The sequence below is a fragment of the Yoonia sp. I 8.24 genome, assembly GCF_022096995.1.
Taxonomy (GTDB): domain Bacteria; phylum Pseudomonadota; class Alphaproteobacteria; order Rhodobacterales; family Rhodobacteraceae; genus Yoonia.
Map to the genome: position 1 here is coordinate 1 of NZ_JACXGQ010000012.1, position 56460 is coordinate 56460.

At 54.1% G+C, this 56460-nt stretch carries 60 protein-coding genes (1 of these 60 only partly in view); 24 read left to right on the plus strand and 36 right to left on the minus strand.

Annotation, left to right across the window (positions count from 1 at the left end; genetic code table 11):
* Positions 1-139: 139 nt before the first annotated feature.
* Entirely contained in the window at positions 140-682 is a 543-nt protein-coding gene (locus Yoon_RS17025) for a hypothetical protein (RefSeq protein WP_238113895.1), read from the minus strand.
* A 247-nt stretch (positions 683-929) separates the two neighbouring features.
* On the opposite strand from Yoon_RS17025, the gene rpsJ reads away from it, so the two are divergent.
* From rpsJ to Yoon_RS17045, 4 genes are read left to right on the plus strand one after another with little or no spacing between them, the layout of a single operon-like run.
* Positions 930-1241 carry a 30S ribosomal protein S10 gene (gene rpsJ, locus Yoon_RS17030; RefSeq protein WP_238113896.1) on the plus strand — a complete coding sequence of 104 codons (312 nt, stop codon included), beginning with the start codon at positions 930-932 and terminating at the stop codon, positions 1239-1241.
* 12 nt (positions 1242-1253) lie between these two features.
* The gene (gene rplC, locus Yoon_RS17035; protein WP_238113898.1) at positions 1254-1991 is read left to right on the plus strand and encodes a 50S ribosomal protein L3; all 738 of its coding nucleotides are present in this window, start codon (positions 1254-1256) and stop codon (positions 1989-1991) included.
* Complete coding sequence (gene rplD, locus Yoon_RS17040) at positions 1981-2601, plus strand: 50S ribosomal protein L4 (protein ID WP_238113900.1); 621 nt, start codon at positions 1981-1983, stop codon at positions 2599-2601. Before rplC ends, rplD begins: the two co-directional genes overlap by 11 nt.
* Positions 2598-2894, plus strand: coding sequence for a 50S ribosomal protein L23 (locus Yoon_RS17045; RefSeq protein ID WP_238113901.1), 297 nt, complete (start codon positions 2598-2600; stop codon positions 2892-2894). Before rplD ends, Yoon_RS17045 begins: the two co-directional genes overlap by 4 nt.
* Before the next feature lie 126 nt (positions 2895-3020).
* On the opposite strand, the gene Yoon_RS17050 is transcribed toward Yoon_RS17045, so the two are convergent.
* The 14 genes from Yoon_RS17050 to Yoon_RS17115 form a co-directional block, all read right to left on the minus strand.
* Positions 3021-3548, minus strand: coding sequence for a peroxiredoxin (locus Yoon_RS17050; protein WP_238113904.1), 528 nt, complete (start codon positions 3546-3548; stop codon positions 3021-3023).
* A gap of 174 nt (positions 3549-3722) precedes the next feature.
* Entirely contained in the window at positions 3723-4418 is a 696-nt protein-coding gene (urtE, locus tag Yoon_RS17055; protein WP_238113906.1) for an urea ABC transporter ATP-binding subunit UrtE, read from the minus strand.
* Positions 4418-5161, minus strand: coding sequence for an urea ABC transporter ATP-binding protein UrtD (gene urtD / locus Yoon_RS17060; protein WP_238113908.1), 744 nt, complete (start codon positions 5159-5161; stop codon positions 4418-4420). Before urtD ends, urtE begins: the two co-directional genes overlap by 1 nt.
* Positions 5158-6321, minus strand: a complete 1164-nt coding sequence (urtC, locus tag Yoon_RS17065; protein WP_238113910.1) for an urea ABC transporter permease subunit UrtC — start codon at positions 6319-6321, stop codon at positions 5158-5160. Before urtC ends, urtD begins: the two co-directional genes overlap by 4 nt.
* Positions 6322-6325: 4 nt before the next feature.
* Entirely contained in the window at positions 6326-8260 is a 1935-nt protein-coding gene (gene urtB / locus Yoon_RS17070) for an urea ABC transporter permease subunit UrtB (RefSeq protein ID WP_238113912.1), read from the minus strand.
* Between the two features lie 62 nt (positions 8261-8322).
* On the minus strand, positions 8323-9612 hold the full coding sequence (gene urtA / locus Yoon_RS17075; RefSeq protein WP_238113914.1) for an urea ABC transporter substrate-binding protein: 1290 nt from the start codon (positions 9610-9612) through the stop codon (positions 8323-8325).
* Positions 9613-9987: 375 nt separating this feature from the next.
* Complete coding sequence (locus tag Yoon_RS17080) at positions 9988-10767, minus strand: hypothetical protein (RefSeq protein WP_238113916.1); 780 nt, start codon at positions 10765-10767, stop codon at positions 9988-9990.
* A gap of 36 nt (positions 10768-10803) precedes the next feature.
* Positions 10804-11166 (minus strand): hypothetical protein, encoded by a 363-nt coding sequence (locus Yoon_RS17085; RefSeq protein ID WP_238113918.1) that lies wholly within the window; start codon positions 11164-11166, stop codon positions 10804-10806.
* Between the two features lie 89 nt (positions 11167-11255).
* Positions 11256-12122, minus strand: coding sequence for a dynamin family protein (locus Yoon_RS17090; protein ID WP_238113919.1), 867 nt, complete (start codon positions 12120-12122; stop codon positions 11256-11258).
* The gene (locus Yoon_RS17095) at positions 12122-14200 is read right to left on the minus strand and encodes a dynamin family protein (protein ID WP_238113921.1); all 2079 of its coding nucleotides are present in this window, start codon (positions 14198-14200) and stop codon (positions 12122-12124) included. The genes Yoon_RS17090 and Yoon_RS17095 overlap by 1 nt, the downstream gene beginning before the upstream one ends.
* A gap of 167 nt (positions 14201-14367) precedes the next feature.
* On the minus strand, positions 14368-15705 hold the full coding sequence (locus tag Yoon_RS17100) for a dynamin family protein (RefSeq protein WP_238113923.1): 1338 nt from the start codon (positions 15703-15705) through the stop codon (positions 14368-14370).
* Positions 15705-16793 carry a PP2C family serine/threonine-protein phosphatase gene (locus Yoon_RS17105; RefSeq protein ID WP_238113925.1) on the minus strand — a complete coding sequence of 363 codons (1089 nt, stop codon included), beginning with the start codon at positions 16791-16793 and terminating at the stop codon, positions 15705-15707. The genes Yoon_RS17100 and Yoon_RS17105 overlap by 1 nt, the downstream gene beginning before the upstream one ends.
* Entirely contained in the window at positions 16777-17586 is an 810-nt protein-coding gene (locus tag Yoon_RS17110; protein ID WP_238113926.1) for an FHA domain-containing protein, read from the minus strand. Before Yoon_RS17110 ends, Yoon_RS17105 begins: the two co-directional genes overlap by 17 nt.
* Before the next feature lie 18 nt (positions 17587-17604).
* Positions 17605-19770, minus strand: coding sequence for a serine/threonine-protein kinase (locus Yoon_RS17115; protein WP_238113927.1), 2166 nt, complete (start codon positions 19768-19770; stop codon positions 17605-17607).
* 462 nt (positions 19771-20232) lie between these two features.
* Here Yoon_RS17115 and Yoon_RS17120 point away from each other — a divergent pair, with 462 nt between their 5' ends.
* The 12 genes from Yoon_RS17120 to phbB all read left to right on the plus strand — a co-directional run bounded on the left by Yoon_RS17120 (position 20233) and on the right by phbB (position 31213).
* A complete protein-coding gene (locus tag Yoon_RS17120; RefSeq protein WP_238113928.1) occupies positions 20233-21207 on the plus strand; it encodes a type I glyceraldehyde-3-phosphate dehydrogenase in 975 nt (324 codons plus the stop codon).
* A 91-nt stretch (positions 21208-21298) separates the two neighbouring features.
* Positions 21299-22225, plus strand: coding sequence for an ABC transporter ATP-binding protein (locus tag Yoon_RS17125; RefSeq protein WP_238113929.1), 927 nt, complete (start codon positions 21299-21301; stop codon positions 22223-22225).
* The gene (locus Yoon_RS17130) at positions 22222-22983 is read left to right on the plus strand and encodes an ABC transporter permease (protein ID WP_238113930.1); all 762 of its coding nucleotides are present in this window, start codon (positions 22222-22224) and stop codon (positions 22981-22983) included. The genes Yoon_RS17125 and Yoon_RS17130 overlap by 4 nt, the downstream gene beginning before the upstream one ends.
* Before the next feature lie 37 nt (positions 22984-23020).
* Entirely contained in the window at positions 23021-23815 is a 795-nt protein-coding gene (locus Yoon_RS17135; RefSeq protein ID WP_238113931.1) for a S49 family peptidase, read from the plus strand.
* Positions 23816-23975: 160 nt separating this feature from the next.
* Positions 23976-24752 (plus strand): SDR family oxidoreductase, encoded by a 777-nt coding sequence (locus tag Yoon_RS17140; protein ID WP_238113994.1) that lies wholly within the window; start codon positions 23976-23978, stop codon positions 24750-24752.
* A gap of 285 nt (positions 24753-25037) precedes the next feature.
* Positions 25038-26906: an excinuclease ABC subunit UvrC gene (gene uvrC, locus Yoon_RS17145; RefSeq protein ID WP_238113933.1), complete on the plus strand. Its 1869-nt coding sequence runs from the start codon at positions 25038-25040 to the stop codon at positions 26904-26906.
* Positions 26907-26954: 48 nt separating this feature from the next.
* On the plus strand, positions 26955-27620 hold the full coding sequence (pgsA, locus tag Yoon_RS17150) for a CDP-diacylglycerol--glycerol-3-phosphate 3-phosphatidyltransferase (RefSeq protein WP_238113934.1): 666 nt from the start codon (positions 26955-26957) through the stop codon (positions 27618-27620).
* Positions 27620-27865, plus strand: a complete 246-nt coding sequence (gene moaD / locus Yoon_RS17155; RefSeq protein WP_238113935.1) for a molybdopterin converting factor subunit 1 — start codon at positions 27620-27622, stop codon at positions 27863-27865. The genes pgsA and moaD overlap by 1 nt, the downstream gene beginning before the upstream one ends.
* Positions 27866-28306 carry a molybdenum cofactor biosynthesis protein MoaE gene (locus tag Yoon_RS17160; RefSeq protein WP_238113936.1) on the plus strand — a complete coding sequence of 147 codons (441 nt, stop codon included), beginning with the start codon at positions 27866-27868 and terminating at the stop codon, positions 28304-28306. It abuts the gene before it with no gap.
* A gap of 68 nt (positions 28307-28374) precedes the next feature.
* Positions 28375-29172 (plus strand): EAL domain-containing protein, encoded by a 798-nt coding sequence (locus Yoon_RS17165; RefSeq protein ID WP_238113937.1) that lies wholly within the window; start codon positions 28375-28377, stop codon positions 29170-29172.
* 73 nt (positions 29173-29245) lie between these two features.
* Positions 29246-30421 (plus strand): acetyl-CoA C-acetyltransferase, encoded by a 1176-nt coding sequence (locus Yoon_RS17170; protein ID WP_238113938.1) that lies wholly within the window; start codon positions 29246-29248, stop codon positions 30419-30421.
* Between the two features lie 66 nt (positions 30422-30487).
* Positions 30488-31213, plus strand: a complete 726-nt coding sequence (gene phbB / locus Yoon_RS17175; RefSeq protein WP_238113939.1) for an acetoacetyl-CoA reductase — start codon at positions 30488-30490, stop codon at positions 31211-31213.
* Positions 31214-31396: 183 nt separating this feature from the next.
* Here the strand turns inward: phbB and Yoon_RS17180 are convergent, their stop codons facing one another.
* From Yoon_RS17180 to Yoon_RS17190, 3 genes are all read right to left on the minus strand, one after another.
* The gene (locus tag Yoon_RS17180; RefSeq protein ID WP_238113940.1) at positions 31397-31564 is read right to left on the minus strand and encodes a YdcH family protein; all 168 of its coding nucleotides are present in this window, start codon (positions 31562-31564) and stop codon (positions 31397-31399) included.
* Positions 31565-31682: 118 nt separating this feature from the next.
* Positions 31683-32459: a tRNA1(Val) (adenine(37)-N6)-methyltransferase gene (locus Yoon_RS17185; RefSeq protein ID WP_238113942.1), complete on the minus strand. Its 777-nt coding sequence runs from the start codon at positions 32457-32459 to the stop codon at positions 31683-31685.
* Positions 32431-32649 (minus strand): DUF2007 domain-containing protein, encoded by a 219-nt coding sequence (locus tag Yoon_RS17190; protein WP_113776984.1) that lies wholly within the window; start codon positions 32647-32649, stop codon positions 32431-32433. The genes Yoon_RS17185 and Yoon_RS17190 overlap by 29 nt, the downstream gene beginning before the upstream one ends.
* 54 nt (positions 32650-32703) lie before the next feature.
* Between Yoon_RS17190 and Yoon_RS17195 the strand changes: the two genes are divergently transcribed.
* Positions 32704-33702 carry a polyprenyl synthetase family protein gene (locus tag Yoon_RS17195; protein WP_238113945.1) on the plus strand — a complete coding sequence of 333 codons (999 nt, stop codon included), beginning with the start codon at positions 32704-32706 and terminating at the stop codon, positions 33700-33702.
* Here the strand turns inward: Yoon_RS17195 and Yoon_RS17200 are convergent.
* The 10 genes from Yoon_RS17200 to Yoon_RS17245 all read right to left on the minus strand — a co-directional run bounded on the left by Yoon_RS17200 (position 33699) and on the right by Yoon_RS17245 (position 42314).
* Positions 33699-34214 (minus strand): hypothetical protein, encoded by a 516-nt coding sequence (locus Yoon_RS17200; RefSeq protein ID WP_238113947.1) that lies wholly within the window; start codon positions 34212-34214, stop codon positions 33699-33701. The two genes, Yoon_RS17195 and Yoon_RS17200, sit on opposite strands and share 4 nt — an antisense overlap.
* Before the next feature lie 124 nt (positions 34215-34338).
* The gene (locus tag Yoon_RS17205; RefSeq protein ID WP_370642214.1) at positions 34339-35370 is read right to left on the minus strand and encodes a TRAP transporter substrate-binding protein; all 1032 of its coding nucleotides are present in this window, start codon (positions 35368-35370) and stop codon (positions 34339-34341) included.
* Positions 35371-35470: 100 nt separating this feature from the next.
* Complete coding sequence (gene map, locus Yoon_RS17210; protein WP_238113949.1) at positions 35471-36343, minus strand: type I methionyl aminopeptidase; 873 nt, start codon at positions 36341-36343, stop codon at positions 35471-35473.
* Positions 36344-36414: 71 nt separating this feature from the next.
* Positions 36415-37281: a dioxygenase gene (locus Yoon_RS17215; RefSeq protein ID WP_238113951.1), complete on the minus strand. Its 867-nt coding sequence runs from the start codon at positions 37279-37281 to the stop codon at positions 36415-36417.
* Between the two features lie 17 nt (positions 37282-37298).
* Entirely contained in the window at positions 37299-38603 is a 1305-nt protein-coding gene (locus tag Yoon_RS17220) for a TRAP transporter large permease (RefSeq protein WP_238113953.1), read from the minus strand.
* Complete coding sequence (locus Yoon_RS17225) at positions 38600-39151, minus strand: TRAP transporter small permease subunit (RefSeq protein ID WP_113776979.1); 552 nt, start codon at positions 39149-39151, stop codon at positions 38600-38602. Before Yoon_RS17225 ends, Yoon_RS17220 begins: the two co-directional genes overlap by 4 nt.
* Before the next feature lie 30 nt (positions 39152-39181).
* The gene (locus Yoon_RS17230) at positions 39182-40255 is read right to left on the minus strand and encodes a C4-dicarboxylate TRAP transporter substrate-binding protein (RefSeq protein WP_238113955.1); all 1074 of its coding nucleotides are present in this window, start codon (positions 40253-40255) and stop codon (positions 39182-39184) included.
* Positions 40256-40299: 44 nt separating this feature from the next.
* Positions 40300-40746, minus strand: coding sequence for an OsmC family protein (locus tag Yoon_RS17235; protein ID WP_238113956.1), 447 nt, complete (start codon positions 40744-40746; stop codon positions 40300-40302).
* Positions 40747-40770: 24 nt separating this feature from the next.
* Positions 40771-41436: a malonic semialdehyde reductase gene (locus Yoon_RS17240; RefSeq protein ID WP_238113958.1), complete on the minus strand. Its 666-nt coding sequence runs from the start codon at positions 41434-41436 to the stop codon at positions 40771-40773.
* A complete protein-coding gene (locus tag Yoon_RS17245; RefSeq protein ID WP_238113960.1) occupies positions 41436-42314 on the minus strand; it encodes a fumarylacetoacetate hydrolase family protein in 879 nt (292 codons plus the stop codon). Before Yoon_RS17245 ends, Yoon_RS17240 begins: the two co-directional genes overlap by 1 nt.
* A 49-nt stretch (positions 42315-42363) precedes the next feature.
* Between Yoon_RS17245 and Yoon_RS17250 the strand changes: the two genes are divergently transcribed.
* The 7 genes from Yoon_RS17250 (at position 42364) to Yoon_RS17280 (ending at position 48828) form a co-directional block, all read left to right on the plus strand.
* Entirely contained in the window at positions 42364-42786 is a 423-nt protein-coding gene (locus Yoon_RS17250) for a YciI family protein (protein ID WP_238113962.1), read from the plus strand.
* A gap of 19 nt (positions 42787-42805) precedes the next feature.
* Positions 42806-43471 carry a GntR family transcriptional regulator gene (locus tag Yoon_RS17255; RefSeq protein ID WP_238113964.1) on the plus strand — a complete coding sequence of 222 codons (666 nt, stop codon included), beginning with the start codon at positions 42806-42808 and terminating at the stop codon, positions 43469-43471.
* A gap of 79 nt (positions 43472-43550) precedes the next feature.
* On the plus strand, positions 43551-44849 hold the full coding sequence (locus Yoon_RS17260) for a malonyl-CoA decarboxylase (protein ID WP_238113966.1): 1299 nt from the start codon (positions 43551-43553) through the stop codon (positions 44847-44849).
* A complete protein-coding gene (locus Yoon_RS17265; RefSeq protein ID WP_238113968.1) occupies positions 44846-46339 on the plus strand; it encodes a malonyl-CoA synthase in 1494 nt (497 codons plus the stop codon). Before Yoon_RS17260 ends, Yoon_RS17265 begins: the two co-directional genes overlap by 4 nt.
* Positions 46340-46401: 62 nt before the next feature.
* Positions 46402-47124, plus strand: a complete 723-nt coding sequence (locus tag Yoon_RS17270; RefSeq protein WP_238113969.1) for a molybdopterin-binding protein — start codon at positions 46402-46404, stop codon at positions 47122-47124.
* Entirely contained in the window at positions 47121-47843 is a 723-nt protein-coding gene (locus Yoon_RS17275) for a GNAT family N-acetyltransferase (protein ID WP_238113970.1), read from the plus strand. Before Yoon_RS17270 ends, Yoon_RS17275 begins: the two co-directional genes overlap by 4 nt.
* A 67-nt stretch (positions 47844-47910) precedes the next feature.
* Positions 47911-48828: an OmpA family protein gene (locus tag Yoon_RS17280; RefSeq protein ID WP_238113971.1), complete on the plus strand. Its 918-nt coding sequence runs from the start codon at positions 47911-47913 to the stop codon at positions 48826-48828.
* A gap of 1 nt (position 48829) precedes the next feature.
* On the opposite strand, the gene Yoon_RS17285 is transcribed toward Yoon_RS17280, so the two are convergent.
* The 8 genes from Yoon_RS17285 to ilvD all read right to left on the minus strand — a co-directional run.
* Positions 48830-49558, minus strand: coding sequence for a GGDEF domain-containing protein (locus Yoon_RS17285; protein ID WP_238113972.1), 729 nt, complete (start codon positions 49556-49558; stop codon positions 48830-48832).
* Positions 49559-49651: 93 nt separating this feature from the next.
* A complete protein-coding gene (locus Yoon_RS17290; protein WP_238113973.1) occupies positions 49652-50557 on the minus strand; it encodes a LysR family transcriptional regulator in 906 nt (301 codons plus the stop codon).
* A gap of 141 nt (positions 50558-50698) precedes the next feature.
* Complete coding sequence (locus Yoon_RS17295) at positions 50699-52723, minus strand: NADPH-dependent 2,4-dienoyl-CoA reductase (RefSeq protein ID WP_238113974.1); 2025 nt, start codon at positions 52721-52723, stop codon at positions 50699-50701.
* 177 nt (positions 52724-52900) lie between these two features.
* Positions 52901-53131, minus strand: coding sequence for a hypothetical protein (locus Yoon_RS17300; protein ID WP_238113976.1), 231 nt, complete (start codon positions 53129-53131; stop codon positions 52901-52903).
* A 113-nt stretch (positions 53132-53244) separates the two neighbouring features.
* The gene (locus tag Yoon_RS17305) at positions 53245-53610 is read right to left on the minus strand and encodes a hypothetical protein (protein ID WP_238113978.1); all 366 of its coding nucleotides are present in this window, start codon (positions 53608-53610) and stop codon (positions 53245-53247) included.
* A 15-nt stretch (positions 53611-53625) separates the two neighbouring features.
* A complete protein-coding gene (locus Yoon_RS17310) occupies positions 53626-54399 on the minus strand; it encodes a DUF6478 family protein (RefSeq protein ID WP_238113980.1) in 774 nt (257 codons plus the stop codon).
* A gap of 41 nt (positions 54400-54440) precedes the next feature.
* On the minus strand, positions 54441-55049 hold the full coding sequence (locus Yoon_RS17315; RefSeq protein WP_238113982.1) for a dihydroxy-acid dehydratase: 609 nt from the start codon (positions 55047-55049) through the stop codon (positions 54441-54443).
* Between the two features lie 4 nt (positions 55050-55053).
* Positions 55054-56460, minus strand: the 3' portion of a protein-coding gene (ilvD, locus tag Yoon_RS17320; RefSeq protein WP_238113983.1) for a dihydroxy-acid dehydratase. It continues 327 nt past the right edge of the window; 1407 of the gene's 1734 nt are visible here — the last part of the coding sequence; its start codon lies off the right edge, out of view — the gene reads right to left on this strand; the stop codon is at positions 55054-55056.

A 56460-nucleotide genomic window follows, 5' to 3' on the forward strand; every position in this document is an offset into this window, starting at 1 on the left:
AAGCGGGGAAACACCGCGTGGGTGACAGGCGATTGCAAAGCAATCACCGAGAACCCACTCTGACGATACAAATATCAAAGGCCGCTCCAATCGGGGCGGCCTTTTGCTTTCGCGTTTTGCAAGTCAACGAAAGCTTCTATTAGCTCACGCAGCGGATACTCTCTGCGTGTGGTCCCATTCTATGTGAGGCTGGAAACGTGGTTGGCCCAGATGTCCGCGCCTTTGTGGTGTATTCGAAGCCATCTCTAAAGATAGCCTCAATACTTGAAGCACTTTTGACTTCTCGTATCAGTGATGGTGCCCATTTGCTGCGCGCCATTTCCCTTACAGCCTTCTTTTTGAACTCTTCCAAAGAAAGCTGTTCGGGGGCGTTAAACCTGAAACGCCTCCAAGAACCTATGGTCAGCCCAAACAGCAGTGATAAGGGTAAACCCAACGGGAATGGAGGCTTAGGAATTGCTTTGATTTCCGAAATAGGAAAGTGACGACCAGTCCAGTCAATGACCCCCGCAGGAAGGTCATTTTTCGTCGTGGTCCAGTCCGTACCCCACCCTAACGACTCTCCTCGCTGCCAAATATAGGTAATCTTGTGCGTGTCGCATACGGCAAAACTATTACCACTCGTATTCAGAGCATGATAAAAAAGCACGGGAAAATGAAGTTCAATACTGTTGTTTCGCATTGTGCTCTCCGCGCTCAATCTAGGTGTAGTGAAACACGTTTTTACCGATGTCGCTAGGCGCAATTGATTGAAGGGGGGGGGAGTGATTTTCTTCCTTGCCACATCCCCCGACTCCCCCTATAGAACCCCAATCCAATCAGGGTGCGCGCTGCGTGCCCTTTTTAAGTTGGATAAAAGACGCGATGAGGGCCTTCGATGAGCGGGGGTCTTCCTCTCCGCTCTAGGCCCTAATCTAGGGGTGATGAATATGGCGAATAGCCAAAACATCCGCATCCGCCTGAAGGCGTTTGATTTCCGGGTGCTTGATGCAAGCACGCAAGAAATCGTAAGCACAGCCAAGCGCACTGGCGCATCTGTGCGTGGTCCGATCCCACTTCCAAACAAGATCGAAAAGTTCACTGTTTTGCGTGGTCCGCACGTTGACAAGAAATCCCGCGATCAGTTCGAGATCCGTACGCACAAGCGTCTTCTCGACATCGTCGACCCAACACCACAGACAGTGGACGCGCTGATGAAGCTCGACCTTGCTGCGGGCGTTGACGTCCAGATTTCAGTATAAGGGGTAGATCATATGCTCCGTACTGGACTTATCGCAAAGAAAGTCGGCATGACCCGGCTTTTCATGGAAGACGGCAAGCAGATTCCTGTGACCGTTCTTTCTCTCGAAAATCTGCAGGTTGTTGCGCAGCGTACTGCTGACACCAACGGTTACACAGCTGTTCAGCTGGGTGCCGGTGCAGCCAAAGCAAAGCGCACATCACAAGCGATGCGCGGCCACTTTGCTGCTGCAAAAGTTGAACCCAAGCGCAAAGTCGCTGAGTTCCGCGTCACCGAAGATAACCTGATCGCTGTTGGTGAAGAAATCACTGCTGACCACTACCTTGAAGGCCAATACGTTGACGTATGCGGTACTTCTATCGGTAAAGGTTTTGCTGGCGCGATGAAGCGCCACAACTTTGGTGGTTTGCGCGCGACACACGGTGTTTCTATCTCACACCGTTCGCACGGTTCGACTGGTCAATGTCAGGATCCTGGTAAGGTTTTCAAAGGCAAGAAAATGGCTGGTCACATGGGTGCGGCGAAAGTCACTACTCAGAACCTCCAAGTCATCAAGACAGACGCTGATCGTGGTATCATCATGGTCAAAGGCGCTGTTCCTGGCTCCAAAGGTGGTTGGGTGACTGTTAAGGATGCGGTGAAAAAAGCGGCTCCTGAAGGTGTTGTTTACCCGGCTGCTCTGCGTTCTGCTGCGAAAGCTGCTGATCAAACCGATGCTCCAGTTGAGGGAGGCGAAAACAATGAAGGCTGATGCAATCAAATTGGACGGCAAGGCTGCTGGTTCCGTCGAACTGAACGACGAGATCTTTGGTCTTGAGCCACGCAAGGACATCTTGCATCGCGTTGTGCGCTGGCAGCGTAACAAAGCAATGGCTGGTACACACGATGTGCTTGGTCGTTCTGAAGTGTCTTACTCGACTAAAAAGATCTATCGCCAAAAAGGTACTGGTGGCGCACGTCACGGGTCCCGTGGTGCACCGATCTTCCGGTCTGGTGGTGTTTACAAGGGGCCAACCCCACGTAGCCACGCACATGAGCTGACAAAGAAGTTCCGCAAGCTGGGTCTTAAGCACGCACTGTCCGCGAAAGTGGCCGCAGGCGAGCTGGTCATCATCGACGATATCAACGTCACAGACACCAAAACATCTGCGCTGGCCAAACAGGTTGGTGCGTTGGGTTGGAAACGTGCTTTGATCATCGATGGCGCCGAAGTCAGCGCTGACTTCAAAAAAGCAGCTGCGAATATCACAACTTTGAACGTTCTTCCGTCGCAAGGCGCGAACGTTTACGACATCCTGAAGTCAGACACGCTTGTCCTGACCAAAGCAGGTGTCGAAGCACTGGAGGCTCGTTTGTCATGAACGCCAAAGCAGAACACTACGATGTGATCCGCAAGCCGATCATCACAGAAAAAGCGACAATGGCTTCTGAAGCCAATGCCGTTGTTTTCGAAGTGGCGATCGACAGCAACAAACCACAGATCAAACAAGCTGTTGAAGCGCTGTTTGGTGTGAAGGTCAAAGCGGTCAACACAACGATCACTAAGGGTAAAGTGAAACGCTTCCGCGGCGCACTTGGTACCCGTAAAGACGTTAAAAAAGCATATGTTACACTTGAAGAGGGTAACACAATTGACGTCTCGACTGGCCTGTAAGCCCGTCAGATAGAATAGAAAAAGGCCCCTCGCAGCGATGCGGGGGGCCTTTTTTTCTATGCTAGATTCGCCTGAACCAAAGTCGCAAGCGCAACCAAGGACCTGATTGCGCTTATCTTTCTTTAGCTACGCCGCGAGGTGCTTAAGCAGTGTTTCAGGGGAAGACACGCCATATGGGTCTTCTGCGTGGTTATCGCAGATGCCGGGCTCTTCGAACCAAGCTTCAATGACACCGTCTTTTACGATGGCTGCATAGCGCCATGAGCGCGCACCAAAACCTAGGTTATCTTTGTTCACGAGCATCCCCATACGACGGGTGAATTCACCGGAGCCGTCCGGGATGACTTGCACATTTTCAAGATTTTGCGACTGCGCCCATTTGTTCATGACAAAGCTATCGTTAACGGACATGCAATAGATTGCGTCGATGCCTTGGGCTTTGAATTCCGCCATGCCTTTTTCAAATCCAGGAAGCTGAAATGTGGAACATGTCGGTGTGAATGCGCCAGGGAGCGAGAAAAGCACAACGCGTTTCCCGGCAAAGTAGTCATCCGATGTCTTGTCTTGCCAACGGAACGGATTGTCACCGCCAATTGACTCGTCGCGCACGCGTGTTTTGAACGTGACGTTTGGAACTTTTTGTCCAGTTTTCATAGCTATCTCACTTAGGATTTGGGAGGAATCGGGTTTTCATTTCATCAGGTTTGTTGCCGTGTAAATACAACAGGTTGTCAGATAATTTGAAGCCGCTGAGTGACGAAAAACATCAATAAAGCGACTAATTTTTTGACCTGCAAAAAATGTCAGCCGATACTGCGTGATCGAAGCCTAAAGTGCCAATTCTTCGAGCATCTGTGCGGGCGTTACGTCTGCCTTATCGGCGCGCCGTTTGACCTCTCCACGTGTCATGACAACAAACCGATCCGCGAGCCCGTAGGCGAAGTCGAAGTTTTGCTCGACCAATACAATTGCCATGTTGCCTTGTGTGCGCAGCAGATCGATTGTACGGCCAATTTGTTGGATGATGTTGGGCTGGATGCCTTCGGTCGGCTCGTCCAGCAACAAAACCTTTGGCCGCGTGATCAGCGCGCGCGCGATGGCCAATTGTTGCTGCTGGCCGCCGGACAGATCGCCGCCGCGACGGGCCTTCATATCCAACAAAACTGGGAAAAGTTGAAAGATTTCATCAGGGATATGGCGATCTTCTTTGGGGAGGCAAGCAAAGGCAGTTTCAAGGTTTTCGAGCACCGACATTAGTGGAAAAATTTCGCGGCCTTGTGGAACATAGGCAATGCCCGCGCGGGCGGCGGCAAAGGCGGACGGGTGGTGCAACGTCTGATCACCCACTGCCAAGGTGCCGTTCGTATAGGGGTGGCGTCCAGAAATGGCTTTGAGAAGGCTGGTTTTGCCAACGCCATTGGTACCCATCACGGCGGTCACTTCCCCCACCGGCGCATTGAGCGTTATCCCGTTGAGGATTTGGCTTTGCCCATAGTGCAGCGTTAGGTCTTGAACATTAAGCATTATGAACGTCCCAAATATACGTCGATCACTGTTTGGTCGGCGGTGACGTGGTCCAATGATCCTTCGGCCAAAACGGACCCTTCGTGCAATACGGTGACCTTGCAATCAAGGCGGCGCACGAATTCCATGTCATGTTCGACAACGACAACGGCGCGGGTTTCTGCCGCACGTTTGAGCAGATCAGTCGTCAATTCGCGTTCTGCCGTGGTCATGCCCGCCGCAGGTTCATCGACGAGCAAAAGCCGCGGATCTTGCGCCAACAGCATCCCAATCTCGAGCCATTGTTTTTGACCATGACTAAGTTCGCCTGACTTGCGGGTAAGACTATCGGACAGGCCGATTTCATCGGCGATTTCTTCGATCCGTGCAGCACCTTCGCGGGTCTTTTTGTAGAATAGCACGGCAAAAGGCCCACGTGGATTTCGCAGCGCCATGGCAAGGTTTTCGCGCACGGTTTGGTCTTCGAATACAGTTGGCTTTTGGAACTTGCGCCCGATGCCTTCCATTGCGATTTCACTTTCGGACATCCCAAGCAGGGAAATGTTACGATCCCCCCATGTAATACGCCCTTCATCCGGCTTTGTTTTGCCCGTGATGATATCCATAAACGTGGTTTTGCCAGCCCCATTGGGCCCAATCACCGCGCGCAATTCGGGTTCACCGATTTGGATGGACAGGTTATTAATCGCGCGAAACCCATCAAAACTGACAGAGACGCCATCGACTTCAAGAAGGGTGGTCATGATGGTTTCCTTACAAGATAGTCAAACAGCCCGCCGATACCTTTGGGTGCGTAAAGCGTGACGGCGACGAACGAGAGACCAAGCAACACAAGCCACCAGTCGGTCCACTGGACCGTGTAGAACCCAAGCGGAATGGCCGGGGCACCGCCGCCTGTGAACCAGCTTGATAGCAGCGACACAAAGGCCGCCCCAATCACTGCGCCGTACAGGCGGCCGCGTCCGCCAATCGCCACCCAAACCGCCAGATAGATCGAGGCAATCGGCGCGATTTCTGCAGGGTTAATGATGCCCGCCTGGGGGTAGTACAGCGCGCCTGCGATGGCTGCGACGACAGCTGTGATGGTGAAGACAAACAGTTTGTAGCTTTCGACGTGGTAGCCCAAGAAACGCACGCGCGATTCATTATCGCGGATTGCCTTAATCACGCTGCCCATTTTGCCCGAGGTGATCCACGCAAACAGCACATAGCCGAGTGCCACAGCCAGCGCGGAAGCGTAGAAAAACGCGAGCGAGATTGTCGATTGCGGTGTGTCTTCAAAGCCCGGAATGTTTTGCAAGCCCGATAGCCCGTTATTGCCGCGCAGCCCGCTATCATTTTGAAACAGATAAAGTGCAAGCGCGAGGGTCATTGCTTGCGTCAGGATCGACAGGTAAACGCCTGTGACCCGGCTCCGGAACGCCAGCCAACCGAACAGTAGCGCAAGCAGGCCGGGGACCAGCACGACCAGCAGCAGTTGCAAGATCAAGCTGTCGGAAAATGCCCAGATCGCAGGAAATTCAGAACTGCCGACAACGCCAAAGATCTGATTTCCGATCGCATCGGTCACTTCTTGCGGTGTCGGCGGGATCGTCTGTGACGCGAAACTATCAAGCACAATGCCTTCGGTGCGCGCATACATCAGCCACATGCCAACGGCATAACCGCCGATCCCGAAAAATGCGAAATGCCCAAGGCTGAGGATGCCGCAATATCCCCAGACCACATCCATCGCGACGGCAATCAAGCACAGACACAGTGTCTTGCCCAACGTTTTGACAAAGGATGTCGACATCACCCCAACACCCGCATCAGACAGTGCGGTGACGACGATGGTGAACAAGCTGAGCCCGAGCAAGAACCATAGGGTCGATGGGTTGCGCATAAGAAAACTGTTTGTCATGGGATTAATCCGCTGCCGCTCGGCCTTTGAGGGCAACAATGCCTTTGGGCCGGAACTGAATAAAGAGAATGATAAAGAGGATCATATAGGTCTGCGCTGCGAGCGTGTTCGACGGGTTCAACCATTCGATCCCTTTTTGTAGGAAGCCAATCAGTGACGCACCCGCAAGCGTGCCCCAGACGTTGCCAACCCCGCCCACAACCACGGTCATGAAGGATTGCACGATATAATCGGCACCCATTTCCGACGTGACCTTGGCATAAAGCCCAATTGCAACACCTGCGATCCCCGCGATCCCAGAGCCAAGCCCAAAGGTCAGCATGTTGATCCGGTCCGGATTAATCCCCATCGATGCGGCCATGCCGGGGTTTTGGGTGACTGCACGCACCTCTAGTCCCAGCCGGGTGCGTTTGAGCACAAACAGGATCAGGAAAAGGAAAATCACGGCCAACACAAAAATCGCGATGCGGATATAGCTAATCTGTACAACATCGTTAAACACCAGTGCGCCATCCAGCCATGCAGGTGATGTGAGCGGGCGCGCTTGCGTGCCAAAAATGTTCTTGGCCAATTGTTGTAGCGCAATGGAAATCCCGAAGGTCGCCAACAATGTCTCAAGCGGGCGGTGATACAGGTGACGGATCACCAGCCGCTCCATTGCGACCCCGGCACCGAACGTTACGGCAAAGGCCAGCGGCAGTGCGATGATGATCGACGCGGTGTAGCTAGGCACAAACAATTGCACGACATAGCCCGTATAGGCCCCCATCATGATGAATTCGCCATGGGCCATGTTGATCACGCCCATGACCCCAAACGTGATCGCAAGCCCGATCGCGGCCAGAAAATAGATCGATGCCAGTGACAGCGCATCCAACGTCAAATCGGCGGTTTGGCCTACGGCGACGCGGGTTTCAACAGATGCTAACGCGGTTTTCGCGGCAGTTGTGATGGTGGCGTCATCTTCATCATAGATTTCGAAGAATACGTAGTCCGCCAAGGCTGCATCGCGATCTGCGGTGGTCACAAGCGCCGGAGCAGTGCCTGCTTCGGCAAGCTGGGCATAGGCATAGGCACGGTTGTCCGTGGTATTCAACTGGACCACTGGTACATCCCCCACACGCCCGTCCACGATATTGGCGGCAAGGGCTGATTTGATTTCTTCGGCAGTGGTTATTGGGGCCGCAAGATCGTCCTCGACCAGCAGCGCGTAGGCGGCATCAAGCGATATCTCTGCGCCGGGTGTTAGCACTTGGGCGATGTTCGCATCAGAGGGGAGCTGCGTGGCGATACCGGTGCTTGTGGTAAGGATTTGGTTAAGGACGGCGCGTGCTTCCACGCTGACGTCGGTAGACAGGCTTGTAATTGCGGCAATTCGGTCGGTGGGGTCGTCCGCGAAGCTTGCAGACAGGAAATTTGCCAGTTGGATTTTACGGGCCTTGAGTGCCGCGTCGCTTTCACCGTCGATGGATGCGAGCAATGGGGCAAGCTGGCTCGCCTCTGGTCGGCGCGCGATAGAGGCAACCGCCGTGGTGCGCCGCGTCAGATCGGGGTCCATCAATTGGAATTGAACCAACGCGGTGCCAATTACGCGGCGCACGCCACCATTCGGCTTCAGTTGTGTGAAACCTGCGGCGGGCGCGGTGGATTGTACCCCGCTGTCGATGTCCGTCAGATTAAGTGTGTCGCCTTCTTCGGCCGCGATAAAGAACAGGCCTTCGGGACCTTGCCAGACTGACTTTTCTTGCCATTGCTCAAGGAAGGTCGCGACTTGGGGAATGCCTGAGGCGGCAAGATCATCCAGTACAACGCCGACAGTACGGCGACCGGGGCTTGCGACCTCTTCGGCGTGTGTTTGCAGTAGGTTTTGAAGATCTTGGGCCTGCGCGGCGGGTGAAAACCCCAACAGCATGGCGAGCATAATTAAGACGCGTGTCATGGGGGGCTTTCGGATTTTAGATAAAGTCAGGCGCGGAAAGTTCCCGCGCCTGATTAATTGGTTTAGTAGTTCGACGTCAGCTGAACGCAGCTTTCAGTTTCGATGTTGTACATGCCGCAACCGAGTGTCTGCCAATCAGACTTAAGCACGGCTGATTCTGGCAGGAAGTCTGTCCATGCATCGCCCGGTACTTCGGCTGTTTGGCTGATGATGTCGAACTGACCGTCAGCTTGGATTTCGCCGATCAGAACTGGTTTTGCCAAGTGGTGGTTTGGCAACATCACGGCAGTACCGCCAGTCAAGTTCGGGAACTCTTGGCCGTACATTGCGTCACGTACCGCGTCGACGTCTGTTGTGCCTGCGGCCTCAACAGCGTTCACCCACATGTTGAAACCGATATAGTGGGCTTCCATTGGGTCGTTTGTTACGCGCTCTTCGCCAGCAAATGCTTTCCATGCTTCGATGAATTCAGCGTTTGCTTCGCCTTCAGCAGATTGGAAGTAGTTCCAAGCAGCCAAGTGGCCAACAAGGTTGGATGTGTCCAAACCGGACAGCTCTTCTTCACCAACAGAGAATGCAACGACAGGGATGTCGTCAGCAGAAACGCCAGCAGCGGCCAGTTCTTTGTAGAAGCCGATGTTTGCGTCGCCGTTGATGGTTGAGATCACGCCAACCTGTTTGCCGTCTTCGCCTAATGCGACAACGTCTGCAACGATTGTGGCCCAGTCAGAGTGACCAAACGGTGTGTAGTTCACAAAGATATCTTCTTCGGCGATGCCGTTGTCGATCAGATAGGCTTCGAGAATGTTGTTAGTCGTGCGTGGGTAAACATAGTCAGTACCCAACAGTGCGAATTTTTCAACGCCAAGCTCTTCGAGGAAGTAGTCTGTCGCTGGGATCGCTTGTTGGTTCGGTGCGGCGCCAGTGTAGAACACGTTCAGTGAAGATTCTTCACCTTCGTACTGAACTGGGTAGAACAGCAGGCCGTTCAGCTCTTCGATCACTGGAAGAACGGATTTACGTGAAACCGATGTCCAGTTGCCGAAAATTACGTCAACTTCTGACACTGTCAGCAGCTCGCGTGCTTTTTCGGCAAACAGTGGCCAATCAGATGCTGGGTCAACGACGACAGCTTCGATTTCACAGCCAAGCAGGCCGCCAGCGGCGTTTTGCTGTTCGATCAGCATCAACATCGCATCTTTAAGCGTGGTTTCAGAAATAGCCATAGACCCAGACAGAGAGTGTAGAACGCCAACTTTGATTGGTTCTGCACAATCTTGTGCGGCAACCATGGTGGTGCTTGCCAGCAATGCGGCTAAAGCAGATGCACCAAGTGTCTTTTTATATGTCATCGAAACAAATTCCCCGTTTCGTTATTGTGGTCTGCCGTTCACACAGCCAAAGCCAAATGCTACACGGCACCCACAACAGTGTTGTTGTAGTCGCGCGGTGGGAGATTTCTGCCAGGAAGACCCACTGTGCGACGATTAATGTCTTATTACCGACGTCATGTGAGTATGATGTGATGCCGGTAGAGTCCCCGGGACAGTGGATGCGCGTGCTGCTTTTTTAGGTGTCTGCTAGATTATTCGACTTAATTTTTACATCAGCCTGAAAATTGAGCGAATTTTGTATTGCCTGTGTATCAACACAGGTTACTCAAAATCGCCCAACCATATGGCGAACGCTGAATGAGAACTTTTATAGGTTGAATGTATAATTATTAATCAACCTAGGGATGCCGTCCATGCGGACACAAGCCGTGGCATTTGACTGCGTTTGTAGCTGAACAATCCAACATCGTTGCCATCGATGGCGATCGCTACTGTGCTGCCTTCACCCATCGGTTCATCGAGACAGGTCAGACGTGGTCCATCTTGCTTGGGAAGCAGTGCGCGGTGGCGTTTGCGAAATTCGGTGACCTGCGTGCTCCAGAGCGCGTCAAGCGTGGCGACATCGCCAACGGTCTTAACGACATCGCCGTTTGATACATAGATATATGCGCTTAAATCTGCCGCGTTTGCTGAAAGGTAACGCTCAATGAGTGCAGCAGGTTTATCGTCAAGATTTATGTGCCATAGGGTCGCAAGCCCGTTGGCGGACAATCCTGCGTCTGCACCGGTCCCAAATGGTGTTGCTGGCAGGCTGCGTACCGTCACGCGGTTTGCAGAGGCGCAAAGCAACAGCATTAGGTCGCCAGCTGCTTGCAGTGTTTCTGCATCATCGCGCGACAACACTTTGCCGATCACGTTTGCCGCTTCGGGGAGGTTCCCCGAAACATCTGTAAACCCACGCAAACGACGGCCCGCAACAATCATACTGACGTTTACATCATCGATGCTGAACACCAATGTGCGCTCCAAAACGGTCGCGTCAATTTCTGTCAGGACAGCGGCTAAAGGCGCGGGGGATCCACCCTGCGCGATTACACGGGCGCCTGCCACATAGACATCATCGTCGGATAAAAGTGCGGCCAACTTGTTGGTGATTGTCGATGTGTCACTCACGGTTGCGGCCTTTGTTCGTTAGTGGGTATTGCATAATCATCCGCCAGTGCTCAGCTTTTCAAGAAGCGGCTGGGCTTCTGCGAGAAATGCGTTGATATCCAGTTTGTCTGTGCTGACGCAGCACAAGATATCATTGGGTTCGGCCTTGGCGCGCAAGAACAGGCGCACTTGCCCGCGACTTGCGACAACAGCGCTAGAGCTGGGTTCAGTACCTAAAAACTGCCGCCGCTTAGTCCCCATCGTCAGAGCCGCTTCAGCGCAAAGGTTATCTAACCCTTCGCGCGGTAATGACGTCGCTGAATTTGTCACAAGAATCATCTGCGTTGACAAATCGGCAAAGGCGATTGTGTCACAGACCGCGAATTTTTCTTGCAGTGCGTCTAGATCGTCGACAACCATGAATGCTGGTCCGTTGAATTGATGTTGCTATCAAGCTGACTACGACAAATGCTCGCCGTGTGAAAGCCTATCCTAAACACGGTAACCTATTACGAAGTCGCAGCGCCCGGTACTGCCGGAGGCGCCCCTGCGGGCGCGGCTTTGGGGCGTTCACGTTTGGGTGCATCCTTATTCAACGGGCGATCGACGCGGCGGGGTATAACGGCCGCGACCTTTAGTTCTGGGACTGCCGTTCCATCAGGAATGTTATAAAGCGGCTGTTCGGACCGGGCAGCAAGCTTGCTGAGCGTATCGATGGATTGGATCAGATGCTCAACAAATGGACCGGCGCCGCTGGCATCCCAAAGATCAAAGTCTTCACCTGCCTCAAGCGCTTGCAAAAGCGAGATAGGGAAGGTTGCGGCAAATTGTCCGGCGGTTTCACGGCGCACACGTTTAAACACGCGCAAGCGATCTTTTTCAGTCGTCAATTTGTCAAAGCGGGTGATCAGAAGGATCGAATTTTTGCGCACGGCTTCGGGCATCGTATCCCAAACGGAGGCCTCAGACTGTCGCCATGCTTGGGTCGCGTGCGTGAGCCAGATCACCGCGTCTACTTCGGGCAACATACGTTCCCATACGTCGGACGACATGTTCGGATCGGAAATGCCAGGAAAGTCGATCAAATCGCAGGCATCTAGAATATCACATTCCAGCTCCAGCCGAATGCACATGGTTTCCTCGACCGGGATCCCTTCGAGATGATCAAGTGACACAGGTTCAGTGCTGCCATTCACATCAACGCGGTAGGGCGCGCCATCACCGTAGGTCATCCAAACTGGCGATAGCCGGGTCGCTGTGACCTTTTCAGGGAGCGGGCGCGCGCCCATCAAGAGGTTCGACAAGGTGCTTTTACCGGCCGAAAATTCGCCCATCAGGGCGATGCGCGGTTTGCGTTTTGGCGTTTGCTCGGTCATCAGGCGTCCCCCTCGGCTGGTTCAGCTGCGCTATCGCTCAATTCTTCGAAAATGTAATCGAAGATTTCTTCGCGTTCTTGCTGCGCCGTAATGCCAAAGATTTCTTTAAGGTCTTCTTGGTTCAGGTTCGATTTCTCGCTGATATCAGTGAGGAAGCCACGCTGTTCCGCAAGAAAATCACGCAGCTCGGCCTCGGCCAAATCGCGGATTTCTTCGGCTTGACGCACTTTTAGCTCATCTACAATCGGGGCTGTTTCGGCTTCGATCAGGTCATAGAACCCACTGGCAAAGGCACGATAGCCTTTGCGACGGCTCCACCAGCCTTTCCACCATGATGTTTGCAGGTCCAGTGCGATGGTCTGGCCCAGTTGCACGGGGGCCGGAATTTCAGGCGCGGCCGGCGGTGTGATTGAAAAGTTATCGACCGAAACACCAAAGGCATTGCGGTACGTTTCAGCCAAATCAGCTGAGGCGGCTGCAAAGACCTGATCGCAGGTGGACGACACGTTGCGGCGCATGACCTGATAGCTGGTGCGCAAAAGCATCCGCAGCCCGTCAGGGCTATATTGCCAAACCTCTTGCTCACCCTTACTTTCTAGGTGCTGCAACAGCGATTCAAGCGCGCGATCCAAGAACCGTTTGTGCGACTGATCAATCCGGGATGAAAATTGTTGGAACACAATATCCATCCGGTCGCTCAGGAATTTTTGGTTGTCTGCTTCAAGCTTGTCCAAATGCGCGACGAGCTGATCATGTGGCATGACATCAACGGAATCGCCATCAAGACGCATTGAAACCATCGCAGAGGAGGCACGCACGCCGCCAACAAGGTTCAGCGCGCGCTTGCGCGACGCCGCAAGAATTTCGGCACCGGGCCCTTCGGAAATACGGTCAGACAGGGCGCGATATAGCTGGGGCACACCCGACAGATGCCAGACCAGTTCGTTGATCTCCATGCCGGCGGTTTCCGCGCTCAGCGATGCTTCGGCCCAGTTGAACATGGCTTCGGCACTTTCGGCGACGATGTCATCAAGCGTTTCGCCCAAGGCAATATTCGCCCAATAAGCACTGCCAAAAATCAGTTCTGGGTTTTCGGGGCCATTATTGTCTTTGAGCGTTTGCAAAATGCTGTCGCGAATTTCGGGAACCTGCTCGGCGGGATTCGATAATTCGTCAATCCGGTTGACGAAAATGATCACTTCGCGGGATTTCACGTTTGCGATGAGACGGATAAGCCCCATGTCCATCGAGCTTAGCGCCTGATGCGCGGACAGAACGACAACACAAATCCGGCTTTCACGCAGCGCGTTGATGGTGATTTGTTCACGCATCATAAATGTATCGTTCACGCCGGGGGTGTCGCGGACACACAGAGGCATCGGGATTGATTTCGCTTCAAGATACAGATCGGCGGATTTCGTGATGTCTGCGAACCGACCTTGCTGGTCTTCCTCGTCCATATCTTCGAAATCGTCGCCCATGCAGACGTAACGCTGGACAAGATCATCGGTCAGATCGGCATAGCTGTGCTTTTGACCAAGGAGCAATTCAAACTTACGCCCGAGACGGGCTTTGGTCTTGTCGCGCATCTCAGTGATTTGTTCGCGGACTTTTTCAAGCTCTTCATCTGCGCCGGCGCGGCTTGATAGCTCACCGATTCGGCCGCCGTTTTCGACCAAATGATCCCATTCGCCTTGGCTAAAAAACTGGAATGATGCGGTCGGCGCATCATTGGCGAGCGGCGTATTCAGGTGCAAAGAGGTGACAACGGATGTCCACGGGTTCACATCCGCGGGCAACAAATTGGGGCGGCCAACCATGGCGTTCACCAGCGATGTTTTGCCTGATTTGATCTGCCCGATCATCGTGATGCTTGGCTCAAATGCGCGCAACTGTTTGATAAGTCGCGTTGATTTCTTCTCAGCGTCAGATCCACCCAGCTTGACAACGTCTGCCAGCGTCGCCTCTAGGTCAATAATTTCGTCATGAAACTCTTCGAGTTTTTCTAGCCCAAGTCGCATGAAAGGGTGGTGCGCTGCCGGGACTTTGTAACCATCCCCTTTTGTCAGCTCTTCCATCTTCATTCTCGTTTGTCCTCAATAGTCGTCTTGGCTACCACCCATATCAGTTGATACCCTCTTCGCCAAATCACGAGGCTATCACTGGTTTATTGCGATAATGGAAACAGAGCGGTGCAGGCTGAATAAGGCACTTATATTTACGCTTTTACAAGTGGTGCGCGACGTTATGCAGCTAAATCGGCCTGTAATTCGTGCTTGATTTGCAACAACAGGCTTAACGCTTCGACCGCAGCACCGTCATTTTTTTCCATTTGCATGAGTTGCACGAGGTCTGCAGCGTCGAACGACGTATCTCGCGCTCGCACGAGCGCTTGATCGGAATCGTCACCATTTTCATTCAGATAATCGCAAACCCACTGCACCTGCTCAGAGGCGAGCGCGATGATTTCACCGGGGGCTCCGTCGTCTGCATTTGCTATGATTTGAGACATGGATTTACTTTGTTCAGCGATATAGGCAAGCGCGGTCTCATAGGCATCACGCGTGTCCGAGTGAAGCCTTAGGAGAGCGGCCGGGGTATGTTCTTTTGTTTCTATTGGCGAAACAGTTGCGCTGTGTACGACCGAGAGTTCAACAGTATGACTTGTGCCCAAATCTGTTGGCGATCCGTCTTCATCTTTTTGATTTAGAACAACTTTTTCATTCCCTGCCAAGGCATCGGCATTTTGGTGCAACAAAATATCGCCCAGATCGACGAAAGCTTGCCGCCCTTGATCGACCTGCTTAAGAACCGCACCAATAAGCGCCGTTCCGCCGCTACTGCGCATTTTTTCCTTGTCGACGGTTCCATCGGCCCCGCGAGAGGCAAGCGCGTCAAGCGTTGCAATGGGCAATACATGGTTAAATTCATCGCCAGCGGCTTTGCGTACGGCCGCGATTGCGATGTCTAACTTGCCTGCTGCGGCGATTTGATCCGCATGGGTGAGCATCAAAAATGCGTGATCTTTGATCAGATCGGGCATTTGCGCCCAGATCGCCTGCTCAGCGGGGACATAGCCCTTTGTACACCACATGGCGACTTCACACCGCTTAGCAGCCCATTGACAGGCGGCGCTGAGCGCTTCTGGCTCATTGGTCGATGCGACATCCAGAACCGAAATCTTCTTGAGCGCGGGTAGCGGGATTCGGAGCTCAACGAAGGTTGGCTTCACGGCGATAATTTTCAGAATATCGACCGTTTCAAACGTCGTCTTTTCACCAAAGTGGTCCAGCGTCTTCTTGGTGCCGTCTTCCAGCGTGCAGATGGCTTGGGTCGTGTCGCCATGCGTCAACTGAACGGTTGGCAAATTGACGCTTTCGGGGATGACTTTGCTGCCCACAAGCAGATTGAGTATCCGCGATTTTCCGGCGCCTTCCATACCCAAAAGCGCAATGCGCACGGGTTGATCAAGGCGGCCAGCAAGCTGCATTGCCCGCTTGTGGGCGTCGTCCGGTAGCAGGCCGCTTGCAACGGCCTGCTTTAATTCTTCGTGTACGCGTATCGCGAGAGATTGATTCGACATTATTTGCCTCCGGCGGCTAGTTTAGCCTGAGGCGCAGCCTCTTCAACCTCCTGTGTGCTGGTATCATCAAGTTTAGCGATTGGCTTCACTTCTTTGATGACGGGTTTCGCGTCTTTAGGTTCTGTCGTCGCCTCTAAAGTGGCGGTGTCCGCTGTGTTTTCAGCCGCGACATCCTCTGCTGGGGGTTCCGCGATTTCCGGATCTGCCTTAGGCGCTTCGGTAACAACGCGGGTAATAGAGGACGCGTGGGTTTCAATGTGACCAACTGGTTTCGCACGGATTGCGCGGATCACCGGCTTGTTATGGTTCAGCTTGATAACCGCGAATGACACGTTGTCTTGATCTGGGTCAGCCAGAGTTTCGATGGCTTCCAAAAGATACCCGGCGATCTCGGCACTTTTACGGCGGCGATAGCGGTGCAAAATCTTCTGAATATGCGCCTCTTCAAGATATTGGAGCCCATCGCTAGAGACGACAACAATATCCCCGACCTGCAGTTCGAACGGCTTCTTAGGGCAATCAGACTTTGCGACACGGTCGCCAAGGATGACCGAGGTCAAGCAGTTGCGATCCGGGTGGTTTTTGCCAGCTTCCGCATCCAGAAGGCCCGATTGCACCATGAAATCGATCTGTGGTGCCATCGAATGGTCTTCGTTGAGCTGCTTAATCTTGCCCGCGCGCATGTGATAAAGCGGCGAATCCCCGATCGACATCCAGAACATCCGGTTTTCAATCAAAACCAAAGAGACGAGTGTAGCACCCATGCCACGTGTGTCAGGGTTCGCTTTCACGTGATTACGCACAACGTTGTTTGCGTTCACGGCAGCAGAGGTCAAATACTGCGGGATTTCACTTTCAAAATCGGTGAAATTAGCGCTTTGAAACTTAAGCTCACTAAAAACTTCGGTCACTACGATTTTGCTGGCGACATCGCCAGCAGCATGGCCGCCCATACCATCAGCCAGAACAACAACACCAGTGTCCGCCCCAAATGGGAAATCACTAACAATTGCGTCCTCTTGGTAATCACGGCCGCCTTGGACGATCGCAGATGCGACGTCAAAGCGTGGTTCAGGCGATCGCCACATCTTCATCCTCCCCAGATGCGCCGTCAGTCCAGTTGAATGTCTTGTCACACAGGCTAACAAAGCGAAGCACAGTTTCACCCAAGCGAATAACATCGCCGGAATTAAGCGTTTCGTTACTAATAAGTGGTTTATCGTTCAAGCGAACAATGTTTGATTTCCCGCCGTGCCCAAGAATGAACTCGCTGGTTTCTTCATCAAACACGATAGCGGCATGGTTGCTACGCGAAATGGAGTTATCGCCAAAATCAAGTTTCACGGCTTGGTCGTCGCCACGTCCAATTTGGGACATGCCGGGCGATAGCGAAAAACACTCGCCGCGACCAGGGCCGGAAGCGATCACAACCCAGCCAACTGGGAATTTCGCGCGCAACGCTGGGGCTGCCTTTGGCGCCTCAGGTGTTGGTGCGTCATCAAACAGGCCGACAACATCACCATCTGATTTTTCAAAGCCAATCAGGCGTGTTTTGGTCCGGCGGGCCCGCGCTGGTGAGCGTGATGCCGCGGCGGATGCTTCGACCGGTGCTGGCGTAGGCAAATCGGGTGCCGTTTCGGGCAGGGCACTTGACGCGCTGTCGTCGTCAACATCCCAAATATTTGTTGCTTCGGCCTTAGGCGCTGCAACCTTGGTATTTACCGAGGACAGGATGTCTGTCACCGCCGGTTCAACGGCTTCCTCTGCGCCGATGGATCCTACGGTGTCTTGGTACGATTGCTCAAGCGGATCGACGCCAGCGGGGCGGCGGGAGGTGTCATCGCGCCGCTTTTTGCCAATGAGATTACGAAGAAATTTCATTTCATCTACCTTCCAATATTAGTCTTCAGGGCCAGTATAGATAAGCGAGGCAACCCACATGCTGCCATCGCGTTGGACTGCAAACATGAATTGTTCGACGTCGCTTTCTAGCTCTCGATTAAAGATATTTGTGAGTGTTTCACGTTCTGTAAGGGTCTCAGCTGTGGGAATATAAGAGACCACAACATCGCCAGCTTGTAAGCCGCCAGCAAGGTCGGTTGGCATGTCTGCTACCGTAGTACGCCACGCATCATCAGCGAAGACGGACTTAAAGCTTACACCGTTGGACAAGACCAGTTCCTGCGATACGGGAAGGTTCCAATCATGTTCTGCGGCGACCCCATCGGCATTGATGGTCCCAAAGGTTGCACTGATTGTGCCGGGAACCTCTTGACCGTCCATCGAAGCGCGCAGCGCAGCTGGAATGCCCGCGATGGCGTCTACTTCAACACCATTAACGCTAGTGATTTCTAAGCCTGGTTCGACCCAAAGAGGCGAAATAAGGCCGACTTGGGAGATTACGTTTGATGTATTGTCCGTAGCGCCAAACGGCAGTCCGACGGTCCATTCGGAACTCACATAGCTCGGTTGCAATTCGTTGCCAGGAACAACAGCGTCAATTGCGCCATCCAAACCGGCACCAACAGTGTCGATTGCTTCGGGTGTATCTGGCAGCGCGACATCTGCGATCTCGCTTTCGCCAACAGGGCGTGTGCCCGTTTGCTCTGCGAATTCAGTGCTGGCTTCGGGATCTGTCACCGTTGGTTGCGGTGTTGCAACTGGCTCTGGAAGCGGCTCTGGTTGCGCGGCAATTTCAACGCTTTCTGGGCGCACTGCAGGACGCAGAACTGGTGTATCAACAATAACGGGACCGTCGACGATAACAGGCGCAACAACTGCGGGCGCATCTTCGACGACAACGGGTGCAGGTTCCGGCGCAGTCTCTGTAACTGGGGGTGTGACTTCAGGGGTCGCATCCACAACTTCAGGTGCAGCTTCCACTTCAGGCGCTACTTCGACCTCGGGGGTCGCTGTGGCGACTTCTTCTGCGGCAGGCTCTGGTGTCGTTACGGCGGTTTCTTGTTCAGTGACGGGGGCGTCATCGCCACCTGTCATTGTCATTACACCAACCCCTGCAAGGATCGCGACAACAGCCGCAGAACCAAGCAGGACAGGCAGCTTGGATTTTGCTGCAGGTGCTGCCTCAACGACAGGTGCCGCGGCTGCGGCCGCGTTAAGCGGTGTTATATTGCCCTGTTTGCCGTCGATGATCTGCAGCCATTCTTCAGCAGACTGAATGCGGTCTTTTGGCAAAACGGCTAACGCTTTGTCCAGCGCTTCAAGGAATTTATCATCATAGTCAGGGAAACGACCGGCTAATTTTACGTAGGGGTCGGCATCACCGGATGCAATCGCAGCAAGACGGGCTTGGCTATTTGGTGGGACATCGTTGTTGATCAGGTGATAGAATGACGCTGACAGCGCATAAAGGTCACTGCTTGGGCTTTGCTCTGATCCAGCAATGTAGAATTCTTGCGGCGAGTAGCCGTCTTTGACCACGCGCAATGCAGACAGTACGCGGCTTTGCTTAGTCGCTTCTTCGCGCGCCGCACCAAAGTCGATCAAGACAGGGTGGAACGTCTGGTTGATCAGGATGTTATCCGGCGAAATATCACGGTGTAGGATGCCTTGCTCGTGGATAAAGCCAACCGCGCTCAGCACTTCTTTTAGGATGGTTTTGATCTGCGCGGGGGTCAGATTGCTGTTAGGATCTTCGATTGTGTCCAGCAGATCACGACCTTCAACGAAATCAAGCGCCATATAGGCGGTGTCGTTGTCTTCAAAGACTTGGTGCACGCCGACGATATTCGGGTGGTCCAGTTTCGCAAGGCTACGGGCCTCTTGCACGAAAAGGCGAACGATGGATTTCAATTCGTTTTGGTGGGCGCGCGAACGGGCCTGCACAACATAACGGCTCCGGCGGCAGAACGCGCCAGGGAAGCATTCTTTAATCACGATCTTACGATCAAGACTATCCTTCGCGAGATACGTGATCCCAAAGCCACCCGCATTGAGGAAGCTTTCGATCGTATATTGGCCGTGCATAAGCTTTGTGCCCGGCTTAAGCTCGTCCACAAAGCTGTCTTTTTCGTCCACGGTTTCTGTCTCTTGCGCCTTCGCCATCTTACTTCCAGCTCTTAAACTTCACTGCCCAAACGGAAATCCCGTTGGCTCATCTCGTCTTTCTCATCCAAATTAGGCCAAAAAGTGACGCTAACCTGTCGTTTATCGATTCTTAATCCTTGGAAATTCCTCAGATTGTCGCCAAATACAGTTCTAGTATCAGCGGTTTTCCGCCCAATACTATCTGCATTTACTGATAATTAGTGCTTTTCGTCTAGAAATATGCCGAAGGCTAGGGTGTGGCCAAATAATTAATCTATTTCTTTTGCGGTGTGATGAATTTCTATCAATGTGATGCCGTGAAACGTCACTTTGCCGCATGTCGCCACTGTATTTACAAGAATCACCCACTGATTCTTGGTTAACAAGCACTTGGGTGCCACGCGGCCTCCATTCAGAATCTCTCTTGCCGCCGAATTCGCGACAGTGCACGATCACACCACCATTGTCGGGGGCAGTTAGATGGCACGTATTTTCATCAATGGATTTGGACGAATCGGGCGTACCTTGTTGCGTGCATGGGCCACTGAAAAATGGTCTGATCTTGAGATTGTTGGCATCAATGATATCGCGGACGGCGATCTTTGCGCGCATTTGTTTGCATATGATAGTGTCTTTGGCCCTTATCCGGGCCAGGCAGATTTTGTGAATGGCGCCTTGGTGCTGGATGGCAAGACAATTCCGCTGCACCGCACGGATGATGTCGGCAACTTGGACCTGACTGATGTGGATATTCTGTTGGAGTGCACGGGCAAAGCGGACAGTTCCGAGATTGCGAACCGCGGTCTGCAAGCGGGCGCGGACCGTGTTTTGATCTCGGGGCCGTCAGGTGCGGCGGAATTAACAATGGTGCTGGGTGCCAATGATCACCGTTTGGCCGATCAGAAAATCGTTTCAAATGCGTCCTGCACCACAAATGCGCTGGCGCCGCTGGTGCGGCTGCTGGATGATACATGGGGCCTGCAAACGGGTTGGATGACGACGATCCATTGCTACACCGGCAGTCAGCCGACGATTGATGCGCCGCGTGGCGATATGATGCGCAGCCGGGCAGCCGGGCTATCGATGGTGCCCACAACGACATCGGCGCAGCGGCTACTAAACGAAGTGCTACCTGACATCGCAGGGCGGATTGAAGCGGCGGCCGTCCGCGTGCCTGTGGCATCGGTGTCTGCTGTGGATTTGACCGTGACGTTGGATAAACATGTATCGCTTGAAGATGTGCATGCATGCCTGCGCGCGCAGATCGGCGTGATCGGGCACACCGACAAACCGCTGGTGTCATCTGATTTACGCGCGCGCCCTGAAAGCCTGATCGTGTCACTGCCCGAAACCCGCGTGACAGCAGGTGGGTTGGTTCGCGTCTTTGGCTGGTATGATAATGAATGGGGTTTTTCGTGCCGGATGCTTGATGTCGCGAAGATCATGACTACCTAGCGACAACAACTTGCTAAGCGCCAAACCCTGCTCGGCCTTTCTATTTGCACGTGTTCACGTTAAGTTCCATGAATCCAATAAAGGGCGCTTCATGTCTTCCATCATTTCCATCCAAAATTTGCGCAAAGCCTATCCCGGTGGGTTTGAGGCGCTGAAGGGCGTGAACCTCGAAATTGCGCAGGGTGAAATCCTTGCATTGCTGGGGCCCAATGGGGCGGGGAAGACAACGCTGATCTCGACCGTATGTGGTATTACTGTCCCGACGGCGGGCACAATCACCGTCGGTGGGTTCGATACGATGACCGATTACCGTGCGACCCGCGATTTGATCGGACTTGTCCCACAAGAGATCAACCTTGAACCCTTTGAAACAGTTTTCAATTCGGTCAGCTTTTCGCGGGGACTTTTCGGGAAGCCGCGCAATGACGCCTATATTAACCGTATTCTGGATCAGCTGTCGTTAGGCGACAAAAAGGACAGCAAGATTATGGCGCTTTCGGGTGGCATGAAACGCCGGGTTCTGATCGCCAAGGCGCTGTCCCATGAACCACGTGTGCTATTTTTGGATGAACCCACCGCTGGTGTTGATGTCGAACTGCGCAAGGACATGTGGGATATCGTAGCAGGCCTAAAGGCTGACGGCGTCACGATCATTCTGACCACACATTATATAGAAGAGGCCGAAGCCATCGCCGACCGTGTTGGTGTGATCAATGGCGGTGAAATTCTGTTGGTGCAGGATAAATCTGAACTCATGGCGCAGATGGGGCAAAAGCAGCTGCAAATTGCGATCAAAGATCCGGTGACTGAAATTCCTGACACGCTATCAGCCTATGCACTGGCACGATCCGAAGACGGGATGCATCTGACGTACACATATGACACCACGGGCGAACGTACCGGGATCACCACATTGCTCAATGATTTGGCTGCCGCTGGGCTGGTTATGACCGACCTCCAAACCAGACAGAGTAGTCTCGAAGACATCTTTGTCGGGCTGGTAAAGGAAACAACATGAATATTTACGCGGTCCAGACCATCTACCGATCCGAGATGAAGCGGTTCTTTCGCACGATCATGCAAAGCCTGATTTCTCCGGTGATTTCGACCTCGCTCTACTTCATCGTATTCGGCGCGGCGATTGGCAGCCGCATTCAAGAAGTTGAAGGTGTCAGTTATGGCGCGTTCATCGTGCCGGGGCTTATTATGCTATCAGTGATGACCCAAGCCACGGCCAATGCAAGTTTTGGGATTTATTTTCCAAAATTCACCGGCACGATTTATGAATTGCTGTCAGCACCAGTGAATTTCTTGGAAATCGTTCTGGGCTATGTTGGGGCTGCCGCGACCAAGGCACTGTTCATCGGCGTGATCATCTTGATCACGGCCTTCTTCTTTGTTGATTTACAGATTGCCCACCCGATGGCGATGATCGCGTTTTTGCTCATGACTTGTCTAAGTTTTGCGCTTTTGGGGTTTATTATCGGGATTTGGGCTGGGAACTTTGAACAGCTACAATTGATCCCGCTGCTGGTGATCACGCCGCTCGTGTTTTTGGGGGGATCGTTCTATTCGATCTCAATGTTACCGGGCATTTGGCAGACCATCGCGATGTTCAATCCGGTCGTCTATCTGGTCTCTGGGTTCCGTTGGGCGTTTTTTGGCAGCGCCGATGTCAGTATTGGGATTTCACTTGCGGCGATTGCCCTGTTTACAGCAGCCTGTCTGGCCGCGATTTGGTGGATTTTCCGCACCGGTTGGCGCATTCGCCAATAATCGTTGTGAAAACCTGCAATCAGCCTAAGGTTAAGCCATGAAACGCTATATCCCATTTATGAAATCTCCGCCTTTTGTTGCTGTGATCCGCCTGCAGGGGGCGATCACCAATAGTGGGCGCGGTTTAGATAGCCCCAGTCTTGCGCCTGTGATCGAAAAAGCATTCCGCAAAGGGAAACCTGCGGCTGTCGCCTTGGAAATTAACTGCCCTGGTGGATCACCTGTACAATCATCGCTGATTGCGGCGCGTATCCGACGGTTGGCAGATGAAAAGAAGGTTCCGGTCTTTGCTTTCGTCGAAGATGTCGCCGCCTCGGGGGGCTATTGGTTGGCTTGTGCCGCCGATGAAATCTTTGTTGATACCTGTTCGATGACAGGCTCAATCGGTGTGATCAGCGCGGGGTTCGGCGCGCATGAGGCGATTGCAAAACACGGGGTTGAGCGCCGTGTGCATACGGCCGGGACATCCAAATCAATGATGGACCCGTTTAAGCCAGAAAAACCCGCTGATGTGAAAAAGTTGAAGGGCTGGCTGGATGATCTACACGCAACATTCATCACCTATGTGAAATCGCGCCGGGGGCCAAAACTGTCGGAAAACCCCGATTTGTTCACGGGAGAAGTCTTTATCGGTCAAAAAGGGATCGATGAAGGTCTTGTCGATGGCATCGGGCACCTTGCGCCTGTCATGAAACAGCGTTTTGGCGATAAGGTGCGGTTCCGGCGCTATGGTCAACGCAAGTCGATGTTGTCGCGCTTTGGTGCGCAGATCGTCGGCGATGCGGTTGGCAGCATCGAAGAACGCGCCGCATTTGCGAGGTTCGGCCTATGATTATCAAAGGCATCTTTCTCTTTTTGGCCTTTATGGGGGTGTTAGGGATTTTTGGGAAATGGCGGTTTCCGGGGCAGCAAAAACTGTCCGATGCGAAATGCCCCAACTGCCAGCGTTACCGGATCGGTAAAGGCCCGTGCCAATGTCAAAAGGGCCGCCCATGAAGGCGCTGGTGACAGGCGCAGGGGCGCGGCTCGGTCAGGCGATGGCGCTTTACTTGGGGAAGCGCGGTTATGACGTTGCGGTGCATTATGCCGAATCCGAAGCGGGGGCCGCAGATACGGTCGCGCAATTGCAAGCAATGGGGCGCAACGCTGTCGCCTTACAGGCTGATTTGCTAGATGAGGATGCGGCGCAAGCCTTGGTCGGCCGGGCCGTGGATGCGCTAGGCGGGACATTGACCTGTTTGGTGAACAATGCGTCCGTGTTCGAATATGATAATGTGGTCTCTGCCACCTGCGAAAGCTGGGATCGGCACTTGGGATCAAACCTGCGCGCGCCATTTGTCTTGACGCAAAGTTTCGCCGCCCAAGCGCCGCAGGCGATGCCGGATGAAAATGGCGAACCGATCGCACAGGCTTTGATCGTGAATATGCTTGATCAGCGGGTGCACAAGCTGACGCCGGAATTCATGACTTATACAATTGCCAAAATGGGTCTTTGGGCGATGACCCAAACCACGGCACAGGCGCTTGCACCTGATATCCGGGTGAATGGGATCGGTCCGGGCCCAACCTTGCGCGGGCACCGCCAGAGCGAAGACCATTTTAGCGCGCAACGTGCGGCCACAATATTGGGCCGTGGGGCGCATCCAGCGGACATCACGGCGGCGCTTGGATATTTCTTGGATGCACCTGCTGTGACGGGGCAAATGATCGCTGTTGACGGTGGGCAGCACCTTGGCTGGCAGACACCAGATGTGCTTGGGGTTGAGTAGGCGTCGGACAAGTTGTGCACCGTGCTGGGCCATTCGTCACGGAAATGTCATAAAGGGCCTGTTTTTCAGGGGGTTAATAACCTGTAAATATAAATATACAATAAATTCAAAGGCTTGGATATCTGCCTAAAATTTGGGCAAATAGACGAAGCCTGCTAAAACCAAGGGAAAATTTCAACTCTCACGGAACTACCCACCGAGTTATCCACAGAAACGGTGGATGCCTTTCCTCTTGTCCCTCCTGCGTTCTCATTGCAGGCGGGACAGAATCACAGAAACAGGCCGATGACCGACCAAACCTCGCCACAACAGACCACTGGATACGACCTGATCTACGGGTATTTACGCACGCTCGATTCCTCGCCGGGGGTGTATCGGATGCTCGATGCGGAAAGCCGGGTGTTGTACGTTGGCAAAGCGCGTAACCTGCGCAACCGTGTGAGCAACTATGCGCGTCCGGGCAATCATTCCCCGCGGATCGCGCGGATGATCAGCGAAACATCATCAATGATGTTTTTGACAACCCGCACTGAAACCGAAGCTTTGCTGCTTGAACAAAATCTCATCAAACAGCTTAAGCCGCGCTATAACGTGTTGCTGCGTGATGATAAGTCGTTCCCAAATATCTTGGTCACGAATAAACATGCCTATCCGCAGATCAAAAAACACCGCGGCGCGAAGAAGGAAAAGGGGAGCTATTTCGGCCCTTTCGCCAGCGCGGGTGCCGTGAACCGGACGCTGAACCAATTACAGCGCGTGTTTTTGCTGCGCAATTGCTCTGACACGGAATTTGAAAACCGCACCCGGCCTTGCCTGCAATATCAGATCAAACGCTGTAGCGGCCCATGCTGTGGTAAGGTCACGGATGAAGATTACGCCCAGACCGTGCGCGACGCCCAAGAATTTCTACAAGGTCGCACCAAACGGATTCAGGAAACGCTGGCGAGCCAGATGCAAGAGGCGTCCGATGCGCTCGAATTTGAGCGGGCCGCCGCCTTGCGCGACCGCATTCAAGCGTTAACCCAAGTCCAATCCGCCCAAGGGATCAATCCGCAATCCACGCCAGAGGCTGACGTCATCGCGCTTCATACCGATGGCGGGCAAGCTTGCGTGCAGGTGTTTTTCTATCGGGCCAATCAGAACTGGGGGAATCACGATTACTATCCCCGTATCAGCGGTGACGAAGACCTTTCAGAGGTGATGGAAGCATTCGTTGGGCAGTTCTACGCTAACCGCGAACCGGCGAAATTGGTGATCCTGTCGCATGGGCTTGATAATGATGAATTGATGGCTGATGCGCTTGCCGAAAAGGCTGGGCGCAAGGTTGAGGTGATCATCCCACAGCGTGGTGAAAAGGCCGAATTGGTGCATAACGCCCTGCGCAATGCCCGCGAAAGCCTTGCGCGTAAAATGTCAGAAACCGCAACGCAGGCCCGCCTGCTGAAAGGGCTGGCAGAGGCGTTTGAACTGAACAAAATACCCCAACGCATCGAGGTTTATGACAACTCGCATATCCAAGGTGCCCATGCCGTGGGCGCAATGGTGGTCGCGGGGCCTGATGGGTTCGAAAAAAACCAATACCGTAAATTTAATATTCGCGGGGATGATCTGACACCGGGCGATGATTTCGGCATGATGAAAGAGGTGATGACGCGCCGCTTTCAACGCCTGCTGAAAGAAGATCCTGATCGCACATCAGGCACTTGGCCTGATCTGTTGCTGATCGATGGCGGTGCAGGGCAGGTCAGTGCTGTGCGTGAAATTATGACTACGCTGGGGGTTGGTGATATCGCGATGGTCGGTGTGGCCAAAGGTGAAGACCGCGACGCCGGCAAAGAAGAGTTCTACCGCACGGGCCGGCCGGTGATGGCGCTGCGGCACAATGACCCGGTTCTCTATTTCATTCAGCGCATGCGTGATGAGGTCCACCGTTTTGCGATTGGCACGCACCGTGCAAAACGCAGCAAAGCAATCGGGGCCACGCCACTCGATGAGGTCCCCGGCGTCGGCGCGACACGTAAACGCGCTCTTTTGGCGCATTTCGGATCGGCAAAGGCCGTTTCTCGCGCCAATCTCGCGGATCTCAAGGCCGTGGTTGGTGTCTCCGACGCGCTGGCACAGACGATCTATGATTACTTTCACGAAAAAGGGTGATCGCATCTGGGATATGGCCAGCGGCGGTTTTGCGGGTTAGACAGAGTCATGACATTGAATATTCCCAATATCCTTACGATCCTGCGACTAGCCGCTGCGCCGGGCGTCGCAATCATGTTTTTGTATTTCAACCGCCCTTGGGCGGATTGGTTCGCGCTTGTGCTTTTTGTTGGCGCGGCATTGACCGATTTTCTGGACGGATATCTTGCGCGCCTTTGGAAACAAGAAAGCAAATTGGGCGCGATGCTTGACCCAATTGCCGATAAGGTGATGGTAATTATCGCGCTGGTCGTGATCACCGGATTTTCGGGGATGAACCCCTACATTTTGCTACCCGCAACCCTGATCATTTTCCGCGAAGTCTTTGTATCGGGCCTGCGCGAATTCTTGGGTGATACTGCGGGCACCTTGAAAGTGACGAAGCTCGCAAAATGGAAAACGACGGCCCAGATGGTCGGGATTGCGCTTTTGTTCGCGGCGGGCGCGTTTGAACATTATTTTGGGATGCAATCGCTTGCCATGACCTCTGAAATGGTGACCGATGCGATTTCCGGCAATGGCCCTGATGAGTTGGGGCTTTGGTGGAAATACAAAGGCATGGTTTTCAGCAGCTGGGCGGGGATTATCGTGCTGTGGATTGCGGCTGCGTTGACCGTGATTACTGGCTGGGACTATTTCAACAAATCAATGCCCTACCTACGGGATGACGCGTGATGAATGTGATGTATTTTGCATGGGTGCGCGAACGCATTGGTGTCCCTCAAGAACAGATTGATACCCAAGCTGCGACGGTCGCTGAACTGGTACAAGATCTGACCGCCCGCGAAGAAAGATACGCCGCAGCCTTTGCTGATGTATCGGCGTTGCGGGTGGCTTTGGATCAGGAATTGTCGGAATTTGATGCGCCGCTCGCCGGGGTGCGCGAGGTCGCCTTTTTTCCACCGATGACTGGGGGCTAAATGATCATCCGCGTGCAGTCTGACCTGTTCGATGCCGGGGCCGAATTGAATGCATTCGCCCAAGGTCGGCAGGATGTCGGTGCTGTGGTCAGCTTTACGGGCGTCGTGCGCGACACGCAGAGCGGTTTGAAAGAGATGCAGATCGAACACTATCCCGGCATGACCGAAGCGGCGATTGCCGCAATTGCCCAAGATGCTGTGACACGCTGGGATTTGGCGGACGCCTTGGTGATCCATCGTTATGGCGCATTGAAACCGGGCGCGCCGATTATGATGGTTGCGACCGCTGCCGCGCACCGTGTTGCCGCGTTTGAAGCGGCGGATTTCTTGATGGACTATTTGAAATCGCGGGCACCGTTCTGGAAGAAAGAGATTACAGCAGGTAACGCCACTTGGGTTGCCGCAAAAGATGCAGACGAAGACGCATTAAAACGGTGGTAAGCCGCGCATCTTAATCGGATGTTAGGGCCGTTGGGGGCATTCTGCAGCCGTCCCTACGGAAACGCACCATGCAAACTGCCAACATTGATATGGATGATCACGCGCTACGTGATCCGCTGAATTACGCCATCGCTAGCCGTGATGGGGATGTTATGGATTTGGTGCGTGACGCACTTGCAACTGGGCGGGCGCGGCTCGCATTTCAACCGATTGTGACATGCGACGACACCCCAAAAATCGCGTTTTATGAAGGGTTGGTGCGATTGCTGGATGATGCGGAACGCATCATTCCCGCAGCACATTTCATGCCACTGATTGAAGAAACGGTGATGGGGCGGCAGATCGACTGTGTGACGCTTGATCTTGCAATAAAGATGTTGATCGCGAATCCCAATTTACGTCTGTCGGTTAATTTGTCCGCGCGGTCGATCGGCGATGGGGAATGGCGGCGTATATTGGATCGGGGGTTATCGCATCAGGCGGCCCCGGGGGATCGGTTGATTTTTGAAATCAGCGAAACCTCGGCGATGTTGCTGCCCGAAAACGTGATCCGCTTTATGACTGAAATGCAGCCTAAGGGGGTTGCGTTTGCGCTGGATGGGTTTGGCGCGGGGTTCACCGCGTTTCGGCATCTAAAGGACTTCTTTTTTGATCTCGTGAAAATCGACAAAAGCTTCATCCGCGGCATTGATAAAAACGTCGACAATCAAGTGTTGGCTGAGGCGTTGATCACAGTCGCCCGCCAATTTGAGATGTTTACAATCGCTGACGGCGTCGAAACCGCGCAAGAGGCCGCTTTCTTGGAAGGGCTCGGTGTCGATTGCTTGCAGGGCTACTATTACGGCGTTCCAAAATTTGATCTGTGACCCTTCGTCATCTTGCGCCTCTTGCGTGTAAATGGCACCGTCCATTTAAAGAGGAAATCTAAGGGAGAAATTCATGACCAATGTTGTAATCGCATCTGCAGCACGTACTGCCGTGGGGAGTTTTAGCGGCGCATTCGCCAATACGCCAGCGCATGATCTGGGGTCTGCAGTCTTATCAGAGGTTGTCGCACGCGCAGGCATCGACAAGGCTGAAGTGAGCGAAACAATTCTTGGTCAGGTTTTGACCGCAGCACAGGGGCAAAACCCGGCGCGTCAGGCTCATATCAATGCCGGGCTCCCAATTGAATCTGCTGCTTGGGGAATTAACCAAGTTTGTGGTTCCGGTCTACGTTCGGTCGCACTTGGTGCGCAACACATTCAACTTGGCGATGCGGCGATTGTTGCGGCGGGTGGTCAGGAAAACATGACGCTCAGTACCCATGCCGCAAACCTGCGCCCAGGTCAAAAGATGGGCGACATGAAATTCATCGACACGATGATCCGTGACGGGCTGTGGGATGCGTTCAACAATTACCACATGGGTCAAACGGCTGAAAACGTGGCCGATCAGTGGGGAATCACCCGCGACATGCAGGATGAATTTGCGGTCGCGTCACAAAACAAGGCGGAAGCAGCGCAGAATGCCGGCAAGTTCGCAGATGAAATCGCCGCATTCATCGTGAAAACCCGTAAGGGCGACATCACCGTGGACCAAGACGAATACATTCGCCACGGCGCGACGATGGCAGCGATGCAGAAATTGCGCCCTGCCTTCACAAAAGAAGGGTCTGTAACTGCAGCGAATGCCTCAGGTCTAAACGACGGTGCCGCGGCGACATTGCTGATGTCAGCTGACGACGCTGAAAAACGCGGGATTGAGCCGCTCGCGCGAATCGCATCCTACGCAACTGCCGGGCTCGACCCGTCGATCATGGGTGTGGGCCCTGTCATGGCCAGCCGCAAAGCGCTCGAAAAAGCGGGCTGGTCTGTGGGTGATCTCGATCTTGTTGAGGCGAACGAAGCCTTTGCCGCACAGGCCTGTGCAGTAAACAAAGACATGGGCTGGGATCCTTCAATCGTGAACGTCAACGGCGGGGCCATCGCGATTGGGCACCCAATTGGCGCTTCTGGTTGTCGTGTGCTGAACACCCTTTTGTTCGAAATGAAGCGACGCGGCGCGAAAAAAGGTCTTGCGACTTTGTGTATCGGTGGCGGTATGGGTGTTGCAATGTGTGTAGAGCGTCCGTAATAATGTGTCTGTAATTGTCAAATTTGAGCAACAACATTGCTTTGCAAATCTTCGGGAGGAGAACACATGACACGAGTAGCACTTGTTACCGGCGGGTCGCGCGGCATCGGCGCAGCAATTTCATCGGCTTTGAAAGACGCGGGGTGCACCGTTGCGGCGACCTATGCCGGAAACGACGAAAAAGCTGCGGCCTTTACTTCTGAAACCGGGATCAAGACCTACAAATGGGACGTCGGTAACTACGAAGCCTGCGCCGAAGGTATCGCGCAGGTCGAAGCCGACCTCGGCCCCATTGATATCTTGGTAAACAACGCCGGGATCACCCGTGACGCGCCATTCCACAAAATGACACCTGAACTGTGGAACCAAGTGATCGACACCAACTTGTCGGGTGTGTTTAACATGACCCATCCGATTTGGCCGGGCATGCGCGCGCGCAAATTTGGCCGGATCATTACGATCAGTTCAATCAACGGACAAAAAGGGCAGTTCGCGCAAGTGAACTATGCTGCCGCAAAGGCTGGCGATATTGGTTTCACCAAAGCGCTGGCTCAAGAAGGTGCGCGTGCCGGGATCACCGTGAACGTTGTGGCACCGGGCTACATCAACACCGAAATGATGAGCACAATCCCTGAAAAAGTGATGAACGAAGTGATCTTGCCACAGATCCCTGTGGGTCGCTTGGGCGAAGCTTCCGAAATCGCGCGCGCGGTTGTGTTCCTGGCCTCTGATGACGCGGGTTTTGTGACCGGGTCAACGATTTCCGCAAATGGCGGCCAATACATGATCTAAGGCTAACAAAAGTCTATAAAAAAGGGCCACGTCATTTCGGCGTGGCCTTTTGCTTTGTCGGGTACCTAGTTTTGTCTACGCATTCGCGGGTATGACATCTTGTGTCTTTTGTCCCGGACCTGAGGCGCGTCAATACGCGAGGCAATCGCCGACTTTGACGAAATTATTTCGCCTACAAAAATGTTAGTGCGTGCTAAGTTTTGTGATTTCTTCTTTCAGAAGAAGTTTTTGTTTCTTGAGGTTAGCGATCTCAAGATCGTCTGTCGCCGGACTTCGCTGCATGACTACGACGTGGTCAGAGAGGGTTTGGTGTTTTTTCTTCAGTTCCTGCAGGTGTGAACTCAAGCTCATGGTCGTCCTCCTTTGGGTTAGAAAGTAAGTATATTGCAACACATTTATGACGGTTTGTCACGCGTCATGCGCGCAATATACTGTGACAAGAGGCTGGTTGAAAAACCTTGCCAGAAGGTTAAGGGAGGATATTCAGCTCTGCGCCATCACGTAAGATTGCGCGCACATGTGGTGTATAGGTTTCTTTATCGCCAGTATGTGCTTGCCCCATATGCATAATAAGTGTCGGTGCCATTCGAAATGCGGCACGCCCTTCTTGTCGGGATTGCAGCAAGAACAGTTCGGGTGCCCGATCTTCGCGTCCGGCAATGGGCCGCACAACAATTGCGCCAAGCCGCCCCTGCAACGCTGCGATCACCTCGGGGAGACGCTCCATGCGTTGAATAATCGTCAGATAGCCCCTTGGCCCCACGCGCCGCGCGCCAATATCGAGCCAGTCACCTAACGGCGTATCCCCGGCAAGCGCGACATCGCGTCCGGCATCATGGGCTGCGACACCATGCGCGCGTTCAAAATAGGGTGGGTTCATGATCACGTGATTAAACCGTTTTTGGCGCAAGTGAGCAGGCAATTTCCGCAGGTCCGCGTTGATCACCGTGAAATCCGCTTCGTTCTCGACCGCATTTTGTCGCGCAAGCGCCGCGTAATCATCCTGCAGTTCAACCCCGGTGACGCTGATCCCCGGAACCCGCGCGCATAAGCACAAGGACGCAACCCCAACGCCGCATCCCAGTTCAAGAACCGATTGGTCCGGTTTCGCTGCGATGCTTGCCGCCAAGAGAACCGGATCAACCCCCGCGCGGTACCCTATGCGTGGTTGGAAAATTCGTAGTTTGCCGCCGAGAAAATCGTCTCGTGTTAGGTCCTTAGCCACGGCCCAAATCCACCTCGGCATCGCGCATGATGGCCTCTGCCATGAACAAATCGCGGTCCAAAACCATTAACCTGCGCGGCATTATGCCCAAGCTCCCTTCGAGGACGCTCATATTTACGTCGAAGGTGAAGCAGTCTATACCCTCGCTGTCCAATAGGGCGGTTGCAAAGGCGATGACAGTGATGTCGTTGGTGCGCAAAAGCTCTTTCATATCTATGACCTAAGACGAGGTACTGCCTTTGTCTACCACATCACGGAAATGCGCATGAGCCTTGATCAAGCAGCCACGAAACCTCACGAACAACTGGCCGCCGCATTGGCGGATGATATGGCAGCGGTTAACGATATGATCCGCGCGCGGATGGCGTCTGAACACGCGCCGCGTATCCCCGAAGTTACCGCCCATTTGGTCGAAGCAGGCGGCAAGCGTTTGCGTCCGATGTTGACCTTGGCTGCGGCCCGCATGTGTTGCTATGACGGCCCCTATCATATCCATTTGGCCGCGACGGTTGAATTCATTCATACAGCGACTTTGCTGCATGATGATGTTGTCGATGAAAGCAGCCAGCGGCGCGGGCGCCCGACTGCCAACTTGCTTTGGGATAATACGTCAAGTGTGCTGGTCGGCGATTACCTGTTCGCCCGTTCGTTCCAGCTGATGGTCGAAACCGGGTCGTTGCGGGTACTGGATATTTTAGCAAACGCATCGGCAACAATTGCCGAAGGCGAAGTTTTGCAGCTGACCGCCGCCAGTGATTTGGCCACGACTGAAGATATTTATATCCAAGTAGTGCGCGGCAAAACGGCGGCGTTGTTTTCAGCAGCGATGGAAGTCGGCGGTGAAATTGCAGGGCAGGATGCCGCGACGAAAAGGGCGCTTTATGACTATGGCGATGCTTTGGGTGTGTCCTTTCAGATTGTGGATGACCTGCTGGACTACGGTGGCACGACAGCGACCGGCAAAAACATTGGCGATGATTTTCGCGAACGCAAACTTACGCTGCCTGTGATCCGTGCCATCGCGGCGGCGGATGCTGAAGAACGCGCATTTTGGGAGCGGACCATTCAAAAAGGCCGTCAAGAAGACGGCGATCTGGATCATGCGATTGGCCTTTTGGCGAAATACGGCACAATGGAGACCACACGGATTGATGCGATTTCTTGGGCAGAAAAGGCGAAATCTGCGCTGTCCGTGATCCCTGATCATCCGTTGAAGGTGATGTTAACCGATCTGGCGGATTACGTCGTCGCGCGGATTACTTAACGGTGAAATGCGCGTTTGATATCCTCGATCGCGGAAACTTGGCTTGTGGACAAATCGTTTTCGACCAAACCGCCTAAGATGTCGTGCAATAAATCCCAAGATGCTTCGCCGTCGATTTTGCGCAAACGGCGTGCGAGCCGGGTGATCGCGGATTGTGCGTCTTGGCATTGGCCCTGCAACCAGCGCCCGAGGACTTCCATTTCTTCGGCTTCTTCTTCCGAACAGCGCAGCTTTGTACGCAGCTGAACGTGCAGTTTGTCGCGCTGGTCTTTGGTGGGAAGATCATCCAATTCGATAAACGCTTGCGCAATTGCACAGATAGCGATGCGTGCGTCGTCGATTCCTTCGACAGGGTGCGCGTTCATTTGCTTACGAAAGGCGAGTTTGCGCGGAGCGTTGCGGACCGTCGCTGCGACATCAGCCGCCGTGTCGATTGCATCGCCGGGGTTGTGTCTGACCCAGAACCAAAGGGCTGCGCCAAGTGACGAGAGAATAAGAATAATAAGGGGCATATTTGAATATCTACCGTTTGAAATAAACCTGTCGTTGTACGCGCAGTTAATACGAGGTGGCTTAAAAGGTAAACGTAGAAGTGATGCGCGCAGGGCAATGATCACATCGCCCTGCAGGGGAGCGTTAGTCGATTAGGTTGTCCGCAACGGCGGCCTGTGCTGCGGCGACCAGTGCTGCGCCGTCAAAGCCTTTGTCGTCCATCTCGGCGATCCACTGGGCGGTGACGTCGGTGCCCAAATCCATGATCCGTGCGGTTTCTGCCTCTGACAGGGTTGCGATCTCATTGCCGGAAGCGGCCATCAGGTCGCGCCCAACGGCATCTCCGGTATCATGCGCGCGCCCCGCCCACATGCTCGCCATGAGGCCAGAATTGGCGTCGATAATCGCGCGCAGGTCGTCGGGCATACCGTCATAGACATCTTTGTTCATCGCCCAGATGAAGTAGAGATTATAAAGCGCCTGATCACCTGCGACATCTGTGTGGCTATCCGTCAGTTCATCCAGCTTAAGCGATGGGGACATTTCCCAAGTGATGACGCCGCCGTCGACCACGCCTTTGGATAGGGCTTCGGGGAATTGCGGAACGGGCATGCCGATGGGGGTTGCCCCTAACGCGTCAAGTAGCATTGTCGCTGGGCGAGATGGGCCACGTAGTTTCAGCCCGCCAAAATCTTCGACGGTTTCAATCGCATCGCCGCGTTTATGGACGATACCTGGCCCGTGCATGTGCGCTGCAATCACGTGAACATCGGCAAAGTCGTCCATCAGATAGGTTTCAGTATATTCCCAGGCCGCAGCACTGGCTTCTTCGCCTGATTTTGAGGTCATGAAAGGCAGTTCAAGCGCTTCAGCCTCGGGGAAACGGTTCGGTTGATAGGCCGGGATCACCCAGCCGCCATCAATCGCGCCATCGCGGATCAGGTCGAATTGATTTGGCGCAGACCCGCCCAATTGCATGAATGGGTAAAGCTCTACTTTGATCCGACCGTTTGATTGTTCTTCGATCGCATCGGCCCATGGCTGCATGAAATAGGTAGGGTTCGCGCTTGCCGGGGACACAAAGTGCTGGAACCGCAGTGTGACCTCTTGGGCCAGACCAGAAGTTGCGGACATCGAAATTGCGGCCGCACAAGCGGCATGTTTCATCAGGTGCATGGTGCATCCTTTCGTTGATATTTATTGGGGATGCCACCGCTAGCGACATCACTCATATAAGGGTGATATGCGCTAGTTGCAAGTCATTCGCAGTTTTCTGCTAGTAGTCCGAGGTTGGATGATACCGCCCGCCGGGCGAACCTGTGAATATCTCGCAGCCAGTCTCAGTCACACCAATTGAATGTTCGAACTGTGCGGACAGGGATTTATCCGCTGTAACCGCGGTCCAATCATCGCGCAGAACTTCAACGTACGGGCGGCCAAGGTTAATCATCGGCTCGATCGTGAAGAACATCCCCGCTTCCAACGTGGGGCCACTGCCCGGACGGCCAAAATGCACGACGTTAGGCGGCGCGTGAAACACGCGGCCCAGCCCATGACCACAAAAATCGCGGACAACAGACATGCCCTGGGCTTCGGCGTAGGTTTGAATTGCGTGGCCGATATCGCCAAATGTGTTGCCCGGTTTCACTGCCGCAATCCCCAGCATCAGCGCGTCATGGGTCACGTCAATCAGCTTGCGGGCGATGGGTTTGGGTTTGCCAGCCACATACATCCGGCTGCAATCACCGAACCAGCCATCAACAATTACCGTGACGTCGATGTTCAAGATGTCGCCTGATTTCAACGCATCATCGCTACGCCGCTTTTCAAGATTCTTTGACACGCTTTCAGACGCGCCTTTTGGAATAGGCGCACCGGGTATACCATGACAGACCACATGGTTCACCGAAATACAGCTGGCGTGTTTGTAGCCCTTATAGCCAATCGTCGCGGAAATCGCGCCCGCGTCATCGACCCACCGGGTGATCAGGCGGTCAAGTTCACCCGTTGTTTGGCCGACACGCACATGATCGGCGATGTCATCCAAGATCTGCGCGGCCAAGGCGCCAGCCTTGGCCATTCCTGCAAAATCGCTCGGGTCGTAAATCCGGATGCCATCTTTGGTGATGCGGCCTTTGTTCGTGTCCACGCCTGTATTCCTTTATCGCTTACCCGCGATATAGGCGAAACAGGATCAAAGTTCTAGGCAAACCATCCCAGTTATACCCGCGCTAAAATGACGTCAAAGTCGACAGACAAGAATGTCTCGGTGACACTGCCCGATATCTCTAACCCCTCGGGGAAATCGCTGGCTGGTTTTTCGACGTAGGTCATGACCAGATCATCACGCACGCCAAACACGGTGTCTTGGTCCAGATAGGGATCGTCATCCGGAAAAATTTCGGTGACCAAAGTTTTGAACCCGGGTGCTTTGATGATGTAGTGCAGGTGTGAAGGCCGCCAAGGGTGACGCCCACAGGCCCGCAGGATATCCCCAACCGGGCCGTCAGACGGGACAGTATATTCAACGGGTTTTACAGTGGTGAACGCATATTTTCCGTCCTCCCCAACTGTCATCAAACCGTGGAACGAAAACGTATCTTGTTCGTCGTCTTGGCTTGCGTACATGCCGTTTGGCGCGGTTTGCCAAATATCAAGTTCGGCATTGGGAATAGGGTTTCCATCCGTGTCACGAATGGTCCCCTGGGCCAGCAAGATGGGGCCGCCGTAATGGCGTTTCATGTCGCCGCCAACGGCGAGCGGTGGGGCGCCAGAAACGTGGAATGGTCCAAGTACCGATGATGACGTGGCATCCGGGCGTGAATGCAGCATGTCGACCAATGACGACAGGCCAAGCACATCTGACGCCAGCACAAATTCGTGGCGGTCTTCAGTTTCGATCGCAGCGCAGCCTTCTAAGAACGCGATCCCTGTGCGCCATTCATCATGTGTCAGGTTCACTTCGCGGGCGAAGTCATGCAGGTGTTGGACCAGTGATCCCATGACCTCACGCGTCCGTGCGTCAGTGCTGGCCGCCATATAGGCCTTAAATACATCGGTGATATTGTCTTTGGTGACGTTACGCATGGGAACGACCTCCTAGTTTAGAGTAGAGCAAGGCTCAGGATTGGGAATTGGATCAGGATCATCAGTGCAATCAACATGACAAAGGCGAACGGTAGCGCCCCCATGAAGACATCCATCAAGGAAATGCGATCATCATTGATCGTCGATTTGATCACGAAACACGATATGCCAAGTGGCGGGGTCAGTAGCCCGATTTCAGCGCCAACAACTGTGATGATTCCGAACCAAATCAGCGATAGATCCATCGCTTCGATCATTGGCAGGAACAGCGGGACAACGATCAAGATGATCGATGCCGTGTCCAACAACGTGCCAAGAAACAACATCAACAGCACATAGAGCAGCATAACGACCCAGAACGAGGCTGCATTCCCGGCAAGCAGATCTTGTAGCTGGTTTGGCAACCCTGCCATGCCAAGCATCCGGCTGTAGATCGATGCAGCTGTGATCAAGAATAGGATCGCGGCTGTGATGTGACCCGTTTCTAAAAGCGCGTCCCAAAATGTCTTGAGTGACATGGAGCGGCGTGCCGCCGCGATGCATAGCGCGACCAACCCACCAGCTGCCCCTGCTTCTACCGCTGTTAGCCAACCGGTATAGATACCGCCCAGAACCAAAGTGATCAGGCCTAGCGTTGGTAGGGTCTTTGACGCGATTTCACCGCGCGACATCCATTCGGTGTCTTCAACAACGCGACCGCCGACGAAATTCGGGGTAAATCGGCCCATAAGCCAGATCGCGCCAACATAGGCGACAGCCAGCATGACGCCAGGAATAACGCCTGCAAGAAACATGTCGCCGACTGATTGTTCCGCAACAAATGAATAGATGATCAGCATTGCCGATGGCGGGATGATCATGCCCAGCACGGATGACCCTGCGACAACACCAACTGCAAAGCGGGGGTTGTAATCTTGTGCCATCATTTGCGGGACGGATACTTTGGTGAATACGGATGCAGAGGCGATAGACGATCCTGTCACAGCAGCAAACACAGCGTTTGCGCCAACTGTCGCCATGCCGATCCCTCCTTTAACCTTGCGAAAACGCATGGTCATGACTTCGTAGATATCGCGGCCTAACCCGGCCTTGGAGACGATAAGCCCCATAAAGGTAAACAGCGGTATGGTGGCAAAACTGTATTCCATCGCACTATCGCCGACAGCAACCTTCAGCAGGTTAAGCGAAAGCGTAAAATTGTCCCGCATCAGCCAGATCGACACAAGCGATACGGTGCCAAGCGCGATAGGGATGTAGACACCTGAATAGATCAGAAAGATGATTGCGACGACCGAAATCAGGCCAATTTCAATGGGGCTCATGTGGTGGGCTCATTATGTTCAGGGGCGCGGACCAATTGCGGGCGGTCTTGGGCGGTGATGACTTTTAGAACGAAGATGATGCATGACAACGCACAGCCGCAGGCAATCACGAGCTTAATGGGCCACCAAGGGGCGGTGAACACGCCGGGCACGCCAAAGAAGTCCTGGGTTTCCCACATGTGCATGAATTCAGGGAACATGATGTACGCAACAAGCCCCATAAAGATTGCAGATACGGCATTGATGATCCGGCGCAGATTTGCGGTCAGATTAGGGCGACGTTTGTGGAGCACATTGAGGAACCCGTCAGAGCGGGTCAGGCGGTCAACGCGCACAACATCAGCAAGCTGTAGAAAGACAATGAAAACGACCGATAGCTGGACGATTTCATAGGTGCCTTTGAGCGGGGCATTAAACACGCCCCGCGCAATGACATCGACATTGAGGATCACCACCAAGCCCAGAACGCAAACCGTTCCAGCTGCATTGGCGATGATCGCCACCTTATTTGCGACCCCTGAGAGGCCTGTAAGTACAGATTTCAACATAATCTAGGCCCCTTCAGGGATCGATCGGGATTAAGGCTGTGTCCAGTCGCGGACGCCGACAAAGCCAGCAGCTTCAAGTTTCGCAAGGTAAGCGGCGAGCATTTCTGTTCCCGGTTCACCGTTGGCATTCAGCGTCTCAGCCAGCTCAACCGCGATGTTTGGCATCGCATTTGCCCATGCTGTGCGGTCTTCTTCGGACACTTCGATGATCGTGCCGCCTGCTTCTACATATGCAGCTTCGGCATCAGCCGCGCGGTCCATCGCAAGGCCAGCCAAGTGATCGCGATAGTCAACGGCCACAGCTTGCAGCACTTCTTTGACTTCGTCAGGCAGCGCGTTCCAATAGTCTTGGTTTACAGTCACGGTTTTAGAGTTCACCGCACCAAAATCTGTCCGCAGCATATAAGGGGCAACTTCTGAGATTTTGAATGTTGCGGCGGCTTCTGGCCACAGCTGTGCCGCGTCAACAAGACCGGTTTGCAGCATGTTGTAGAAATCGGTCAAACCGCCACGCACACCGGCAGCGCCTTCGATACCTTCAAGGTACCGCAAATTCATGCCTGCGCCCGCAACCTTCAGGCCTTCAAGACCCGAAATGTCAGTCAATTCATTTGTCGCGAACACCTGATAACTGTCCAGCACAACACCGGTTGCAAGATAGACTTGGTTTTGATCGGCAAATTCGTTTTGCATGGCTGGGAATTCGCGGGCAATTTCGTCAATCGCCTGTGCAACCGCGCGGGCGTCAGATGAAACAAACGGCGTAACCGCAGCGAGCCCTTGGCTAGGCAGTTTGGAAGAGTGGAAGATCGTCGTGACGATCCCAATATCGCCAAGACCAAGCTGGACGCCTTCCAGTACGCCACGTGGTTTCACGATAGACCCGCCATAGTTTTCTTGCCAGTCCATGACATAGTTGCCGGTTTCGGCAAGGCGGCGGTCAACCTCGGGGATAAAGAAGTCAGTGAATTCCTGCACCCAAAGAGCGCGCGCTGGATAACCGTCAATGACGACAGCCGAAATTCTTTCCTGCGCCGCGACAGGCATCGCTGTCATCGTCGCAAGGGCCGCACCCATAAGGCTGCGTCGTGTCCAATTGATCATGTGTTTTCCTCCCAGAAAATTTGGGCGTTTAGCCCGTTTAGTAACTAGTTCGCTTTCTCCCAGTTGACCGTAAGTTCTGTGCCTGCCGCTTCGAAAAGTTTGGCGATGGCGCAATATTTGGCGGTCTCAAGGCCAACCGCTGTCAGCTCCTCCTGACTAGCGGTCGTGTTGCAATTAACCGTAAGTGTGACGGCCGGAAACGGGATATCGATCTCATCCTCCATGAGAACGCCGCGCCGGTCGAATTGGCAATTTGCGTCGATTGTCACGTCGCCAAGGTCCACACCCAGGCGACGTGCATTTTTATGGCCGATCACATTTGTACACGCGATGAGCGCAGACATAGCCATTTCGGTTGGGGTGGCGCCTAAATTGGTGCCGCCCCGTTCTATCGGCTCATCAATGATGACATTGAGATCCCGCACCGGAATTTCAGTCCGCGCATGGGTCGGGCATTGCGCGGTCGTCCGGTAGGTCACAACTGTCTTCATTTTGATCGCCAAATGAATATCCCCTTAGGCGAAGCTACAAGCCTGCTCGAAAGCAAGGCGCGGCAGTTTTTGGAATAGCGCCGTTTCATCAGCGTAACCAATATTGCACAAAAAGTTAGACTTAAGAGTCGTGCCGGCAAAGAATTCTTCGTCGACAATCGCGTTTGAAAACCCAGACATCGCCCCGACGTCTAATCCAAGTGCGCGCGCTGCGATCATGAAGTAGGCGCCTTGCATCGTGCCGTTGCGAAACGCGGTTTCTTCGCAATATTCGGGTTTCCCGTCAAAAAGGTGGCGGCGATCTTCGTGTGGGAACAGATTGGGAAGTTCTTTCCAAAAATCCATGTCATGCGAAATAATCGCAGTGACTGGTGCGCCCATCATCTTGGCCACGTTTTGCGGCTTAAGCGACTTTGCGAGCCGTTCTTTGCCTTCGGGTGTATACACAAACGTAAACCGCGCAGGCAGCGTGTTCATGCTGGTCGGGCCGTTGATCGTAATGTCGTAAAGCTCTTCAAGCAGACCCTCGGGGATCGGTTTGTCAGTCCACGCGTAATGCGACCGCGCATCACGCAAGATCAGATCAATGGCATCATCTGACAGACGGTTGATGCGTCCACGGAGCGCGCGGTGATCTTCTTGCGCCTTTGCGCGCGCTACAGCCAACGCCTGACCCGTGGGCGCATTCATTATGCAGCCCCCTTAACATGATCGGCTTCGTCGACGATTGGGTTCGAACAAATGCCGATCCCTTCGATTTCAACGTCGACGATTTCGCCGGGAACAAGCCAGCGTGGGTTTGGCTTTTTGGCATGACCAACACCGGGTGGTGTGCCCATAGCGATCAGATCGCCGGGTTCAAGTGTGGTGTATTGCGAGATCGTGGCGATGGTTTGCGCAACCGACCAGATCATGTTGCCAGTGTTGGAGGATTGCAAAATCTCATCGCCGACACGGCTTTCGATTTTCAGACCGGCGGCACCTTCTGGAACTTCGTCGGGTGTCACAACGAATGGGCCAATCGCGCCAGTATCGTCAAAGTTTTTGCCCGGTGTCCACTGATGCGTCTTGCGCTGGTAATCGCGGACAGAGCCGTCGTTAAAGACGGTATAGCCAAACACATGGTCCAGTGCATCGGCCTCTGAAATATGACGGCCACCTTTGCCGACGATGAACATCAGCTCGGCTTCGTAATCAAGTTTTTCAGAACATGTCGGGCGCACGAGTGGCGCGCCAGCGGCCATGATCGAATTTTTGCCGCGCATAAACAGGGCGGGGTAGTCGGGAATGTCGTAACCGCCCTCTTTGATGTGGTCTGTATAGTTCAGACCAAGGCAGATGATCGTGCCGGGTTCTGCAACGGGCAGGGCAGGTGTAATCGCGGCGATTGCAACGCGTGGGGCGTCGGTCATCTGATTAGCAACTGATTCGATCAGCGCGGGGTTCTGAATGAGCCCCATCAGATCACCGCCAATTTCAGCGTTTAACGCCGTTAAATTAACGGCATTTTCACCATCGACAGCGAATACTGCAGTACCATTCGTTGTCTTGCCCACCAGATATTTCATTCATCTCATCCTTGTCAGTTCGCATAATTTCTGCCTACAATCATATCGAATGTCAATAAATATCGATATTTTGGGAGGAATTGAGATGGTTGCTTGGATGGAATACAAGTCGGATGCCAAGGCACGCGGGGCGCTTGCGCTTGAGCTTTACGTTGCGCAAAGCACGCCCGTAAAGGCGCCCGCGGACGTCAAAGCGGTATTGCCAAAGCATTTGGCATATCAAGCGAAGCTTGAAGCGGCCGGGCAGCTGGCGCTTGCCGGTCCGATGTCGGACGAAGCGGGTGACCAAATGCAAGGGGTAGGTCTAATTATCTACCGTGCGCCGAGTCTTGAGGCAGCCCGCGCATTGGCCGAAGCTGATCCGATGCACAAAAGCGGCGCGCGTAGTTTTACCTTGCGGCGTTGGATGATAAACGAAGGATCGTTGAACCTCTCGGTGGGACTTTCAACAAAGACTGTGAACCTGACATAAACTTAGCGAAAGTCCCGATATGACCATGATTGACGAAACACAGGTCAAGGAAACTTCAGCCACACACGGTGCCTATATTACCCTGCGCGACATGATTCTTACGGGAGTCTTGCCAGCGGGCCAGAAGCTGAAAATTGAACAGCTGCGCGGTCTGCTTAATACGGGCGCTTCACCTGTCCGCGAGGCGCTGAGCCTTTTGACATCGGATATGTTGGTTGAACGCATTGACCAACGTGGGTTTCGCGCGGCCCCGGCCAGCAAGGCGAATTTTGCAGAGATTTTGGCGCTACGCTGCACGCTTGAAGATTTGGCCCTGCGCCAGTCAATCGCCAATGCGACGCCAGACTGGGAAGAACAGTTGGTGTTGACCCATCACCACATGAAAAAGGCAAGCGGTCAGGGAACGAAACTGTTTGAAGAGGCGCATAAGACATTCCATATGGCGCTTTTGGCCAATAGCGAATCCCCGATGTTGGAGCGCTTTTGTGCACAGCTTTATGATCTGAACATTCGGTATCGCTATCTTGCGGCGAAAAGCGCGACCTACCAAAAACGCGATGTATCTGCCGAACATGAAGAGATTTTGGACGCGGCAATTCAGCGTGACCAAGACCGCGCATCGGCAAGTTTGTTAAGTCATTACCGGTTGACGGGTGATTATTTGTCCCGCGCATTAGATATCTGAGCGTAATTTTTTGCCGATTTAAATGGACGACATGCAAAAATATCGATATTAACGCTGTGACTCTTTGATGGAGACTATCATGCAGCGAAATCGCTTTCTCGGGGATATTCTATCGCAACTCTTTGACCGTCGGGGTGCCTTGCACGGAAAAGATGACACGCGCGACATCTACGCGCTTTGCCAGGCATTGCTATCAGCGGAAGGTGAAGTATCCGGTTTTCGGCTCGCTGCGACGGTGTTAGAACGCTACGCCGCGCTCACGGCTGATGACAAAACGGCGTTCTTTTACTACTTGAATTCCGATCTCGATATTGATGCGGCGAAGATTGCAGAAATTGCTGCGCAATATGCAAATGAACCGACCCCAGAATTGTTCAAAACGCTGAGCCAAGCAGCGGAACCCAAACGCCAGGAATTATTGCGGCGGTTGAACCAACCCGTCGGGGCGACGGCGGCACTTGTGTCGATGCGTGTCGATCTGTTGAAGCTGTTGCGCGATCACCCCGATCTAAAACGCACGAACCATGATTTTGCGCATTTGTTGCGTAGTTGGTTCAATCGCGGTTTCTTGGTTTTGCAGCAGATTAGCTGGGACACCCCGGCGCGTATTTTGGATAAAATCGTCGCCTATGAGGCCGTGCATGAAATCGATGATTGGGACGACTTGCGCCGGCGTTTGTATCCCCCGGATCGGCGTTGCTTTGCGTTCTTTCATCCGGCGATGCCCGACGAGCCGCTGATCTTTGTAGAGGTCGCGTTAACAAAAGATATTCCCGGTTCGATCGACCAGCTTTTGTCCGAAGGTCGTACCCCGCTTGATGCCGATCAGGCGAAATCTGCCGTATTCTACTCTATTTCAAACTGTCAAAAAGGGCTGACCGGGATCAGCTTTGGCAACCTATTGATCAAACAAGTGGTGGCTGAGCTATCGCTCGAATGTCCGCAGCTTGAGACATTTGTGACCCTGTCGCCGATTCCAGGGATGAACAAATGGCTTGCGACCCAAGTAGATGATCCTGACCACGGTGCCGCCGCCCAAGCAATTCTAGCGGGCGACGGCCCCGAAGATGATATTCGCGCGATGGCGGCCCGCTATTTGCTTGTTGCCAAGCGCGGTGACGGCATGCCGCTTGATCCGGTTACGCGTTTTCACCTTGGCAATGGCGCAGAAGTACACGACATTCACGCGGGCGCCGATAGCTCCGCGAATGGTATGGCGCAATCAAGCGGTGCAATGGTGAATTATCTTTACAATTTGACGCAAACCGAACGAAATCACGAAGATTTCGCTATGGCGTCAACCCTCGTCGCCGCGCGCAGTGTGCAAATCCTGTCAACGGCGTCGCTACAGACAAAACCGAAGGAGCCTACCGCGTGACAAATACACTTTACGATGCGCTGATCGCGCCACACGCAAACAACACGCAGCCGTTCATGGATTGCGATGATGGTCAGACGGTCAGCTATGCCGGATTTGTCCAGCGGGTGGCCCAATTGGCGCATGTACTTCGCGACGCTGGCGTGCAACCCGGTGACCGGATTTTGGTGCAAGCTCCCAAAACGGCGGATACGATCGCATTATACGGGGCCGCGATCCAAGCTGGCGCTGTCTATTTACCGCTAAACACCGCCTACACGCAGTCAGAGCTCAGCTATTTCGCGGAAGATGCGACGCCCCGTCTGATCATCTGCGATACGAAAGACTTCGCGCGTATTGATGCCGCTTTTGATGTTCCCGTTTTGACGATGGCAGCCGATGGATCCGGGACGCTCGCGGATGCGGGGGATGCGGCAAACACATCGTTCGAAACCGTATCACGTGCGCCGGATGATCTTGCCGCGCTTTTGTATACTTCTGGCACGACCGGGCGTTCAAAGGGGGCGATGTTATCGCATAAAAACCTACTCTCGAATGCGCGCTCGCTGACAGACCTGTGGGAAATCGGGGATAAAGATCGGTTGATCCACGCACTACCGATTTTCCATACGCATGGGCTTTTTGTGGCGATGAATACCTCGCTTTTGGCTGGGGCACAGGTGCGGTTTATGCAAGCGTTTAACCAAGACGCGGTGATCGCAGAGCTACCCAAATCCACCATGTTGATGGGGGTGCCGACATTTTACACGCGGCTGTTGGATGATCCGCGCCTGACCCGCGAACTTTGCGCAAACATGCGTTTGTTCGTTTCGGGTTCGGCCCCACTATTGGCGGAAACCCATACTGCGTTTGAACAACGGACCGGCCAGCGTATTTTGGAACGCTACGGGATGACTGAAACCAATATGATCACGTCGAATCCGTTTGCTGGCGACCGGATTGCGGGCACGGTCGGCTATCCGCTGCCCGGGACCGAAGTGATCATCACTGATCCGGACACTGGCGCACCCGTGCCCGCTGGCGACATTGGCATGATCGAAGTGCGCGGTGACAACGTGTTTCAGGGCTATCTCAATATGCCCGAAAAAACCCGCGAAGAGCTGCGCGAGACCGGATTCTTTATCACCGGTGATCTTGGTGTCGCAGCTGATGACGGGCGGATCAGCATTGTTGGGCGTCAAAAGGATTTGATTATTTCTGGCGGCTACAACATCTACCCCAAAGAGATCGAAGATGTGATCAACGATGTTGATGGCGTCTTGGAAAGCGCCGTCTTTGGCGTGCCGCATCCCGATTTCGGCGAATCCGTTTTGGCGGCCGTTATTCTGGAACCAGAGGCCACGGTGACCAGCGATGAAATCGCGGCCCAAGTGACGGCAGAACTGGCCCGGTTTAAGCACCCGCGCCGCTATATCATGCGTGATGCGTTGCCGCGCAATACAATGGGTAAGGTTCAAAAGAACCTTTTGCGCGATGAATATGGGGTATAGCTTCGGGGTTATGTGCGTGTGATAGCTGCGCGCATCTGAACGCCACCCGGAGGAGACCGCCAATGCCCAACCCAACCGCCGCAATGCTTGTAATCGGCGACGAAATTCTGTCTGGGCGCACGCGCGATGCGAACATGCATCACCTTGCGGGGGAATTGACCGCTGTCGGTGTCGACCTACGTGAAGTCCGCGTGGTCAGCGATGATCGCCCGGCGATTATCGCAGCTGTGCGCGCATTGTCGGACGGGCATGACCATGTTTTCACAAGCGGGGGCATTGGCCCTACCCATGATGATATTACCGCTGACTGTATCGCCGCCGCATTTGAGCGCCCCATTGACGTGCGCGACGATGCGCGCGCATTGCTGCAAGCGCATTATGATGCGTCCGGCAAGGAGTTGAACGCCGCGCGTTTGCGCATGGCCCGCATTCCAGATGGGGCCATGCTCATCGATAACCCTGTCAGCGTTGCCCCCGGATTTACGTTGGGCAACGTACATGTCATGGCAGGGGTGCCGTCTGTGTTTCAGGCCATGGTCGCAAGCATTTTGCCGGCTATGACGGGTGGCGCGCCATTGCAGTCACGCACCTTGCCATTGATGCAAGGCGAAGGGGATGTTGCCGCGCGCTTGACCGCATTTGCAGAACAGCACAGCGATCTTTCTGTCGGGTCCTACCCGTTTCAGAAAGATGGCCAATATGGTACAAACCTTGTGCTGCGTGGCAGTGATATTGCGCAGCTGGATTCGGCGCTTCTTGCGCTAAAGAAGGTGTTTTCTGCATGAGTTTTCCAGATGCACAAAAACTATATGCGGTGATCGAGGGGACGTGGCCCGCCGCCGTGAAACAGGCGCTTGGCCCCTGGACAGTCCGGCTTGACGATAGCAACAGCAGCCGGGTCAATGCCGCAACCGCAGAGAAACCCTTTCAAGAAGCCGATATCGAAATCGCCCAAGCGGCGATGATTGACGGCGGGCAGCGCCCGCTTTTTATGATTCGCGCGGGCGAAGAACGGCTTGATGCCATGTTGGCTGAACGCGGATATGTGATCAAAGACCCGGTGTATATGTACGCGGCTGCGGTAGCGGATATCGCGCTACCACGCGACCCGGAGCGCAGTTTTACGGCTTGGCCGCCGCTGGCGGTGCAGGTTGAGATTTGGGCGCAAGGTGGGATCGGGCCGGGGCGGATCGCGATTATGGATCGCGCCCGCGATCCAAAGGTGACGCTTCTTGGCCGGGTCGGCGATGCGCCTGCAGGCAGCGTCTATGTCGCGATTGCGGGGGATTGCGCCATGATCCACGCGCTTGAAGTTACGGATTCGCAGCGTCGCAAGGGGCTCGCACGGGATTTGACGATTGCGGCGGCACATTGGGCGCAAGCGCAGGGCGCGGTCTATCTCACGCTTGTGACAACCCAAGAAAACGAGGCGGCAAATGCGCTCTATACTTCCCTTGGCATGACCACTGTGGGACAGTACCACTATCGGATGTTGCTGGAGTAACCCGTTGAATTGCATCCCGCGCCCCATTGCGACCTTAGTTCCCAGCCGGTGCACGGCGGGTATCTGTTTGCTGTGGGTCTTGGGGACGGCGGGCGGCGCTGAAACATTACAATTCCCGAGCAATGCAACGCTGCAAACCCAAGAAATTGCTGCCTTGGATAGCTATGCGATGCCCGTCGATATCTGGGCGAATGGTGTCTTACCTGCCGAAATGGTCGAAGGTACCGTGACCAAACAGGCGTGGCGGATCGACACGCAGGGGCTTACGACTTTGCAACTGCTGCGCCCCTTGCGGGATCAATTGCGCGATGACCGGTATCAGATCGTGTTCGAATGTCAGACTGAGGCCTGCGGTGGCTTTGATTTCCGTTTCGGCACGATGACATTGCCTCCGCCGGAAATGCAGATCAACATCGGTGATTTTCGGTTCTTGTCGGCGGTGCGGATCGGGGCGGATGGCCCCGAACAATTGACCCTATTAGTTACTCGAACCGCGCAGGCAGGATTTGTGCAAGTCGTGCATGTCGGACCTGAATCCCAGACAGCGAAGCTGGCCACGGTTGCCGTGGGGCCGGCATTGGGTGCAATCGAGGATGTGAACACTGGCAGTCTCGCGGATCAGCTTGGGGTAAGCGGCCACGCGATCTTAGCAGATTTGACCTTTGAAATCGGATCGTCGCAATTGGCGGTTGGTAATATGGAGTCACTGCAAGCGTTGGCAGACTATTTGGCGGACCATCCTGATCGCAAAGTCGCGCTTGTCGGGCATACCGATGCGTCCGGATCGCTTGACGCAAATATTGCGCTTTCTAAACGGCGTGCAGGATCTGTGGTGGAGCGATTGGTTTCTGACTATGGGGTTGCACGCGCGCAACTCGCGGCGGAGGGCATGGGGTATTTGGCCCCGATCGCTTCCAACTTGACGGAGGCTGGCCGTCAAGAAAACCGCCGGGTTGAAGTGATCGTTACGTCAACGACTGACTAAATTAGTGCATAGGCAGCTGTTCTGTCCATACCACAAGCCGTGCGCGCCCGTCCGCTTTCGCCTTGTACAATGCTTGATCGGCGCGGGCGAACAACGTGTCCAGCGGTTGATCTGCAAAATTCATCGCCGCTCCAACGGAGAGGGTGACCCTTAGATCGCGCACACTGCTGCCGTTAACGGGACGAAATATGATGGGTTTCGTCAGGCGTTCGCCAACAGCGCGAGCTTGTTCAAGCGACGTGTTTCGCAAGAAAATAGCGAACTCCTCTCCGCCGACCCGGCCAATAATATCATCGTGCCGCACGTTTTTGCGGAGCGTTTTGGCAATGCGTTTAAGGCAGATATCGCCCGTTTGATGCCCATATGTATCGTTGATGCGCTTGAAATTGTCGGCGTCAACAAGCAAGAGCACCCCATCCTTGCATTCTTTGCGGCGGCTGTCGGTATGTTCAAAAAAGGTGCGCCGGTTATTTAGTCCCGTTAGCCCATCTTTGCGCGACAAGAATGAAAGTTTGCGCTGTAAACGGATCTGAAAAACGATGACGAAGAGGGCAAATAATACAAATGGCCCCCCCACAAATACCGCATGCAGGACATAATAAAGCGGCGTCACGAGGTGCGACATCCCATACGCCCGCATAAAGCCGACGTTCACGAGGGCGATAAGGCACACAACCACTGCAAACCGCCCAACAACGGCTGATCCGCTGCGAGGTTCCAGGATGCGCATAAGCTTGTCAAACCGGGTATCTATCATAGGGCGCGAAAATAGCGCCGGTTCATTAATTCAGGTTTAATCGCGCAAAGAAAACCGCTCGCGGGCTTACCAAGCGTTGGGGTTTTTATCGGCGAATGCGTGCGCAAGAAAATCAATGAATGCCCGCACCTTGGGTTGTGTAAACCGTCCAGGAGGGTAGACGGCATAGATGCCTTGGGATTCAACGGGTAGATCAGGAATGGCTTCTTCGACCAGACCCCGTCGCAAGGCGTCTGCATATAAAAACGACGGCAAATAAGCGATTCCCAATCCGCTTACGCAGGCATTCAACAGCGATTGCCCGTCATTAACCGTGAGCCAGCCCGCCGTGCGAACCTGCCGTTTTTCACCAGAGGGCGCGGTCAATTTCCACACAGCGGAATTTGACTGATTAGAATAGTGCAATAGCTTGTGATCGTTCAGATCATCGATCTTTTCTGGTCGCCCGTATTGCTCAAAATAGGCAGGGCTTGCGATCATGCGCCGGGTTGTTTCGGTTAGTTTGCGCGCGCGTAGGGTGCTGTCTTCGAGCTCACCAATACGGACGGCCATGTCGAACCCTTCGGAAATCAATTCGACGTAGCGATTGTTCAACACCATGTTGACCGTGATGTCAGGAAATTCGCGCAAGAAATCCCCCAGCACGGGCGACAGGTGGTTTACCCCAAAATCGGTGGCAACACTGATCCGCAACAGGCCAGAGGGCGCGGATTGCATCGAGGTCACAAGCGCATCCGCCTCGCCGGCGTCGTTCAAGACACGGCAAGCGCGGTCGTAATAGGCAAGTCCGATTTCGGTTGGGCTGACGCGGCGGGTGGTCCGGTTGAGCAGGCGCGCGCCAAGACGCGCTTCAAGCGAGGAAACATGTTTGGATACGGCGGATTTTGAAATCCCCATCTTTTTTGCCGCATCTGTGAAACCGCCTTGATCAACGACCGTAGCAAAGGCTTCCATTTCCGTCAGGCGATCCATGCACATTCCTAAAATCTAACTTCACCCACATTTTTTGAGGGAGAAATCAGGCAGGAATGGGACATATGCCTGACAAATCCGGGGTATCAGCCACGATTTCGTCAGATAGTCGCTTGTTTCAAGGCAGTTTTCGCGTTTCGGCTATATTGCGGAAGCCAAGCGCACGCCTTGATTGATTGCGCGCTTTGCATCTAATTCGGCTGCGACATCTGCGCCGCCGATGATATGGACCGTTTTCCTAGCCGCGATGAGTTGATCAGCCAAGCTCCGCTCGGGCACCTGTCCGGCGCATAAAACGATGGTATCGACCGCAATCAGTTCCAGATCTTCGCGGGCTTCGCCACGCGAAACATGCAGCCCGGCGGCATCAATTTTTTCATAGTTCACGCCGCCAACCATTGAGACATTTTTCATCTGCAATGTGGCCCGGTGAATCCAACCTGTCGTCTTGCCCAACCCTTTGCCAAGTTTGGCCGATTTGCGTTGTAGTAGGGTGACTTCGCGTGTTGGGGCTTCGGGTTGCGGGCCTTCAGTACTCAGCCCGCCGCGTGTGGATTCAGGATCGCCAACGCCCCATTCTTCGAGCCATTCTTCAAGGTTCTCGGTGGGGCTTTGGCCGGTAACCAGAAACTCGGCGACATCAAACCCGATACCACCTGCACCGATGATCGCCACACGTTTGCCGACCTCGGCTTTGCCGCGTAGCACATCAATATAGGACAGCACATTTGGCCCGTCTTGACCGGGAATTTCAGGATCACGGGGGGTAACACCAGTCGCGACGATCACTTCGTCAAAATCCGCCAGCAATTTAGGGGTCGCTGAGGTGTTTAAAACAGCTTCGACACCAGCCGTTTCAATCATCGTGCGGAAGTAATCGACGAGCCCCCAAAACTCTTCTTTGCCGGGGACCTGTTTCGCCATATTCAATTGGCCGCCCAGCTCTGACGCCCTGTCAAAAAGAGTGACCTGATGGCCACGTTGGGCGCTGGCAATTGCGGCTGAAAGCCCGGCAGGTCCAGCGCCAACAACGGCGATTGTCTTTGGGGTATCCGTTGGTTGGATGTTCAGTTCGGTTTCATGACAGGCGCGCGGGTTGACCAAACACGACGTCAGTTTGCCGCTGAACGTATGATCAAGGCAGGCTTGGTTGCAGGCAATGCAGGGCGCGATTTGCGCCGATTGGCCGGCGGCCGCCTTGGCGACAAAATCGGCATCAGCCAGAAACGGACGGGCCATGCTGACCATATCGGCGCAACCGTCCGCGAGCACGGCTTCGCCGATCTCTGGCATATTGATCCGGTTAGAGGTGATAATCGGAATGTCTACGCTGCCCATCAGTTTCTTGGTCACCCAAGTAAAGGCGGCACGCGGTACCGAGGTCGCGATTGTGGGAATGCGCGCTTCGTGCCAACCGATCCCGGTATTGAGGATCGTGGCACCTGCGGCCTCAATCGCTTTGGCGAGCCGCACGACCTCTTGCCAAGTTGATCCGTTGGGGATGAGATCGATCATTGAGAGGCGATAAATCACGATGAAATCGGGGCCGACAGCTTCGCGGACCCTGCGGACGACCTCAACAGGAAGACGCATCCGGTTTTCATAAGAGCCGCCCCATTTATCGGTGCGTTTGTTGGTATGGGTAACCAAAAATTGGTTTAGGAAATAGCCCTCTGAGCCCATCACCTCGACCCCGTCATACCCTGCCTCTTGCGCGCGGGAGGCGGCGGTGACCATATCGCTGATTTGTTTTTCGATCCCGTCGGCATCCAGTTCAGTGGGCGCAAAGGGCGAAATGGGCGATTTCACGGCGGAAGGGGCGACGCATTTGGGGCTATAGGCATAGCGCCCGGCATGTAGAATTTGCATGGCGATTTTGCCACCTGCCGTGTGGACCCGGTCAGTCACAACACGGTGGTTGGCGATATCTTCGTCGGAAAACAGCCCAGCAGCGCCCGGAAAAACGCCGCCTTCGGGGTTGGGGGCCATGCCGCCTGTGACAATCAATCCGACCTGCCCGCGTGCTCGCGCGGCATAGAACTCAGCAACACGGTTCCAGTCTTTGGTTTCTTCAAGCCCAGTATGCATCGATCCCATCAGCACGCGGTTCTTGAGCGTCGTAAAACCCAGATCAAGCGGGGCAAGTAGATGTGGATATGATGTCATTGTAGGCCTCCCAGTTTTGAAGACCATGCCCGAAGTTGACGTGCACGTCATCTGAAACGTGGCGTAATGGTGCATGTCGGCTTTGGTTTCTTTTACCGGGACAAGGGCAGTGCTTTGTTGAGAGACTATCTTTATGGGAGGGTGACCGTCTGCTCAATATAATTCCAGCAGCTTTTCTTACGAGTGATCGGCCCATTCACTTGCGCAGAGGAGGTCCTGCGAAATTTCTTTTATTGCCTCTTTGGGGCCAGACACATCCCAAACATGCTCCCAGCCGCCACTCGAATAGCTTGCCACTACGACCTTATCACCCCATTTGTTCAGCCAGTTTTGCATCCAGGTATATTGCTGTGACGGATGGTCATGGAAATCGCCTACGAAGATTGTAGCTTTTTGGATATCAGGCAAATTTCTTCCATTTATTAGGTGTGTATGGTGGAATTGGATCTAATCCGAAGAGGATCCGCTTGTAAATTTTGGCACTGATTGCACTTTAATACGACAGCTGAATTATCTGATATTCAACTGTTTTTACAATGCGCACGGAACGCGGATTTGAGCAGGTCCAACTCAGCGCGTAAAAGGTCAACTTCGGCGCGGATATCATCTGCTAGAGGGTCTCCGGCTACCAACGAAAAATTGGCGAGTTTGGAACCGTTCTCATCGCTAATCACAACGGTTTGTATCCCTTCGGTGATCGCCGCTTCGGGCACCGGAACCGCGACCGTCCAGTGGTTTTGGGTGGTGTCATGCTCTAATGTAACTTCGGACAGTTTTACGCCTTGATGTGTCGCGGAGAGCTGCGGTGTTGTGTTGCTGCCTCCGGTCAGTACACCATGCCAAATCCCGTTCTCGATCCGTGTTTTTGTGAGTGTATATTTGGTCATCCTAAACCCTTCGCCCTAGATTTCCGCGCGCGGATAGCGGCACACGGTGATGTCGCGGATCGTAATTTTGTTCATCTGCGGGTTTTCGAACAAGAGATCGACCCAGACCTTTTCTGCGCGGGCTTCATTGATTTGCATATACGCGAGATCAAATGCAACCGAGGTTTCAGGATGCTCCGCTGGCAAGGTCAAAAGGGATTGCTCTGTATTGGGTCCATGTTTCAGGTTCAGCCGCGCATAAATGTTGATCGGTGCCTCGCGGTCGATGACGGCGGCAACCTCAAGAACATGTCGTTTTTTCAACCCATCGCAGGCCGATGTGGGCAGATCAAGCACAAGGGACAAGAAACTCCCGTCGAAATGAAATACCTCAAGTGCTACACCATATGCCGCCAGATCATCGGCGTCAGAATTGCGGTATTGCGACAGTGTGATTTCTTGCTTTTTGCAATCATGAAAAATCGCGATTTCCTTACCAAGACGCGTCTTGTTTTCTGCAGGGGCCAGCCCGCGTTTGGGCAGCGCAGCCCGCCAAACCATTGGCCGCCATGACCAATCAGTGCCAACAGGGCGCGTAAATGTGTTGGACCCGATACGTGGGCGCGCCAGACGGGTTTCCGCGATCCGGCTAAGTTCTTGCAGCGGCGTCAATAACTGCCGCGCATTTTGGCGCAGCGCGCGCAGTTTGGTCAGTTCGGTGCTATTTGCAGCGCGCGCCGCCTTTGTCCACCGCGCGAGCGACACCCTTTGCGCGAGCCGTCCAAGAACTGAATTTGGGTTCATCACCATGCGCCGCCCTTTGTTGCACACTTAGCTTAGCATGAATGCTCTTAAGGTTCAGAAGTCTGCGCAGCCGCTTCAAACACAACAGGTTTTACGCCAGTGGTCATTGCATTGAGCAACCAGATTCCAGTGCTGTCATCAAGCGGCACGCTGGCCAACCCGCGCAAAGCGACCGTCACGAGCCGCCCGTTGACGTCTTTGAACGCGCGCCATTCTTGTGTCTGCAGGCCCGGTAGGCTGTGCGGTGCGCTGTCATTGAAGTGGACGATAACGCGGCCATCGGCGGCTTGGGCTTCAACTGCGCTGATCGTGCTGCTATCGCCGCTACTGCTAAGTAGTGCCGCACCCGTGTTGCTTTTTAGAAAATCACGCAGTGCGGTTTCGGAGCCGTCCACCGCGCCAGTGTTCGCCGCGCCGATTTGAATTGTTGCGACAGCCGCTGCGCTGGGCATCGCCTGTGTGCCGCCCAGAGAGGCGCAAGGCGCAATTACAGCAAACCCGGCGCCGGGTTTGCTGGCCGGGCCGTCAACGCAATACCCGGTTGGGGCTTGGACGATGACACTGCTTTCGACGAAAATCACAGAATTTTGCGTGGCAACCGGGGTGCAAGCGGGAATCGCCAACACCCCAGCAAAACACGCGAGAGCGCGGATCATGTACTTATAAGTCCATGTAGATGTGTTTTTCGTCTTTCGCGCCGGGGTGTGTGACCGCCCCAAGGCGGGTCGACCCAACAAGCTGCGCGTATTTCCACAGCGCGCCGGATGCGTAGATCGTCGGTTTGGCACCTGTCCAGTTTGCTTTGCGTGCAGCCAGCACATCGTCTGTCAGATCGACAGACAATTCGCCAGTGATCGCGTTGATGGTGATCACATCCCCATCTTCGAGCAGTGCAATCGGACCGCCATGCGCGGCCTCTGGCCCAACGTGGCCCACACAGAACCCGCGTGTCGCCCCAGAGAAACGGCCATCAGTGATCAGTGCGACCTTTTTGCCCATGCCTTGGCCAGACAATGCAGCCGTTGTGGCAAGCATTTCACGCATGCCTGGGCCGCCGGATGGGCCTTCGTTGCGGATGACCAACACTTCGCCTTCTTTGTATTCGCGGGCTTTGACTGCTTCAAAAGCGTCTTCTTCGCACTCAAATACGCGCGCAGGGCCGGTAAAGACTTGCTGGTCTTCGCTCATGCCAGCAACCTTCACAATCGCGCCTTCGGGGGCCACGTTGCCCTTAAGCCCAACAACCCCACCTGTTTTGGTGATTGGGTTTTCGACAGAGTAGATGACTTTGCCGTCGGCATCGCCTTTGATCATGTCCAGTTCTTCGCCCATGGTCCGGCCCGTTGCGGTCATGCAATCTTCGTGCATCAAGCCTGCTTTGCGCAGTTCTTTCATCACGACAGGGACGCCGCCAGCCTCATAAAGATCTTTGGCCACATATTGGCCGCCCGGCTTCAGATCGACAAAATAAGGCGTGTCGCGGAAGATGTCGCAAACGTCTGACAGGTCAAAATCGATCCCTGCCTCATGCGCGATGGCTGGCAGGTGGAGACCCGCGTTGGTGGATCCCCCGGTACAAGCAACGACGCGCGCCGCGTTTTCAAGCGATTTGCGCGTGACGATGTCACGGGCGCGGATGTTTTTTGCGATCAGGTTCATCACGGCTTGGCCAGAGGCCTCGCCATATTGGTCGCGGCTTTCATAGGGGGCAGGGGCACCGGATGAGTTCATCAGGGCAAGGCCGATCGCCTCTGATACGCAGGCCATTGTGTTGGCGGTAAACTGACCACCACATGCGCCCGCAGAGGGGCATGCGACACGTTCAAGCACTTCCAGCTCTGCGTCGGACATGTTGCCAGCTTGGTGTTGGCCAACAGCCTCGAACACGTCTTGGACGGTGACATCTTTGCCGTTCAACCGACCCGGAAGGATGGAGCCGCCATAGATAAACACGGACGGTGTGTTCAAGCGGACCATCGCCATCATCATGCCGGGTAAGGATTTGTCACAACCCGCAAGACCCACAATCGCGTCATAGCAGTGACCGCGCATCGTCAATTCAACGGT

Excerpts from the sequence above, each read along its gene's own strand:
- Yoon_RS17085 (WP_238113918.1), bottom strand. The coding sequence starts at position 11,166 with ATGGTTGTCGACGATCTAGACGCACTGCAAGAAAAATTCGCGGTCTGT.
- uvrC (WP_238113933.1), top strand. The coding sequence starts at position 25,038 with ATGACCGACCAAACCTCGCCACAACAGACCACTGGATACGACCTGATC.
- Yoon_RS17170 (WP_238113938.1), top strand. The coding sequence starts at position 29,246 with ATGACCAATGTTGTAATCGCATCTGCAGCACGTACTGCCGTGGGGAGT.
- urtD (WP_238113908.1), bottom strand. The coding sequence starts at position 5,161 with ATGACCACCCTTCTTGAAGTCGATGGCGTCTCTGTCAGTTTTGATGGG.
- Yoon_RS17315 (WP_238113982.1), bottom strand. The coding sequence starts at position 55,049 with ATGATCCGCGCTCTCGCGTGTTTTGCTGGGGTGTTGGCGATTCCCGCT.
- urtC (WP_238113910.1), bottom strand. The coding sequence starts at position 6,321 with ATGACAAACAGTTTTCTTATGCGCAACCCATCGACCCTATGGTTCTTG.
- Yoon_RS17305 (WP_238113978.1), bottom strand. The coding sequence starts at position 53,610 with ATGACCAAATATACACTCACAAAAACACGGATCGAGAACGGGATTTGG.
- Yoon_RS17115 (WP_238113927.1), bottom strand. The coding sequence starts at position 19,770 with ATGGCGAAGGCGCAAGAGACAGAAACCGTGGACGAAAAAGACAGCTTT.
- Yoon_RS17160 (WP_238113936.1), top strand. The coding sequence starts at position 27,866 with ATGATCATCCGCGTGCAGTCTGACCTGTTCGATGCCGGGGCCGAATTG.
- Yoon_RS17120 (WP_238113928.1), top strand. The coding sequence starts at position 20,233 with ATGGCACGTATTTTCATCAATGGATTTGGACGAATCGGGCGTACCTTG.
- Yoon_RS17290 (WP_238113973.1), bottom strand. The coding sequence starts at position 50,557 with ATGGATCGCCTGACGGAAATGGAAGCCTTTGCTACGGTCGTTGATCAA.
- Yoon_RS17230 (WP_238113955.1), bottom strand. The coding sequence starts at position 40,255 with ATGATCAATTGGACACGACGCAGCCTTATGGGTGCGGCCCTTGCGACG.
- Yoon_RS17125 (WP_238113929.1), top strand. The coding sequence starts at position 21,299 with ATGTCTTCCATCATTTCCATCCAAAATTTGCGCAAAGCCTATCCCGGT.
- Yoon_RS17270 (WP_238113969.1), top strand. The coding sequence starts at position 46,402 with ATGCCCAACCCAACCGCCGCAATGCTTGTAATCGGCGACGAAATTCTG.
- Yoon_RS17225 (WP_113776979.1), bottom strand. The coding sequence starts at position 39,151 with ATGTTGAAATCTGTACTTACAGGCCTCTCAGGGGTCGCAAATAAGGTG.
- Yoon_RS17275 (WP_238113970.1), top strand. The coding sequence starts at position 47,121 with ATGAGTTTTCCAGATGCACAAAAACTATATGCGGTGATCGAGGGGACG.
- Yoon_RS17100 (WP_238113923.1), bottom strand. The coding sequence starts at position 15,705 with ATGTCGAATCAATCTCTCGCGATACGCGTACACGAAGAATTAAAGCAG.
- Yoon_RS17050 (WP_238113904.1), bottom strand. The coding sequence starts at position 3,548 with ATGAAAACTGGACAAAAAGTTCCAAACGTCACGTTCAAAACACGCGTG.
- Yoon_RS17095 (WP_238113921.1), bottom strand. The coding sequence starts at position 14,200 with ATGGAAGAGCTGACAAAAGGGGATGGTTACAAAGTCCCGGCAGCGCAC.
- urtA (WP_238113914.1), bottom strand. The coding sequence starts at position 9,612 with ATGACATATAAAAAGACACTTGGTGCATCTGCTTTAGCCGCATTGCTG.
- Yoon_RS17140 (WP_238113994.1), top strand. The coding sequence starts at position 23,976 with ATGAAGGCGCTGGTGACAGGCGCAGGGGCGCGGCTCGGTCAGGCGATG.
- rplD (WP_238113900.1), top strand. The coding sequence starts at position 1,981 with ATGAAGGCTGATGCAATCAAATTGGACGGCAAGGCTGCTGGTTCCGTC.
- Yoon_RS17310 (WP_238113980.1), bottom strand. The coding sequence starts at position 54,399 with ATGGTGATGAACCCAAATTCAGTTCTTGGACGGCTCGCGCAAAGGGTG.
- Yoon_RS17250 (WP_238113962.1), top strand. The coding sequence starts at position 42,364 with ATGTCAATAAATATCGATATTTTGGGAGGAATTGAGATGGTTGCTTGG.
- Yoon_RS17205 (WP_370642214.1), bottom strand. The coding sequence starts at position 35,370 with ATGCACCTGATGAAACATGCCGCTTGTGCGGCCGCAATTTCGATGTCC.
- phbB (WP_238113939.1), top strand. The coding sequence starts at position 30,488 with ATGACACGAGTAGCACTTGTTACCGGCGGGTCGCGCGGCATCGGCGCA.
- Yoon_RS17025 (WP_238113895.1), bottom strand. The coding sequence starts at position 682 with ATGCGAAACAACAGTATTGAACTTCATTTTCCCGTGCTTTTTTATCAT.
- Yoon_RS17220 (WP_238113953.1), bottom strand. The coding sequence starts at position 38,603 with ATGAGCCCCATTGAAATTGGCCTGATTTCGGTCGTCGCAATCATCTTT.
- urtE (WP_238113906.1), bottom strand. The coding sequence starts at position 4,418 with ATGCTTAATGTTCAAGACCTAACGCTGCACTATGGGCAAAGCCAAATC.
- Yoon_RS17255 (WP_238113964.1), top strand. The coding sequence starts at position 42,806 with ATGACCATGATTGACGAAACACAGGTCAAGGAAACTTCAGCCACACAC.
- Yoon_RS17295 (WP_238113974.1), bottom strand. The coding sequence starts at position 52,723 with ATGACATCATATCCACATCTACTTGCCCCGCTTGATCTGGGTTTTACG.
- Yoon_RS17190 (WP_113776984.1), bottom strand. The coding sequence starts at position 32,649 with ATGAAAGAGCTTTTGCGCACCAACGACATCACTGTCATCGCCTTTGCA.
- pgsA (WP_238113934.1), top strand. The coding sequence starts at position 26,955 with ATGACATTGAATATTCCCAATATCCTTACGATCCTGCGACTAGCCGCT.
- moaD (WP_238113935.1), top strand. The coding sequence starts at position 27,620 with ATGAATGTGATGTATTTTGCATGGGTGCGCGAACGCATTGGTGTCCCT.
- Yoon_RS17195 (WP_238113945.1), top strand. The coding sequence starts at position 32,704 with ATGAGCCTTGATCAAGCAGCCACGAAACCTCACGAACAACTGGCCGCC.
- Yoon_RS17185 (WP_238113942.1), bottom strand. The coding sequence starts at position 32,459 with ATGCCGAGGTGGATTTGGGCCGTGGCTAAGGACCTAACACGAGACGAT.
- Yoon_RS17180 (WP_238113940.1), bottom strand. The coding sequence starts at position 31,564 with ATGAGCTTGAGTTCACACCTGCAGGAACTGAAGAAAAAACACCAAACC.
- Yoon_RS17200 (WP_238113947.1), bottom strand. The coding sequence starts at position 34,214 with ATGCCCCTTATTATTCTTATTCTCTCGTCACTTGGCGCAGCCCTTTGG.
- Yoon_RS17110 (WP_238113926.1), bottom strand. The coding sequence starts at position 17,586 with ATGAAATTTCTTCGTAATCTCATTGGCAAAAAGCGGCGCGATGACACC.
- Yoon_RS17090 (WP_238113919.1), bottom strand. The coding sequence starts at position 12,122 with ATGACCGAGCAAACGCCAAAACGCAAACCGCGCATCGCCCTGATGGGC.
- Yoon_RS17240 (WP_238113958.1), bottom strand. The coding sequence starts at position 41,436 with ATGAATGCGCCCACGGGTCAGGCGTTGGCTGTAGCGCGCGCAAAGGCG.
- urtB (WP_238113912.1), bottom strand. The coding sequence starts at position 8,260 with ATGACACGCGTCTTAATTATGCTCGCCATGCTGTTGGGGTTTTCACCC.
- Yoon_RS17135 (WP_238113931.1), top strand. The coding sequence starts at position 23,021 with ATGAAACGCTATATCCCATTTATGAAATCTCCGCCTTTTGTTGCTGTG.
- Yoon_RS17105 (WP_238113925.1), bottom strand. The coding sequence starts at position 16,793 with ATGTGGCGATCGCCTGAACCACGCTTTGACGTCGCATCTGCGATCGTC.
- Yoon_RS17235 (WP_238113956.1), bottom strand. The coding sequence starts at position 40,746 with ATGAAGACAGTTGTGACCTACCGGACGACCGCGCAATGCCCGACCCAT.
- Yoon_RS17165 (WP_238113937.1), top strand. The coding sequence starts at position 28,375 with ATGCAAACTGCCAACATTGATATGGATGATCACGCGCTACGTGATCCG.
- rplC (WP_238113898.1), top strand. The coding sequence starts at position 1,254 with ATGCTCCGTACTGGACTTATCGCAAAGAAAGTCGGCATGACCCGGCTT.
- Yoon_RS17285 (WP_238113972.1), bottom strand. The coding sequence starts at position 49,558 with ATGCGCATCCTGGAACCTCGCAGCGGATCAGCCGTTGTTGGGCGGTTT.
- Yoon_RS17260 (WP_238113966.1), top strand. The coding sequence starts at position 43,551 with ATGCAGCGAAATCGCTTTCTCGGGGATATTCTATCGCAACTCTTTGAC.
- rpsJ (WP_238113896.1), top strand. The coding sequence starts at position 930 with ATGGCGAATAGCCAAAACATCCGCATCCGCCTGAAGGCGTTTGATTTC.
- Yoon_RS17215 (WP_238113951.1), bottom strand. The coding sequence starts at position 37,281 with ATGCGTAACGTCACCAAAGACAATATCACCGATGTATTTAAGGCCTAT.
- Yoon_RS17245 (WP_238113960.1), bottom strand. The coding sequence starts at position 42,314 with ATGAAATATCTGGTGGGCAAGACAACGAATGGTACTGCAGTATTCGCT.
- Yoon_RS17130 (WP_238113930.1), top strand. The coding sequence starts at position 22,222 with ATGAATATTTACGCGGTCCAGACCATCTACCGATCCGAGATGAAGCGG.
- Yoon_RS17045 (WP_238113901.1), top strand. The coding sequence starts at position 2,598 with ATGAACGCCAAAGCAGAACACTACGATGTGATCCGCAAGCCGATCATC.